The sequence below is a fragment of the Salibacterium halotolerans genome (assembly GCF_900115625.1).
GTDB lineage: Bacteria > Bacillota > Bacilli > Bacillales > Marinococcaceae > Salibacterium > Salibacterium halotolerans.
The window spans coordinates 57672-115342 of record NZ_FOXD01000002.1; the positions used below are offsets into that span (position 1 = coordinate 57672).

62 protein-coding genes, 1 pseudogene and 1 other annotated feature (2 of these 64 cut by a window edge) are annotated in these 57671 nt (G+C 47.9%); of the genes and pseudogenes, 53 read left to right on the forward strand and 10 right to left on the reverse strand.

The annotated features are described in order from the left end of the window. From coxB to BM124_RS01655, 5 genes are all read left to right on the forward strand, one after another. On the forward strand, positions 1-1084 hold the 3' portion of the coding sequence (gene coxB / locus BM124_RS01635) for a cytochrome c oxidase subunit II (RefSeq protein WP_093334915.1). The gene continues 101 nt to the left of window position 1, outside the view; the window shows 1084 of its 1185 coding nt (coding positions 102-1185); the start codon falls outside the window, past its left edge; its stop codon occupies positions 1082-1084. Positions 1085-1105: 21 nt separating this feature from the next. Further along, positions 1106-2980 carry a cytochrome c oxidase subunit I gene (ctaD, locus tag BM124_RS01640; RefSeq protein WP_093334916.1) on the forward strand — a complete coding sequence of 625 codons (1875 nt, stop codon included), beginning with the start codon at positions 1106-1108 and terminating at the stop codon, positions 2978-2980. Position 2981: 1 nt separating this feature from the next. Then, positions 2982-3605, forward strand: a complete 624-nt coding sequence (locus tag BM124_RS01645; RefSeq protein ID WP_093334917.1) for a cytochrome (ubi)quinol oxidase subunit III — start codon at positions 2982-2984, stop codon at positions 3603-3605. 3 nt (positions 3606-3608) lie between these two features. Further along, positions 3609-3953, forward strand: coding sequence for a cytochrome C oxidase subunit IV family protein (locus BM124_RS01650; RefSeq protein WP_093334918.1), 345 nt, complete (start codon positions 3609-3611; stop codon positions 3951-3953). 129 nt (positions 3954-4082) lie between these two features. Then, positions 4083-4637 carry a DUF420 domain-containing protein gene (locus tag BM124_RS01655; protein WP_244504196.1) on the forward strand — a complete coding sequence of 185 codons (555 nt, stop codon included), beginning with the start codon at positions 4083-4085 and terminating at the stop codon, positions 4635-4637. Positions 4638-4901: 264 nt separating this feature from the next. On the opposite strand, the gene ytvI is transcribed toward BM124_RS01655, so the two are convergent. Then, positions 4902-5960, reverse strand: coding sequence for a sporulation integral membrane protein YtvI (ytvI, locus tag BM124_RS01660; RefSeq protein WP_093334919.1), 1059 nt, complete (start codon positions 5958-5960; stop codon positions 4902-4904). A gap of 308 nt (positions 5961-6268) precedes the next feature. After that, positions 6269-6631 carry a YugN family protein gene (locus tag BM124_RS01665; protein WP_093334920.1) on the reverse strand — a complete coding sequence of 121 codons (363 nt, stop codon included), beginning with the start codon at positions 6629-6631 and terminating at the stop codon, positions 6269-6271. A 161-nt stretch (positions 6632-6792) separates the two neighbouring features. Between BM124_RS01665 and BM124_RS01670 the strand changes: the two genes are divergently transcribed. The 5 genes from BM124_RS01670 (at position 6793) to BM124_RS01690 (ending at position 9274) form a co-directional block, all read left to right on the forward strand. Beyond that, positions 6793-7221: a CBS domain-containing protein gene (locus BM124_RS01670; protein WP_093334921.1), complete on the forward strand. Its 429-nt coding sequence runs from the start codon at positions 6793-6795 to the stop codon at positions 7219-7221. A 125-nt stretch (positions 7222-7346) separates the two neighbouring features. Continuing rightward, positions 7347-7730, forward strand: a complete 384-nt coding sequence (ylbD, locus tag BM124_RS01675; protein ID WP_093334922.1) for a spore coat protein YlbD — start codon at positions 7347-7349, stop codon at positions 7728-7730. A 171-nt stretch (positions 7731-7901) separates the two neighbouring features. After that, the gene (locus BM124_RS01680) at positions 7902-8312 is read left to right on the forward strand and encodes a hypothetical protein (protein WP_093334923.1); all 411 of its coding nucleotides are present in this window, start codon (positions 7902-7904) and stop codon (positions 8310-8312) included. Between the two features lie 56 nt (positions 8313-8368). Continuing rightward, entirely contained in the window at positions 8369-8827 is a 459-nt protein-coding gene (locus BM124_RS01685) for a YlbF/YmcA family competence regulator (RefSeq protein ID WP_093334924.1), read from the forward strand. A 27-nt stretch (positions 8828-8854) separates the two neighbouring features. Further along, a complete protein-coding gene (locus tag BM124_RS01690) occupies positions 8855-9274 on the forward strand; it encodes an SRPBCC family protein (protein ID WP_093334925.1) in 420 nt (139 codons plus the stop codon). 132 nt (positions 9275-9406) lie between these two features. On the opposite strand, the gene cbpB is transcribed toward BM124_RS01690, so the two are convergent. Beyond that, positions 9407-9853 (reverse strand): cyclic-di-AMP-binding protein CbpB, encoded by a 447-nt coding sequence (gene cbpB, locus BM124_RS01695; protein WP_093334926.1) that lies wholly within the window; start codon positions 9851-9853, stop codon positions 9407-9409. Between the two features lie 154 nt (positions 9854-10007). Beyond that, positions 10008-10313, reverse strand: a complete 306-nt coding sequence (locus BM124_RS01700; RefSeq protein ID WP_093334927.1) for a MerR family transcriptional regulator — start codon at positions 10311-10313, stop codon at positions 10008-10010. 239 nt (positions 10314-10552) lie between these two features. On the opposite strand from BM124_RS01700, the gene BM124_RS01705 reads away from it, so the two are divergent. The 3 genes from BM124_RS01705 to BM124_RS01715 all read left to right on the forward strand — a co-directional run bounded on the left by BM124_RS01705 (position 10553) and on the right by BM124_RS01715 (position 13033). Next, the gene (locus BM124_RS01705) at positions 10553-11137 is read left to right on the forward strand and encodes a nitroreductase family protein (RefSeq protein WP_093334928.1); all 585 of its coding nucleotides are present in this window, start codon (positions 10553-10555) and stop codon (positions 11135-11137) included. Next, positions 11134-11469, forward strand: coding sequence for a hypothetical protein (locus tag BM124_RS01710; protein ID WP_093334929.1), 336 nt, complete (start codon positions 11134-11136; stop codon positions 11467-11469). Before BM124_RS01705 ends, BM124_RS01710 begins: the two co-directional genes overlap by 4 nt. A 196-nt stretch (positions 11470-11665) precedes the next feature. After that, positions 11666-13033, forward strand: a complete 1368-nt coding sequence (locus BM124_RS01715) for an aspartate kinase (protein WP_093334930.1) — start codon at positions 11666-11668, stop codon at positions 13031-13033. Between the two features lie 158 nt (positions 13034-13191). Here the strand turns inward: BM124_RS01715 and proC are convergent, their stop codons facing one another. From proC to proB, 3 genes are read right to left on the reverse strand one after another with little or no spacing between them, the layout of a single operon-like run. Next, on the reverse strand, positions 13192-14025 hold the full coding sequence (gene proC / locus BM124_RS01720; RefSeq protein WP_170840908.1) for a pyrroline-5-carboxylate reductase: 834 nt from the start codon (positions 14023-14025) through the stop codon (positions 13192-13194). A 16-nt stretch (positions 14026-14041) separates the two neighbouring features. Then, the gene (locus BM124_RS01725) at positions 14042-15289 is read right to left on the reverse strand and encodes a glutamate-5-semialdehyde dehydrogenase (RefSeq protein WP_093334932.1); all 1248 of its coding nucleotides are present in this window, start codon (positions 15287-15289) and stop codon (positions 14042-14044) included. Next, positions 15286-16410, reverse strand: coding sequence for a glutamate 5-kinase (proB, locus tag BM124_RS01730; protein WP_093334933.1), 1125 nt, complete (start codon positions 16408-16410; stop codon positions 15286-15288). The genes BM124_RS01725 and proB overlap by 4 nt, the downstream gene beginning before the upstream one ends. Before the next feature lie 55 nt (positions 16411-16465). Next, positions 16466-16692 (reverse strand) — a binding site (T-box leader). A gap of 117 nt (positions 16693-16809) precedes the next feature. Here proB and BM124_RS01735 point away from each other — a divergent pair. The 5 genes and pseudogenes from BM124_RS01735 (at position 16810) to coaD (ending at position 20829) form a co-directional block, all read left to right on the forward strand. After that, the gene (locus BM124_RS01735) at positions 16810-17595 is read left to right on the forward strand and encodes an SDR family NAD(P)-dependent oxidoreductase (RefSeq protein WP_170840909.1); all 786 of its coding nucleotides are present in this window, start codon (positions 16810-16812) and stop codon (positions 17593-17595) included. 66 nt (positions 17596-17661) lie between these two features. After that, a complete protein-coding gene (locus BM124_RS01740; protein ID WP_093334935.1) occupies positions 17662-17937 on the forward strand; it encodes a YlbG family protein in 276 nt (91 codons plus the stop codon). A gap of 342 nt (positions 17938-18279) precedes the next feature. After that, entirely contained in the window at positions 18280-19500 is a 1221-nt protein-coding gene (locus tag BM124_RS01745; protein ID WP_244504197.1) for an MFS transporter, read from the forward strand. Positions 19501-19760: 260 nt separating this feature from the next. Next, a pseudogene (rsmD, locus tag BM124_RS01750) lies at positions 19761-20321 on the forward strand (16S rRNA (guanine(966)-N(2))-methyltransferase RsmD); the annotation flags it as partial. A gap of 13 nt (positions 20322-20334) precedes the next feature. Beyond that, positions 20335-20829, forward strand: a complete 495-nt coding sequence (coaD, locus tag BM124_RS01755) for a pantetheine-phosphate adenylyltransferase (protein ID WP_093334938.1) — start codon at positions 20335-20337, stop codon at positions 20827-20829. Between the two features lie 37 nt (positions 20830-20866). Here the strand turns inward: coaD and ylbJ are convergent, their stop codons facing one another. Beyond that, positions 20867-22078: a sporulation integral membrane protein YlbJ gene (ylbJ, locus tag BM124_RS01760; protein WP_244504198.1), complete on the reverse strand. Its 1212-nt coding sequence runs from the start codon at positions 22076-22078 to the stop codon at positions 20867-20869. A gap of 190 nt (positions 22079-22268) precedes the next feature. Between ylbJ and BM124_RS01765 the strand changes: the two genes are divergently transcribed. Next, on the forward strand, positions 22269-23312 hold the full coding sequence (locus BM124_RS01765) for a SepM family pheromone-processing serine protease (protein WP_093334940.1): 1044 nt from the start codon (positions 22269-22271) through the stop codon (positions 23310-23312). A 4-nt stretch (positions 23313-23316) separates the two neighbouring features. Here BM124_RS01765 and BM124_RS01770 read toward each other — a convergent pair whose 3' ends face one another. Then, on the reverse strand, positions 23317-24540 hold the full coding sequence (locus tag BM124_RS01770) for a nucleotidyltransferase (protein WP_093334941.1): 1224 nt from the start codon (positions 24538-24540) through the stop codon (positions 23317-23319). A 150-nt stretch (positions 24541-24690) separates the two neighbouring features. Here BM124_RS01770 and BM124_RS01775 point away from each other — a divergent pair, with 150 nt between their 5' ends. The 3 genes from BM124_RS01775 to BM124_RS01785 all read left to right on the forward strand — a co-directional run bounded on the left by BM124_RS01775 (position 24691) and on the right by BM124_RS01785 (position 26279). After that, positions 24691-25224 carry a YceD family protein gene (locus tag BM124_RS01775; RefSeq protein WP_093334942.1) on the forward strand — a complete coding sequence of 178 codons (534 nt, stop codon included), beginning with the start codon at positions 24691-24693 and terminating at the stop codon, positions 25222-25224. 62 nt (positions 25225-25286) lie between these two features. Then, on the forward strand, positions 25287-25463 hold the full coding sequence (gene rpmF, locus BM124_RS01780; RefSeq protein ID WP_093334943.1) for a 50S ribosomal protein L32: 177 nt from the start codon (positions 25287-25289) through the stop codon (positions 25461-25463). Positions 25464-25667: 204 nt separating this feature from the next. Next, positions 25668-26279 carry a hypothetical protein gene (locus BM124_RS01785; protein WP_093334944.1) on the forward strand — a complete coding sequence of 204 codons (612 nt, stop codon included), beginning with the start codon at positions 25668-25670 and terminating at the stop codon, positions 26277-26279. A 76-nt stretch (positions 26280-26355) separates the two neighbouring features. On the opposite strand, the gene BM124_RS01790 is transcribed toward BM124_RS01785, so the two are convergent. Beyond that, positions 26356-26865: an N-acetyltransferase gene (locus BM124_RS01790; protein ID WP_093334945.1), complete on the reverse strand. Its 510-nt coding sequence runs from the start codon at positions 26863-26865 to the stop codon at positions 26356-26358. Positions 26866-27053: 188 nt separating this feature from the next. On the opposite strand from BM124_RS01790, the gene BM124_RS01795 reads away from it, so the two are divergent. The 31 genes from BM124_RS01795 to ileS all read left to right on the forward strand — a co-directional run. Continuing rightward, positions 27054-27446, forward strand: a complete 393-nt coding sequence (locus BM124_RS01795) for a DUF3397 domain-containing protein (RefSeq protein WP_093334946.1) — start codon at positions 27054-27056, stop codon at positions 27444-27446. Positions 27447-27505: 59 nt separating this feature from the next. Continuing rightward, complete coding sequence (gene bshC / locus BM124_RS01800; protein WP_212634930.1) at positions 27506-29125, forward strand: bacillithiol biosynthesis cysteine-adding enzyme BshC; 1620 nt, start codon at positions 27506-27508, stop codon at positions 29123-29125. 154 nt (positions 29126-29279) lie between these two features. After that, positions 29280-29711 (forward strand): division/cell wall cluster transcriptional repressor MraZ, encoded by a 432-nt coding sequence (mraZ, locus tag BM124_RS01805; protein ID WP_090925523.1) that lies wholly within the window; start codon positions 29280-29282, stop codon positions 29709-29711. Positions 29712-29759: 48 nt separating this feature from the next. Then, positions 29760-30719 (forward strand): 16S rRNA (cytosine(1402)-N(4))-methyltransferase RsmH, encoded by a 960-nt coding sequence (gene rsmH, locus BM124_RS01810; RefSeq protein ID WP_093334948.1) that lies wholly within the window; start codon positions 29760-29762, stop codon positions 30717-30719. Further along, positions 30712-31080, forward strand: a complete 369-nt coding sequence (gene ftsL, locus BM124_RS01815) for a cell division protein FtsL (RefSeq protein ID WP_093334949.1) — start codon at positions 30712-30714, stop codon at positions 31078-31080. The genes rsmH and ftsL overlap by 8 nt, the downstream gene beginning before the upstream one ends. A gap of 82 nt (positions 31081-31162) precedes the next feature. Beyond that, positions 31163-33343 carry a penicillin-binding protein gene (locus BM124_RS01820; RefSeq protein ID WP_093334950.1) on the forward strand — a complete coding sequence of 727 codons (2181 nt, stop codon included), beginning with the start codon at positions 31163-31165 and terminating at the stop codon, positions 33341-33343. 78 nt (positions 33344-33421) lie between these two features. Then, positions 33422-35356: a stage V sporulation protein D gene (locus tag BM124_RS01825; protein WP_093334951.1), complete on the forward strand. Its 1935-nt coding sequence runs from the start codon at positions 33422-33424 to the stop codon at positions 35354-35356. Positions 35357-35423: 67 nt separating this feature from the next. Beyond that, the gene (locus BM124_RS01830; protein ID WP_093335160.1) at positions 35424-36905 is read left to right on the forward strand and encodes a UDP-N-acetylmuramoyl-L-alanyl-D-glutamate--2,6-diaminopimelate ligase; all 1482 of its coding nucleotides are present in this window, start codon (positions 35424-35426) and stop codon (positions 36903-36905) included. A 1-nt stretch (position 36906) separates the two neighbouring features. Next, complete coding sequence (mraY, locus tag BM124_RS01835) at positions 36907-37878, forward strand: phospho-N-acetylmuramoyl-pentapeptide-transferase (protein WP_093334952.1); 972 nt, start codon at positions 36907-36909, stop codon at positions 37876-37878. After that, positions 37875-39236: a UDP-N-acetylmuramoyl-L-alanine--D-glutamate ligase gene (murD, locus tag BM124_RS01840; protein ID WP_093334953.1), complete on the forward strand. Its 1362-nt coding sequence runs from the start codon at positions 37875-37877 to the stop codon at positions 39234-39236. Before mraY ends, murD begins: the two co-directional genes overlap by 4 nt. An 83-nt stretch (positions 39237-39319) precedes the next feature. Next, a complete protein-coding gene (gene spoVE / locus BM124_RS01845; RefSeq protein ID WP_093334954.1) occupies positions 39320-40426 on the forward strand; it encodes a stage V sporulation protein E in 1107 nt (368 codons plus the stop codon). A gap of 22 nt (positions 40427-40448) precedes the next feature. Continuing rightward, positions 40449-41570, forward strand: a complete 1122-nt coding sequence (gene murG, locus BM124_RS01850; RefSeq protein WP_093334955.1) for an undecaprenyldiphospho-muramoylpentapeptide beta-N-acetylglucosaminyltransferase — start codon at positions 40449-40451, stop codon at positions 41568-41570. Next, positions 41570-42484, forward strand: coding sequence for a UDP-N-acetylmuramate dehydrogenase (gene murB, locus BM124_RS01855; protein ID WP_093335161.1), 915 nt, complete (start codon positions 41570-41572; stop codon positions 42482-42484). Before murG ends, murB begins: the two co-directional genes overlap by 1 nt. Positions 42485-42499: 15 nt before the next feature. Beyond that, positions 42500-43288 (forward strand): cell division protein FtsQ/DivIB, encoded by a 789-nt coding sequence (locus tag BM124_RS01860; RefSeq protein ID WP_093334956.1) that lies wholly within the window; start codon positions 42500-42502, stop codon positions 43286-43288. Continuing rightward, a complete protein-coding gene (locus tag BM124_RS01865) occupies positions 43275-43970 on the forward strand; it encodes a DUF881 domain-containing protein (RefSeq protein ID WP_244504199.1) in 696 nt (231 codons plus the stop codon). The genes BM124_RS01860 and BM124_RS01865 overlap by 14 nt, the downstream gene beginning before the upstream one ends. Further along, positions 43963-44673, forward strand: a complete 711-nt coding sequence (locus BM124_RS01870; protein ID WP_139217047.1) for a DUF881 domain-containing protein — start codon at positions 43963-43965, stop codon at positions 44671-44673. Before BM124_RS01865 ends, BM124_RS01870 begins: the two co-directional genes overlap by 8 nt. Continuing rightward, entirely contained in the window at positions 44673-45017 is a 345-nt protein-coding gene (locus BM124_RS01875) for a small basic family protein (protein ID WP_093334958.1), read from the forward strand. Before BM124_RS01870 ends, BM124_RS01875 begins: the two co-directional genes overlap by 1 nt. A 193-nt stretch (positions 45018-45210) precedes the next feature. Next, positions 45211-46494: a cell division protein FtsA gene (gene ftsA / locus BM124_RS01880; protein ID WP_093334959.1), complete on the forward strand. Its 1284-nt coding sequence runs from the start codon at positions 45211-45213 to the stop codon at positions 46492-46494. A gap of 112 nt (positions 46495-46606) precedes the next feature. Then, entirely contained in the window at positions 46607-47755 is a 1149-nt protein-coding gene (ftsZ, locus tag BM124_RS01885) for a cell division protein FtsZ (RefSeq protein ID WP_093334960.1), read from the forward strand. Between the two features lie 455 nt (positions 47756-48210). Continuing rightward, positions 48211-48381 carry a hypothetical protein gene (locus BM124_RS18685; RefSeq protein ID WP_170840911.1) on the forward strand — a complete coding sequence of 57 codons (171 nt, stop codon included), beginning with the start codon at positions 48211-48213 and terminating at the stop codon, positions 48379-48381. A gap of 827 nt (positions 48382-49208) precedes the next feature. Beyond that, positions 49209-50135: a sigma-E processing peptidase SpoIIGA gene (locus tag BM124_RS01890; protein WP_093334961.1), complete on the forward strand. Its 927-nt coding sequence runs from the start codon at positions 49209-49211 to the stop codon at positions 50133-50135. 22 nt (positions 50136-50157) lie between these two features. After that, positions 50158-50871: an RNA polymerase sporulation sigma factor SigE gene (gene sigE / locus BM124_RS01895; RefSeq protein ID WP_093334962.1), complete on the forward strand. Its 714-nt coding sequence runs from the start codon at positions 50158-50160 to the stop codon at positions 50869-50871. Positions 50872-51053: 182 nt separating this feature from the next. Continuing rightward, on the forward strand, positions 51054-51839 hold the full coding sequence (gene sigG, locus BM124_RS01900; RefSeq protein WP_093334963.1) for an RNA polymerase sporulation sigma factor SigG: 786 nt from the start codon (positions 51054-51056) through the stop codon (positions 51837-51839). A gap of 171 nt (positions 51840-52010) precedes the next feature. Then, positions 52011-52256, forward strand: coding sequence for a YlmC/YmxH family sporulation protein (locus tag BM124_RS01905; protein ID WP_093334964.1), 246 nt, complete (start codon positions 52011-52013; stop codon positions 52254-52256). A 101-nt stretch (positions 52257-52357) separates the two neighbouring features. Continuing rightward, positions 52358-53173, forward strand: coding sequence for a peptidoglycan editing factor PgeF (gene pgeF / locus BM124_RS01910; RefSeq protein WP_170840912.1), 816 nt, complete (start codon positions 52358-52360; stop codon positions 53171-53173). A 32-nt stretch (positions 53174-53205) separates the two neighbouring features. Then, a complete protein-coding gene (locus tag BM124_RS01915; protein ID WP_093334966.1) occupies positions 53206-53889 on the forward strand; it encodes a YggS family pyridoxal phosphate-dependent enzyme in 684 nt (227 codons plus the stop codon). A 32-nt stretch (positions 53890-53921) separates the two neighbouring features. Continuing rightward, positions 53922-54338 carry a cell division protein SepF gene (locus tag BM124_RS01920; protein WP_093334967.1) on the forward strand — a complete coding sequence of 139 codons (417 nt, stop codon included), beginning with the start codon at positions 53922-53924 and terminating at the stop codon, positions 54336-54338. 23 nt (positions 54339-54361) lie between these two features. Next, the gene (locus BM124_RS01925; RefSeq protein WP_093334968.1) at positions 54362-54616 is read left to right on the forward strand and encodes a YggT family protein; all 255 of its coding nucleotides are present in this window, start codon (positions 54362-54364) and stop codon (positions 54614-54616) included. Then, a complete protein-coding gene (locus BM124_RS01930) occupies positions 54617-55402 on the forward strand; it encodes a YlmH family RNA-binding protein (protein WP_244504200.1) in 786 nt (261 codons plus the stop codon). Positions 55403-55489: 87 nt separating this feature from the next. Then, the gene (locus BM124_RS01935) at positions 55490-56011 is read left to right on the forward strand and encodes a DivIVA domain-containing protein (RefSeq protein WP_093334969.1); all 522 of its coding nucleotides are present in this window, start codon (positions 55490-55492) and stop codon (positions 56009-56011) included. Positions 56012-56391: 380 nt separating this feature from the next. Next, positions 56392-57671, forward strand: the 5' end (the start) of a protein-coding gene (ileS, locus tag BM124_RS01945; protein ID WP_093334971.1) for an isoleucine--tRNA ligase. Its footprint extends 1501 nt past the window's final position; only the first 1280 of its 2781 coding nucleotides appear in the window; its start codon is at positions 56392-56394; its stop codon lies beyond the right edge, outside the window.

Sequence of the window (57671 nt, forward strand, 5' to 3'; positions counted from 1 at the left end):
CGGCCCGCAGGCCGAATGGATTCTGGACAACATGATTCTAAGCCTGTATGTCATGGCATTGGTCGTAATTGTTGTATTTGCTCTGTACTTTATTGCTGTGGTGAAATTCCGAAAAAAACCGGGGGATGAGGAACTGCCGGAGCAGGTGGAGGGCAGTAAAGCACTTGAACTGACCTGGACCATCATACCTGTTTTTCTGCTTGCTATTCTCGCTGTTCCGACCATCTGGGGTACATATTATATGGCGGAAGAAGTACCGGAAGCTGCCGGTTCCAGCGGCGGAGAGTCTGAAAATGGGGAACAGAGCGGCGAAGGAGGGGATTCCCAGAACAGTGGAAGTTCCTCTGAACAACAGCAGGGACAGGATGCCCTCGTTATTGATGTCACAGCCCACCAGTTCTGGTGGCAGTTTGACTATCCCGAAGGATTCTCGGCGGGTAATGAAGTATACATCCCTACAAACGAAAAAGTCTGGTTCAACTTAACGTCCAGCGACGTTATCCACTCCTTCTGGGTGCCGGCACTCGGGGGAAAAATCGACACCATTCCAGGGGTGGAAAACACGATGTGGCTTGAGGCGAACGAACCCGGCGTATACAAAGGCAAATGTGCTGAACTGTGCGGTCCGTCCCACGCTTTGATGGACTTCAAGGTTATTGCCATGGAACCCGGGCAGTATGAAGCCTGGGAGGCGGAAATGGCATCCGGCAGTGCATCTTCGGGCAATGGCGGATCCGGAGAAAGTGGATCGGAACAGGAAACGTCAGACAACAGTTCCGGTGAAGGGGTATCCACTGTTTCGGACGGCAGACAGGCATTTGAAGACCAGGGCTGTATTACCTGTCACGCTGTGGAAGGACAGGGAACCGGGCAGGGACCAACGCTTTCCAACTTCGGCGACCGCGAAAAGATCGCCAATATCCTCGAACCGACAGATGAAAATCTTGAGGAATGGATCCGTCATCCCGGTGACATCAAACAGGGAAATAACATGCCTGGTTTTCCGGACATGAATGATGAAGATATGAACGCAATTATCCAGTATCTTCAGTCCCTCAGTGCCAAAGAAAATATGAATCAGTAATGAAAAAGGGAGGTCAATGACGTGGCAACAGCTACTGCTACCAACACGAATAAAAGTGTATTATGGGACTGGCTGACAACCGTGGACCATAAGAAGCTTTCCGTATTGTATTTAATTGCCGGCGCCCTGTTTTTTCTGAAAGCCGGTGCGATGGCCATTTTCATGCGTATTCAGCTTATGTCGCCCGAGAACACGTTTCTGAGCGGCCAGACTTTTAACGAATTTGTTACGATGCACGGAACCATTATGCTCTTTTTGGCCGTCACACCGCTGATATTTGCGTTTATGAACTTTGTGATTCCACTTCAGATCGGGGCAAGGGACGTCGCATTTCCGTTTGTGAACGCTCTTGGCTTCTGGATTTTCTTTTTCGGCGGACTGCTTGTAAGTGTCAGCTGGTTTTTCGGTGGTGCTCCAGACGCAGGGTGGACAGCATATGTCCCTCTGTCAGGAGGAGAGTACGGCGACCTCGGTCTGGACTTTTACGTTCTGGGGCTGCAGGTCAGCGGACTTGGTACACTCGTATCAGCCATTAACTTTATCGTTACGATTATTAATATGCGCGCGCCGGGCATGACAATGATGAGGCTCCCGCTTTTCTGCTGGACCAGTCTTATAACATCGATTCTCATTGTTTTTGCCTTTACACCGCTTGCTGCGGGTCTGGCGCTGCTTATGCTGGACAGAATTTTCGGCGGTCAGTTTTTCAACCCGGGAAGCGGAGGCAATCCGGTTCTTTGGCAGCATATCTTCTGGATTTTCGGACATCCTGAAGTATATATTCTCGTTCTGCCGGCTTTCGGTATTATTTCAGAGGTTATTCCGGCCTTTTCGAAAAAACGTTTGTTTGGATATACCGCTATGGTATTTGCAACGCTTATTATTGCATTTCTTTCCTTCATGGTATGGGTTCACCACATGTTCACCGTCGGTATCGGACCGATTACCAACTCGGTGTTTGCGATTGCCACGATGGCCATAGGTGTTCCGACGGGAATTAAGATATTCAACTGGCTCTTTACGATGTGGGGTGGAAAATTAATATTTAACACGGCTATGCTGTGTGCTTCCTCGTTTGTTCCGACGTTTGTGCTCGGCGGGGTAACGGGAGTTATGCTGGCGATGGTGCCGGTGGACTATCTATACCACGACACCTACTTTGTTGTGGCGCACTTCCACTACATCGTTGTCGGAGGAATTGCTCTCGGACTGCTTGCCGGGACCTTTTACTGGTACCCCAAAATGTTTGGGCATATGCTGAATGAAAAACTCGGACAGCTCATGTTCTGGATGTTTTATGTCGGTTTCCACATGACATTTTTCATTCAGCACATTCTCGGCCTTATAGGAATGCCAAGACGTGTTTTTACGTACCTTGACGGCCAGGGTATGGGAACCATGAACCTTGTTTCAAGTATCGGAGCCTTTATGATGGGGGCTGCCATGGTTGTGCTGTTAATCAACGTGGTATACTCTGCTTACACGTCCAAACGAATCACGGTACGTGACCCATGGGATGCACGTACACTGGAGTGGGCCACGACGACACCGGTTCCGGAATACAATTTCGCCCAGACGCCGCAGGTTCGTTCCCTGGACCCGTGGTTCTACGAAAAAGTGCATGGAGACGGCACGATGAAACCGGCTGAACCAATGGATGAAATTCACATGCCGAATGGATCCATTCTGCCGTTCTGCATAGGCCTGGGTCTGTTTGTCTGGGGATTCGGCATGATTATGATGCAGATGGAAAATCCACTTATTCCGGAATGGATAGTGATAGGAGCAGGTGTTATTGTCACATTCGGCTCCATGATGCTGCATTCGATTCATGAGGATCACGGTTATCATATACCTCTGGATAAGATCAAAAAAACCGAAAAGGAGGTAAGCTGATATGTCTGATTCTGTTGATGTAAGCAAAGGTCTCCCCCCAAATCCCGAGAAAGCTACATTAGAGGGGAAAAACAAATTTCTTGGGTTCTGGGTTTTTCTCGGCGGGGAAACCATCATGTTTGCCACATTTTTCGGAACGTTCCTTGGGCTGCGCGACGGAACGGCGGGCGGGCCGACAGCGTCGGAGCTGTTTTCCCTTCCGCTCGTCTTTATCATGACGATGCTGCTTCTAACAAGTTCATTGACCAGTGTGCTGGCCATGTACTCTATGAAGAAAAATAATTTCAGGAATATGATGATTCTCACTGTTGTTACCGTTATTCTTGGCTTCGCATTTCTCGGCTTTGAAATTTACGAGTTTTACGAGTATGTCCACCACGGGGGGCTCGGTTTTACGACCAGTGCATTTGGATCTTCTTTCTATTCTCTGGTGGGGCTGCACGGTGCCCACGTTACGTTTGGTTTGTTTTGGTTTATTACCTTAATGCTTCGATACAGCCGTACCGGCATTACCTTAACCAATGCGCCGAAGTTCTATCTGGCCAGCCTGTACTGGCACTTTATCGACGTCGTGTGGGTTTTCATTTTCACGGTTGTTTATCTCATGGCTATAGGAGGTGCGTAAAACATGTCTGATGATCTTTCGAAGCCGTTTTCCAAGAGTGCCTTGACACATGAAGAGCTGTTAAAAATTAACCGCGAACGAAAAATACAGATTGCGGCGTTTGCTTGTATGATCTTTTTAACACTGCTCGCTTTTATAGCGGTAGCTATGGACATGATTGCTCCCGGTTTTACGATTCCGTTTATCCTGCTTTTGGCAGTAGTACAGTTTGCTTTGCAGCTGTTCTATTTCATGCATCTGAAAGATAAAGATCATGAATGGCCGAACGCGTTCATGCTGACAGGCATTGTTGTTTCTACACCGGCCCTGATTGCATTAATTCTCCTCCTCGGCGTAACAAAGTATTAAAACAATAACGAACTGCTCCTCTTGCCAAAAGAGGAGCAGTTCTCGTTCACTTGATTGTTATAGAAGCCTCGTGGGCGGCCGGGTTTTGTGCTGTATAATGGACATACAATGAAAAAAGGAGGATGAGCTGTGGCAGAAAATACCTCTTATCCGGAAAACGCAAAAAAAGACCGCAGTAATACATGGATAGCTGTTGCATTAACCGTCGTCATAAACGGATTAATTACCGTTCTTTTCTTTATGGATGGATACCAGGGGGAAGTGGGATTTGATCTTACGATTCTTCCGCTCATTAATGCAGTGTTAAACAGTTTCACAACTGTGTTTCTGTTGGCTGCATTGTTTTTCATTTTGAGAAAAAACATCAAAATGCACCGCCGCTTTATTTACGGCGCATTCACGACGACGTTTCTGTTTCTCGGGACGTATTTGACGTACCATTTTCTTTCGGAATCAACTGCTTACGGCGGTACAGGACTGCTCGCTTATGTCTATTACTTTATTTTGATTACCCATATTTTACTGGCTATTGTCATTGTACCTCTTGCCGTCGTAACGTTTCTTCGGGGTATTAAATACCAGAAAGCCCGTCACCGCAAAATAGCAAGAGTCACTATGCCGCTTTGGCTGTATGTGAGTATCACCGGTGTCGTTGTTTATCTTATGATTTCTCCTTACTACTGACGAAGAGTAAAAGAAACAGCCTGGATAATAAAACTGGCAAAAGAATAAAGGTCAACAAAACGAACGAGGGTACAGCATGCTGATTGGAGCATTTTGTACCCTCGTTCGTTTTAATTGGTGACCACACAAAAAATATCCGAACCATGTATCGAAGAAGATGCAAGCCTCGTACGTTGGAATGAAACCAACATGTAAGGGGCAGCATCTCCACAGATGAATGGTTCGGATATTTTATGAGAAAGGAATGAATCTTTATCTCCTTTTTTACAGTTTGAAATTCAGTTTAATTATTCCCGCTTCTCTGGCAGATGTAAATGCGATTACGGCAAGTGGTCCGACAATAAAGCCGACAACGCCGAGCACAGACAACCCGAGGTAGAGGGATATGAGTGTGGCAAGGGCCGACAGCCCGATATGACTTCCCATCACTTTGGGCTCCACCGTACGCCGGATAATCAAAAGCACAATCGCAAGTACCATCAGCTGCGTTCCGAGCAGCAGATCGCCTGCGATAAAGTGATAAAGGGACCATGGAGCAAGCACAGCAATGGATCCGATAATTGGGATGAAATCAACCAGCCAGATGAAAATAGACATCAGCAGTGCAACATCCGGGGTGAAAATGTATAAACTGACAATCGTCACGGCAAAAATAATGAGACTGACCAGAAACTGTGCTTTGAAAAATCCAAGTATCACATAGGACAACCTGGAGGTCATAAAATGGAATTTCTCTGCCGTAGTCTCTTTCATGAAAGAGTACGTCTTTCTTCTTAACCGCGGCAGATCCATCAAAAACAGGAACAATGCAATCAAATAGACCAGCAGTGAAATGATGAATCCCGGAATGGAAGCAAGAACGCCGGGAATCCGGTCGGCATAGGACAACAGTGCATCTCTGTAGCTGTTCAATCCATTGATGATCTGCTGATTAATCTGGTTTATTGTATCCGGCGGCAGATTCATACTTTGATAGGCACTGTCAATCCGCGACTGCAGACTTAAAAGTGCTTCATTCAGTTCGCTGACATAGCCCGGAAGGTTATTGGTGAACTGAATCACCTGGGACACAAGCTGTGTTGTGACAAAATATCCGCAAAGTGCAAGAATCAGGAGAAACAAAACAAACACAATCATAACGGCGATATTACGCCTTATGTTCCATTTTTCATGCAGCAGCCGGACTCCCGGAGATAAGAAAAGGGCAGTGACAAGAGCTGCAATAATTGGTCCTGATACCGGCAGAATGTAATAGGCCCCAACCAGCAGCAGCAGCACGCCCAAAATCCGAAGTATAATTTTTTTATTGAAAATAGACGGCACTTTCATGCTCCTTTCAACGTAATTCCTTTGTTAAGACTGAGCAGCACTCTTTCATTATAATGGAGGAGCATCCAGTTAGACAGAAAAAAGCATAGTATATCCATTCCGTACTGTGCGGCCTGCAGTATCCCTGTTCCACGGGGGTGACCGGTTTATCCTGGAACCATTCCACCGAAAAAACCGGGGAATTCCTGATTATTCCCCGGGGTTTGTTATATCCATACCGTTTGGAGAAGAAGGAACTTGCAAAATCGAAGTGCAGTACAGCTCAGTAAGATTAACTGTGACATGCAGTATGTAAAGCAGTACTAAGAGGTTTCAGCTTCTCTCAGATTCTGATCGAGGTTTTCGATCTTTTGTCTGCACTTTTTAATAATTTTTTCAGGGAAATCTTCATCGTATTCGATACCGTGAGGGTAATAGTGGCGCCCGAAGAATGGCGTCAGCAGACGAACTTTTGCATCCTCTTTCGGTATTTCGCCCTGCATGGCAACAGCCTGTACCCTTAAATAGTACGTGGCATCATCTGTCTGGTCCAGCATTTTATAGTCAAACGTAACACGTTCATAATCCCACTGTCCTTCGTGGATAAACCCGTTGCTTTCCATAATCCGGACGAGACGGCCGAAATTGTACTCTCTCCCGTGAAAATCAAAATCTTCAATTTTCATATCGGACCTCCTGTTTATCCTGAACTTGTCATAGTATACACTACCTTAATCTTAATATGAATGTGTTAAAGATGCAATCTCATTGTGTGACAGAAGAAAGAATAATCCGGGGTTTTCTTGTACATAGTATAGGAAGATTAAAAAAGGAGGTTGAATAGAACATGAAAACGATGAAAGAAGTCATGACGACCAATGTCGAAACGTGCACCCCTGATGATAATGTGGAGCATGCTGCGAAATTGATGAAAGAACATCATATCGGGGCTGTACCGGTCATTCAGGAAAATAATTTAATGGGGATGATCACCGATCGTGACATCGTCGTACGCTGCATTGCAGAGGATAAAACGGAATCGTCACCGGTGACAGAAGTCATGACGACAGACATTGTGACAGCCGAACCGGACATGGATATTGAAAAAGCAGCCAAACTCATGGCCAGCCGGCAGATACGCAGGCTCCCTGTTGTGGAGAATCAACAACTGGCGGGCATTGCTGCTCTCAAAGATTTGGCTGTCGATGAACAAACCGATGCCAAAGCTTCTTTTGCTTTAAATGAAATATCAGAAGAACGGCAGGTACATCATTAATAACAAAGGGAGCTGTATCAAAAAGGTACAGCTCCTTTTTGTACGTGAAGCAGAGAATGGATGCACGCCGCGTGGACATCTGCGTATACTGAAAGCAACGAAAGGTATACAGGAGGTGCAGGAATATGAACGGTTCCACTCCGGAATCCATTTATGAGTTCCGGGAATTTCTTTACAGGCACCCGGATTTGATAAGAGAAGTTCGCGCGGGAAAACAGACGTGGAATCAGATCTATCAGGACTGGATGGTGCTTGGGGAGGAGCATGAACATTGGGATTCTTACAGAATGGACGATGTTTCTGTTCCTGACGAAAAAAAAGACTCAACCGGCCATACGCTGTCCAGCGTTCTAAGCATTATCGAACAGATCAATATCGACGATCTCCAAAAACAGATTTCCCAGTTCAGTGGCATGATGGGAAATGTTCAGCAGGTTATGCGGCATTTTCAGAAACCGGAAGAACCGCCTAAGCCGCCGCAAGATCCTTTTTCTTTCCGAAGGTTTTAATAGAAAGGAACTGCTGCAATTGGAAGGTATACATGAAACGATGCAATGCGGCACCAACAACTTAATAACCCGTGACTCAGCTGGAAACAGAGGGCTTGAGAACAAACACAAAACCGTTTTGTTTAAAAACCTTTCTTTGCCGCATACTATATGGTAAAGGGAGGTTTTTACATGAAGTACATTCTGGCTGCAGCAGCAGGTGTCATTATAGGATTCGTGCCGGTGTTTCATGCGGCAGCTGTACCGGACGAAACGCACAATTTACACGTACGCACCGTTCCTGTGGCTGCAGAGCAGCAGGTCGAACCAGAAGACTGGAACCTTCAGTATAAGATAAAACAGCAGCACGTGTATGTAGAGTGTGTACTCCCGGATTTTCCATTGGCCGGGAAGGAAAAAGAGGGGCACGGTTTTCTCCGGGTGAAAATAGACGGCAAAACAGCAGCAAAAATGGGACAGGCGGCCTTTGTCCTGAAACATTTACCACCGGGAAAGCACACCATTGATATTCAGCCGGTTTCTTACGAAGGCTCCATGCAAAAAGACAAGGCCTCTTTTGATGTAGACATTCCATCTTCCTAAACTGCACCTTCAATTAGCGGACCCCCTCATGTTACACTAGCTATGGAGGTGTTTTTATGTCTGCAGTTGTTTCCACACCTGTTAACATACTGGAAGAGTCACAGCAGCTGGGGGAAATGATCATACAGTCTGACGTCTTTCTTCAATTTAAAGAAGCAAGAAACAGAATGGATCAAGACCAGGAAGCCCAGCGGTTAATTAAGAATTTCACAGATGTGAAAGATAAATACGATGAAGTACAGCGGTTCGGCAAGTACCATCCGGATTATAAAACTATATCCAAAGAAGTTCGTTCGGTGAAACGGGAAATGGATATGCATGATACGGTTGCTGAATACCGAAAAGCCGAGAGGGAACTGGAAGAACTGCTCGATGAAGTTTGTGGAGAAGCGGCGGGTATTGTTTCCCCGACCATCAAACTGCCGGGGAACAATCCTTACTTTGAAGATGAGGCTGGGGGCTCCTGTGGTTCCGGAGGAGGCTGCGGCTCAGGAGGAAGCTGCGGCTGTTCCTGATGAAAGGCCGGAAAGGGAGCGGTATGTATGTTTTACGGTACGTTTGTGTATCAGACACTTCTACCGGCCGGTCGCTATGAGGTTTGGCGTTTTTTTGATAATCCTGCGAACCTGGAAAATATAACGAAACCCGGCGATATCAAAGTGAACCATGGTGATGACGGTCAAAACATCCATATTGACCTGCAGTTGGGAGGCATGTCATTTACCTGGCGCGCTCTCGTTACAGAACGCCGGGAACCGAATTATTTCATTGATGAAGCAGTTTCGCCTCCTTTCCCTCTGATCAGGTGGAAACATCACCATTCCCTGCATTCACTCGATGTGTTCACAGGGGTGACCGACTATATTTCCTTTGAAAGCAGCATCCCGGCCTTTTTGATAAGGCCGGGGCTGCAATGGATGTTCGCGCAGCGGAAACGGGAGCTGTTGAAAATATTTAATTAAGAAAGACGAGGCAAAGAGAACTCGTCATGATAAATGCTGAAAAATAAGAAACGCTTCCGATTATCCTTTTTGGTGATCGGAAGCGTTTCTTTTCGTTCTTCTTTTCAATGAACGGATAAATGAAATGTGCTGTTACAGTTTTTCCAGATGCCGGTGGATAAGTGCGAGAATGGAGCGGCGTGTCATAATGCCGATAAAGGCCCGGTCCTCATCTTCAATGCATACAAAAGGGTGATTGATCGAGAGCATCAATGCTTTCCCAAAGGTTTCATCCTGTTTCATGCGGGGGACTTTTTCTGTCATGACATCAGAAACCGAATATTCATGCAGCCGGTCCATCTCAATGCGCTCCATTCCAAGAATGGAATCGAGGATCTGTGCTTTTCCCACCTGTCCCTGCACTTTATATTCCGTGTCCAAAACGGGAATAGCGGTATATCCGGATTTTATTAATACCAGCAAAGCGTGATCAAGCGGGTGGTCCGCCTGAACATGTGCCACTTTTTCCTGTGGTATCATGAGCTGCACAATCTCGTGGTCCGTAATTTGACTGTTTTTTAACGTTTGAAGCAATATCATCACTTTCTTTCCTTAAGATAATAGGACAACTAAAAGAAAGCGGTTACCAGGCAGAAAGGGTTCGATGTGACAACCAACTATAATAGTAGAAAAAAGCGGGAGGAATGTCAAGTTAAATGGAAGCGTTTTCTTTGTGTGATATATGAGAAAAAGCTTATTTTCTCATATTAAAAGCGGCATTCAGCTGACCACGGAGCATTCTTTCACGAAGTTCTTTTTTAGGAAGCTTTTTCTGTTCCATCCGGCGGATGTCAAAGGTCTGCATTCCATCTTCCATTTTGTCGGCAATATCAATAAGGCGTTCCACATCATCAAATGAATACTTGCGGGTGCCGCCTTTTGTACGTTCGGGAAAGATGAGTTTCCGCTCCTCGTAATAGCGGATTTTTCGTTCTGATAACCCTGTGAGTTCACTCATTACACCAATCGTGATCACTTTCTTATCTTTGTAGGAAGACATGGGCATGCGCTCCTTTTTTTCAATGACTCATTTTATTATGTATAAATATATCACATATAAAAGAGAAATAAATTATTCATGTTAGAAAAATTAACATAATCATAAGAGGAAAATTAACATACCGAATGTGGTTCATCGATATTAAAAGAAAACGCCGACGGAATAACAGGAACGGCTGGGAAAGGAAACGGAATAGGGTTATAATAAAAGAAAAGGACGGAATGAAAGGGTGAAAGGCTTTGCATTTACAGGAAGGTCTGCTTACGAGACGTACCATATACAAGTTTAAAAAAGACAGCATAGACCCTGCAATAATACAGAGAGCTCTCGAAAGTGCTGTGCATGCGCCGAATCACAAGATGACACAGCCCTGGCATTTTTACGTATTGCAGCGTGAAGCGAAAACAAAGCTGGCACAGAGGAAAAAGGAAATGAAATGGGAAGGGTTTTTGGACAAAGAATCAGATCATGCAAAAAAAGCCGGGGAAGCAGCTTATGAATATATTAATGACCTGCCTGCAGTGATTGTCGTTACTGCTCACCGCTATAGTGTAGATCCTGTCCGGGAAAGGGAAGATTACGCGGCTGTATGCTGTGCCGTAGAGAACTTCATGCTTGCTCTCTGGTCTGAGGGCGTTGGATCGAAATGGTCAACGGGCGGCCTCGTAAATGATGGTGAGATTCACAACATTATCGGTGCCGGTGAAGAGGAAAGCGCAGCAGCTGTGTTGTATGTCGGGTATCCAAGCGAAATTCCGAAGCGGCAGCAGAGAAACGTGGAAGAAAGCATAACCTGGGTGGATGAAACGGAGTACCCCGGATGAGAAAACGGATGATGATATGTACAGGACTTGCTGCTGCCCTGATTCTGTCCGGGTTTTTCATACCGGTGCACTTGCAGGCTCCTACCAATGTACGCGTTATTCTTGATCACACGAATCAGGTTTATGTCAGCCCGCCCTGTTTTAATGATGCAGAGCTCAGTAATTTCCTCGAGGAAGCAACATACGGCGAAGCATCAAAAGAAGGGTACGAACCGGCATCCTCCTGCACGTCCAGTAGTTTGACAGAACAAAATGTAACCATCCACGAAGCGCTTTTAAAACTTGCCGGTCTGAAACAGAGCAAATGGAGCAGCGACATCTGGGAATCATAAATAGACGGTACATAGTAAGATGGATGCCGATTGCAGCGTGTATTTAGAATGATAACGTCTCACGCGGTTATATTCCCGGGAACGGAATGAGAGGATGGAAAAACAGTTTTGTCCGCTTCCTGAACATATGATAAGCTTATTTCAGCAACTAAAAGAGAGCCTGATAATATGATAGGTAGGAGTTGTAAAGACGAAGATGAATGTAGCAAAATTTGGTGGAAGTTCATTAGCGGATGCAGCACAGATAAAAAAAGTATCGGATATTATTACGTCGGACCCGGAGCGCAAATTCATTGTCGTTTCCGCTCCGGGTAAACGCAGTGATGAAGACAGGAAAGTAACAGATTTGTTGATAGAGCTCGGAGAGACCTTTCTTAAACACGGCTCCGCAGAAGGAACACTGCAGCGTGTCGTGGAGCGCTATCAGAGCATAGCGGAAGGACTTGGGCTGAGCGGCGGAATCGTTGAAACGATTGAACATGATATCAGAAGCCGGCTGGCATATGAAACGTCGGACAGCGGGCGTTTTATGGATCAGATGAAAGCAGCCGGAGAAGATAACAATGCAAAAGTGATTGCCGGGTATCTGCAGCAAATCGGTTTTACTGCAGAATACGTAAACCCTCAGGAAGCCGGTCTGTTAGTCAGTGATACCCCGGGTAATGCCCAGATTCTCGATGAAGCTTATGATCATCTGTATTCTCTTCGGGAACGGGAGGGAATCTCTATCATTCCAGGATTCTTCGGTTACTCCAAACAAGGAAGACTGGTGACCTTTCCAAGAGGAGGATCGGACATTACCGGTTCCATTGTAGCAGCCGGAGTCCAGGCCTCCCTGTATGAAAACTTCACGGACGTGGACTCTGTATTTGCCGCTAATCCAACGGTAGTGGACAACCCATGTTCAATCAAGCGGATGACGTTTCGCGAAATGCGTGAACTGTCTTATGCAGGGTTCGGTGTCTTTCACGATGAAGCGCTGATACCGGCGTTCAAAAGCAACATCCCTGTCTGCGTGAAAAATACGAACAATCCGTCCGCGGACGGTACGATGATCATTAACGAACGCGAATATGCCATGAATCCGGTCATCGGAATCGCGGCGGATAAAGGGTTCAGTACCATTTATGTGAGAAAATATCTGATGAACCGGGAAGTCGGGTTTGGACGGAAACTCCTCGGAATTCTTGAAGACGAAGAGATTTCCTACGAACATATCCCTTCCGGCATTGATGATACTTCAGTGATTGTGGAGAAAGATCAATTGAACCCGGAGAAAGAAGAACGGATTCTTCACCGGATTAAAAATGAACTTGGTGCCGATGACGTTTATGTTGAAAAAGACTTCGCTATGATTATGCTTGTAGGGGAAGGCATGCATGAAACGGTCGGCATCGCAGCAAGAGCCACGAAAGCCATGTCCGAACAGGGTGTGAATATCGAAATGATTAATCAGGGATCCTCGGAAGTATCGCTTGCGTTCGGCATTCATGATGAAAATGTAGATAGCGCCATCCGCGGACTATATGAAGAATTTTTTAGTACAAAAGAAGTGCTGCAGTAGTCTATATATACAAAGCTGGATCACACTGCTTTTTGGACACCGAAGTAATATGAAGGTTTGATGAGAACATCTCTCAGACGAAATACGTCCGATCAGCTGAAATGCTGATCGGACGTATTTTTATATTCTATTGAATTATTCGTTCAGAGTTTGTGTTGTCAGGACGATCCGGGCGGCGGGTTATTTTCGCCCAAGGCAGCCGCCCGGGAGATGGCAGCTTGTACACTTTGTTTGAATGATTTCTGTAAATCATGTTTTTCCATTTCCCGGAACGCAGCTTCTGTTGTTCCTCCGGGACTCCGTACTTCCTGATAAAGTGCAGCAGAGGATTGGTCCGATTCGCGCATGCGGACAGCCGCGCCGTACATCGTCTGGATGATCAGGTCCCGGGCTTTATCTTCCGGGAGACCGGATGCGGCAGCTGCCTGCTCCATGGCTTCGGCAAAATAATAGAAGTAGGCGGGGCCGCTTCCGGCAATGCCGGTGACTGTATTCATGTCTTTTTCTTTAACAACAACAGCCGTCCCAATCGAAGAGAACAATTCCGAAGCAGCCTGCACATGCTGTTCTTTTGCATAGGATCCGCCGGCCAAGGCAGTAGCAGACTGCCCGACTTTTGCTGAGGTATTGGGCATGACACGTATTACGGGATGGTTACCCGGCAGCTCATTTTCAATCTGACTGGTTTTTATTCCGGCAAGCACGGACATAATTATTTTGTCTTCCGTCAATCCGGAAGCAGCGGCGTGCAGAGCATCTCCCAGCTGCTTTGGTTTGACAGCGAGCATGACTATATCTGCTTCTTGGGCGGCATCGGCACTGTCGGAAAAGGTGCGGATGCCGTAGTTTTCCTGTAAATGGGTTAACCGCGCTTCATTGGAATGATTCACTGCCAGAATATGATGCGGAGGCAGCAGTTCATCGGCAATGAGACCTCCGATGATGGATTCTGCCATGGATCCCGCGCCGATGAAAGCAATTTTTTTATCCATACTGTTCATAACCCTCCTATTCTTTGATCTGGCCGGAGCCGTCAACGAGATATTTGTAAGACGTTAATGCTTCCAGTCCCATTGGACCGCGGGCATGGAGTTTTTGTGTGCTGACTCCGATTTCGGCGCCGAATCCGAATTCAAATCCATCTGTGAACCGGGTGGAGGCATTGTGGTAGAGAACAGCAGCATCAAGCTGATCGTAGAAGTACTGTTTATGGTCTGTGTTTTCTGTGACGATGGACTCGGAATGCCCGGTTCCGTATTGTTTAATATGGGTGACGGCTTCTTCTGGGTCCTTGACGATTTTCACAGCTGCGGTCAAATCCAGAAATTCTTCTTCCCAGTCCTGGTCAGACGCCTGCTTGACGTCCGGATGAAGAGATTGAATATAGTCGTCCCCACGGATTTCGACTCCTTCCGCGTGAAGGGCTTCCACCAATCTTTTTCCGTGACGCTCTGCCCAGTTTTCCTGCACGAGAATAGTTTCCGCTGCATTGCACACCGATGGGCGATCTGTTTTGGCGTTCACTGTTATCCGAACAGCCATATCTTCTTCGGCGCTTTCGTCAATAAATACATGGCAGTTACCGATGCCGGTTTCAAGTACAGGTACCGAAGACTGCTGTACGACGGTCTGAATAAGACCGGCGCCGCCTCTTGGAATAAGAACGTCGAGACAGTCGTTCATAGTGAAAAGGTCCGACGCCGCTTCTCTTGAGGTGTCCTCAGCCAGCTGCACCGTATCTTTTGATATATGGCGCGAAGCCAGTGCAGCATGAATGGAAGCGACAATCGCTGCATTGGAATAGTAGGCAGAAGAACTTCCGCGCAGGAAAGCGGCATTTCCGGTTTTTAAACATAACGCAGCTGCGTCTGCGGTAACGTTCGGACGTGCTTCATAGATAATACCGGCAACACCAAGCGGCACACGTACCTTTTGAATGTGAAGGCCATTCGGCCGGGACCAGGATTCCATCTTCCGGCCGATAGGGTCCTCAAGCTCCGCTACCTGACGGAATCCTTCCGCCATTCCTTTGATTCTTGCTTTCGAGAGGCGGAGACGGTCCATGAGGGCAGTTGAAATGCCGTTTTCTTTGCCTGCCTGCAGGTCCTTTTCGTTTTCAGACAGAATGGCAGGTATATCCTGTTCCAGCTGATCAGCCATGGCGTGCAGCAGTTCATTTTTTTCGGATGTGGTTAAAAGAGCCGCAGCGGCGGAAGCTTCTTTTGCTTTTTTTCCCTGTTCGATCATCATACTCATTGTGATTTTCTCTCCTTTTCTGCCGGGACCCATTCGTCCCGGTGAATCACTTCTGCTCTTTTTGTTTCTGTCAACTCCACGGCTTCCTGTGACGACTTTCCTTTGATATCCATAATTTCAAAAGCAGACATGTTCACCTGCCCTATTCCGATAACGCTTCCCCGGTCGTCTTTTACCTCTACCACGGCGGCCCTTTCAAAACGACCGTGTACGTCGAGAACTCCGGCCGGCAGCAGGCTTCCTCCTTTTTGAAGAAGCGCGGTCCGGGCTCCGTCATCGACGATGAGTTCACCGGCCGACCGGGAGTGAAGAGCGAGCCATTGTTTTTTACTGTTCAGTACAAAACGCCCCGGAAAACCGATGTAGGTGCCGTCGCCTTTCCCGGCGAGAATGTCCTGAAACGAAGAAGGTCCCTCGGTTTTTCCAATAAACGCCCGAAGACCCAGAGAAAGGGCGATTTTTGCAGCCTGCAGTTTGGATTTCATACCTCCGGTTCCGACTGCGCTTCCGCTGTCACCCGCCTGCTCGAGCTGCTCATCTTCTATTTCGGATAAAAAGTGATACCGCTTGGCATTGGGATTCGTCTTTGGATTGGAATCATATATGCCGTTAATATCGGTGATAATCATCAGACATTCTGCATGAATCAGCCCGCCGACGAGGGCAGAGAGCATATCATTATCTCCAAATGTCAATTCATCGACAGCGATGGAATCATTCTCATTGATGATCGGCACCACCCCGCGCTGAAGAAGTTCGGTCAGCGTGGAATAGGCGTTCTGATACTGCGATTTATTGGAAAAATTGTCCCTGGTCAAAAGGATCTGGCCGGTTTCAATCTGGTAATGTCTGAATGCTTCCGTGTAAGCCTGCATCAACCGTCCCTGACCGACAGCCGCCGCGGCCTGTTTACCGGCGAGAGTGACCGGCCGGGCGGGATATTTCAGTCCCGAGAAACCGGCGGCAACGGCACCGGAAGAGATTAATACAACCTGATGTCCATCCTGATGCAGTGCCGCAGCAGCTTCTACAAACTCCAGCAGTTTGGTTTGGCTCAGGCCTCCTCCGGTGCTGGTCAGAGAACTGCTTCCAATTTTTATGACGATTCGTTCTTTCTTCATTGTTATCCTCCGAATGCGTAATGAAAAACATAAAAAAACTCTTCCATCCTTTAAGCAAAAGGACGGAAGAGTCAGTTATCCGCGGTACCACCTTTGTTAGACGAACGTCTCATGTCCGCCTCTCTCTGCCCTTTTATATCGGAAAAGCACCGGCCGGGTTATTTCCCCGGCAGCTCGAGGGCGGGTTCGAAAAACAAACGATCCTTGCCGGGATTTCAGCCCTGCCCCGACTCTCTGTCATGGATACGCGTTTTTTCTACTATTCCCTTTCGCAGCTTTCATATTGTATATAGGTCTTGTTACCATTCCTTTGTTACTTCTTATTATCTGAAACAACGAATTTGTTTGTCAAGTCAAATGAGTGATAAAGTAAAGAAAAACAGGTGAGGAGGGAGGATGTTGCACACGCGGCCGAAGACGATCATGATTACAGGGGCATCGAGCGGGATCGGGAAGGAACTTGCTGTCCGTGCTGCCGGAAAGGGGCATCATCCATTATTGATCTCCCGGTCCCGTGAAAAGCTCGAATTGCTGAAGGAAAGCCTGCATCAGGAAGGGAAGAAATGTTCGATTTACACGGCAGATGTCACGGATGAGGCATCGTGCAAAGAAACGGCTGCCGCCATCATGTCAGAGGTGGATCAGCTGGATGTTGTTATCAACAACGCGGGTACCGGTGTTTTCTCGGCAGTTGAAGACATTCGTACAGAAGAAGCAGCCGCCATGTTGAATGTGAATGTTTTCGCTCCTTTTTTCATGACAAAACAGGTACTGCCTGTAATGAAGGAACAACGTCACGGTATCATCATAAATATCGGATCGCAGGCCGGCAAAATCGCCACACCGAAAGCTTCTTTCTATGCCGCTTCGAAACACGCTATCATCGGCTTCAGCAATGCCCTCCGTCAGGAAGTCCGTGATTCTGGTATTTATGTCTCTGTTGTCAATACAGGTCCTGTACGGACTCCTTTCATTCAAAAAGCCGACCGTTCGGGACAGTACGAAAAATCGGCGGGACCCTGGATGCTGCCGGCTGACAAAGTCGCTGAACGTGTCCTGAAACTTACCATACGTCCGCGCCGGGAACTGAATATGCCCTGGTGGATGGATATCGTATCGCGCCTTTACAGAATCTGGCCCGGGTTGATCGAAAAAGCCGGGAAGCGCTGGTTTCAAAAGAAGTGAGGCAGGTTGCCGCCCGGGATCGTTCATGCTATCCTGAAGGAAATCAGTATTAAAGGGGGCGGACGAATGCATACACCACGAACCGGAATCGCCGTCTGGCTCCGTTCGACCAAAAATGTGCGCCACCTGCGCAGGTACGGGGTCGTTTACTATGTATCCAAACGTTTTAAATATGCTGTGTTATACTGCAATCAGGCGGACGTCGATGAAGTGATACAGAAAATAGAGGCCCTGTCCTTCGTCGAAAAGACGGAAAAATCGCGGAAACCGGATATACGGACAGAGTTCAGCGGTCCCATAAAACCCAAAGAACAGGATTATCATTATAACGCAGGTCTTTAAAAAATACAGCGGCATAATCATTTCCAAAATGAGAATAAAGCAGGGACAAAATAATATAATCCATTGATCATCCGAATGATGGGACGGGGTGCTGCACTTGAGCATGCTGTTCCCTCGTTCGGATTTTTTTGTTGATTAGAAGTTTTTTCCGGGGAGGGCGCTTTGAGTCGTTTGTCCTTCGTCCATTATCTGATCAGTACCTGGAATTAGTGTCCGATAAAAGGTGGCTATCGGACACTGCGCATTTTACGTAGCAGTCAGTGTCCGGCAGCCACCTCTCCCATTTTAGCGGAGGGGCATTTTTGTTCTCTTTATTTGTTACCTTGCTTTGTTTGTTATAGAATGGCAGGAATAGAAAGAAGGGAAGAGAGAATGCTTGACTGGAAGAAAAATTTATACATTCTGACGGCTTCGATTTTTATTGTCATGGCTGCGATGACGATGATTGTGCCATTTCTTCCGCTGTATCTGCAGGAACTTGGCATGACCGACCCCGCCAAAGTCAGTACCTGGGCGGGGCTTATTTTCGGTATTAATTTTTTCAGTGCGTTTCTTGTCTCCCCTTTATGGGGAAGACTTGCGGACCGGCACGGGAGACGCTTGATGGTACTGCGCTCCGGCTTTGGAATGGCCGTCGTTATGATACTGATGGGATTTGCCACCGGCCCGTGGAGTCTCTTTTTCTTCCGGCTCCTGAACGGGACGATATCCGGTTTTAATCCGGCCTCGATTGCTCTTGTTTCCACGAATACGCCAAAAGAGCACGTAGGTCGTGCCTTGGGCATTCTGCAGGCGGGAGCGGTGGCAGGAAGCATCTGCGGACCGCTTTTTGGAGGAATTATGGCAGAGATCATCGGATTCCGGATGATTTTTAACATTACAGGAGCAGCCATTGCTGTCGCAGCAGTGACGGTCTTGTTCTTTGTGAAAGAAGACTTTACGCCGCCGCAGCATGAAGAAAAAACAAGCACCATGCAGGACTTTAAAACGATTGCCCGAATCCGGCCTATTCCTGCGATTTACGCTATCATCTTTGTTATTCAGTTTGGACTCGTCGGTATCAATCCTCTTGTTTCTTTGTTTGTAGAAGACCTCAGCGGCGGGATGAACAGCGCCTTTTTTGCAGGACTGGCCGTGTCATCGATGGGGTTTGCAAATATGCTTGCTTCTCCAAAGCTCGGGAAATGGAGTGATAAAAAGGGGCCGCACTATGTGTTGTACGGTGCTTTAATCGGTGCTTGTCTGTTCTCTATTCCGCAGGCTTTTGTCACCGATTTGTGGCAGCTGATCGTTATGCGGTTTTTTACAGGACTTTGTCTCGGCGGCCTTCTCCCGGCTGCGAATACGTTAATACGACAGCTGGCCCCGGAAGGCATGGAGAGCAGAACATACGGCTTTTCGAACAGCTTTTTGTTCCTCGGCAACATGCTTGGACCGATGATAGGCGGTGTTATTGCCGGGGTGACAGGGATCAGAAGTTTATTTATTATGTCGGCTCTGCTTCTTTTTGCCGGTATTATTCTGATGAGAAAACAGGTTGTACCTGTGCTTAACAGCAAATAAAAAAGGCTGTTCCTCAGGGTAGAAGGAACAGCCCGTCCGTACAATGACGGACAATGGGAGAGGAGAAACCGGAGGAAGAACTTATGGGGAAACGTAAGTCTTCTCCGCGGTTGTCAGCAGCACGGATTCATGCTGCTGTTTGTCATTGTGTACGTATTTTTATCAAACTATACATGAATACAGGAAAAAGTATCAATTACTGTTGTTTGACCGCTTATTATTGTATGGTAGGATAAGAACGACATCGCCGAAAGGAATGCGCTGATATGAGGGTTATTTCAGGAAAGTATAAGGGGAAGCCGCTCAGAGCGGTGCAGGGAATGAAAACGAGGCCTACTTCTGATAAAGTAAAGGAAGCTGTCTTTCAGTTGATCGGTCCTTATTTTGAAGAAGGGGCTGTGCTGGACCTTTATGCCGGCACAGGTGGTCTCGGGATAGAAGCGCTGAGCAGGGGACTGGACCAGGCTGTATTTGTGGACAAGCATTCCCAGGCTGTGAAAGTGATTAAGCAGAATCTTCACGAAGCAGGGGTAGATGAGCAGACCGAAGTGTTCCGCAGCGAAGCAAAGCGGGCACTGACGGCACTCACAAAGCGGCAGCGGTCCTTCGATTACATTTTTATGGACCCGCCTTATGCGGATGATTCTATTCCTGGACTGCTCAGTATCATTTCCGAAGAAAAGCTTCTGCGTCCAAGCGGAATCATCATCTGTGAACATGCTGCTGGTGCAGAGCTTCCCGCACGCATCATCCGGTTGGAACAACAGGCCGTCCGGCGGTACGGGGATACCAGTATATCCATCTACCGGACGGCGGAATGAAGGAGGAAAGAAAATGACGGGTACCGCAGTTTATCCAGGAAGTTTTGATCCGGTAACAAACGGTCATCTCGATATTATTGAACGCAGCGCCAAAGTCTTTAATAAAGTGGTGGTTGCCGTTTTACATAACCGCAATAAAGAACCGCTTTTCTCGGTCGATGAAAGGCTTACGATGCTGAGGGAATCGGTGGAGCACATCCCGAATGTGGAAATTGATTCGTTTAACGGCCTGCTTATCGATTATGTGCGGCAGAAGCAGGCGAAGACGATTGTACGAGGGCTTCGGGCGGTCTCGGACTTTGAATATGAGCTTCAGGCAGCTTCCATTAACCGAAAGCTTGACCCTGAAATTGAAACATTTTTTATGATGACGAACAATCAGTATTCGTATCTGAGCTCCAGCATTGTTAAAGAAGTCGCAAAATATGAAGCGGATGTCAAAGGGCTCGTTCCATCTCCGGTTGATGAGTATCTGTACGAAAAGTACGGCCCGTTTACCGCTGAATAAAAGAGGGCTGTTCCGGCAGAGGAACAGCCTCCTCTATTTATGAACGGCTGCCCGGCTTTTTCCTGACATGGAGACAAATCAGGTAGAAAAAGAGAATACAAACAGAAGCAGCGCCGCCGAAATGAAGGGATACACTTAAGCTGTGCTCCCAAAGCGATACGAAAATCGGTTCCTCCATCGATCCGGTGAAAACGGGCTGGTCAGTTTGATGGAGATATAGTGGTTCGAAGCTTATATATGCAATCGCCGCAGCAAGTACGGCATGGAGGCAGCGGGCTGCTAAAAAAGGCAGGTAACGTATGTCCGTCTCCGCCAGAATCCCTGCTACCTGGGCATGCACGGAAAGGCCGCTGAAGCCGAGAATAAACGAGACAACTACCATTTGTTCAAGCAGAGATACCGAATTCAGGCTGCTGGTCAGCCTGCTTCCTGAAGTGATTTCAAGAATACCGGACAATAGAGGCACAGCTGTTTCCTCTCCTATCGAAAAAAAAGAGAGGGCCATACCCGGCAGAACGGACAGATAATCGATAACCGTTGTTACCTGAAACATACGGTAAAGCACAGAGAAAATACAGATGAACCCGCCGATCATAAGAAGGGTATGCACAGAAGAAATAACAGCGTCCCCCAGTTTTTTTCCGAATGGCCGCCTGTCCTTTTTCTGCTCATCAAGAAGCGCTCCGAACGCAGCTCCAATCGAAAACCCGGAAGGTGAAACAGTGCCGGGATCGCGGTAAGCATGAAACCTCATAATAAAACCGACAATAATATTAGAGCTGTAATGCGAAAAGGCGAGCAGCAGCCCGAGCTCCGGCGTGTGAAAAAAACCTGCGGCTACCGCTCCGCCAAGAAACAGGGGGTTGGAAGCATTAGTGAAACTGACGAGGCGCTCTGCTTCCCCTTTTGTAATCTCTTCCTGTTTCCGAAGGTCTGCTGTGAATTTTGCTCCTGAAGGAAAACCGGTAATAAAACCGGCCGCCCACACGAATCCGCCTGCTCCAGGTACACAAAATAGCGGCCGCATCACCGGTTCAAGCATAACGCCCAGGAAGCGGACGACACCAAATGCGGTTAAGAGTTCTGCGGTAACAAAAAAAGGGAAGAGGGCAGGGAAAACATTTTGACCCCAGATAAGCAATCCGTTTTTAGATGAATCAAGAACTTCATCGGGGTATAGAATTAAACACAGGGTAAAGAAGCAGACAGCAAGGGCCGCTGCCGCTCCTGCTACTTGATTTTTTTTCAAACCGGATTCCGCCTCCTGTTTCATTCAGCTGTCAGCGGCTGCAGCTGCAGTATCCGCTGCCTGGTTTAACATAAAATAAACCAGACCGGGGTAAAGGCAGCCAGGCTGTCCTAATTTATACCTATGTAGAAAGAGAAGCGGGAAACACCGTTTCGAGCAAAAAAGATATATGACAAAAGGAGAACCTTATATGATGAAACAACTCCGCTCACGGCGCATATGGATCATTATTATCGTGTTACTTGCTGTTCTTGCGCTGAATCAGATATCTCTGCCATATTACTATTCCCAGCCGGGGGAGGCTTCTTCTCTTCAGGATATGGTTACTGTACAGAACGGCTACAAGGAGCAGGGGGAATTTTACTTAACAACGATTCGGCAGCAGCGGGCCAATATACCTCTCTACCTCTGGTCACAGTTATCCCAGTACCGCGACCTTACACCGACAGATCAGTTTCTCCGCGAAGGTGAGACAGACCAGGAATATTTCCACCGGCAGAACAGACTGATGAACAGTTCTCAGGAAGCTGCAAAAATTGCGGCATACAAAGAGGCAGACAGGCAGTATGAAGTGGAATATAACGGAGTGAAAGTGTCGCAGGTTATCGAGGGAATGGACGCTGAAAATCATCTGCAGTCAGACGATCTTATTACAGCGTTGAACGGAGAAAAGGTGCGCACCCTGAAGAAGATGAACGGCAGACTGGAAGATTTGGAAGCAGGGACACAAGTGACCCTTACTGTGAAGCGTGGGGACGAAACGCTGGAAAAAACGGTGGAGATCTCGGAATTTCCGGAAGACCTGAGCAGTTCCAGCCGTTCCGGTCTCGGCCTCTTGTATCCTTACACCGACCGTGATGTTCAGTTTGATCCCGATGTCGAGATTAACGCGGGGTCCATCGGCGGGCCTTCAGCAGGTTTGATGTTTTCGCTTGAGATTTACAATCAGCTTACCGAAAGTGATCTGACCCGCGGGAAGGATGTGGCCGGTACAGGCACGATTGATGATGAAGGAAATGTCGGCCCTATCGGCGGCATATCCGAAAAAATTGTAGCTGCTGAGAATTCCGGCGTAGATATCTTTTTTGCTCCGGATACCAGCGCAGCCGAACCGTCCAATTACGAGCAGGCTGAAAAAACGGCCTCCGACATCAATGCAGATATGAAGGTCGTTCCTGTACAGCACATGGAGGATGCCATAACGTATCTTAACAACATGGATGCCGGAGCCTGACCACTCAGCTTTCGAAAAAAAGCGGCGGTTGTTCATACTCTGAGCGCCATCTGTCTCTCCGCTCGTCGGGCGGAAGCGGAAGATAGTAAGCTGCCGCCGCTTTTTCGTCCAGTTTCTGCTGAGGGGTTTTATCTTTGGGCAGAGAGGAAATCATGGGTATATCCACCTGCTTTTTGATGGTATTCAGATAGGCCTGTCCTGTCTTGTTCATTCCGAGAAGACGGATGTGGTCAGCCTGTCCGGTTTCCATGGCAGCGGCGGCTTCCGCTTTGGAAGTTCCGGTAAGAACATGCGTTGCAAAACGCTGAAGTCTTGTCCACGTGTACCGTTTTGTCTTAAATGCATGCATGAACTCATGGAACGTGCTGTTTCGTTTCATCACAGACTGCATCCGGTGGTGAAGTCCTTCTTCTGCTTCATATATTTCTTCCAGCCAGGAAGCAGGAAGAGTCAACGCTTTAGCCTGTAGATAAGGAAAATACTTCTCCCATTCAAAAAGCGGGGAACCAGAGTGTAGATAGTTTCGGAGGTACCGGTAAGCTGGAGCAGGAAGAGCCTGCTCCACTGTCTCCGGCGCTCCCGTGTTCCCGATCAGCCGCCGGCGGATGCTGGTAGCGCTTGAAATGTCCGTTCCGGAAAGCTGATCGTCATGGTAGCCTGCCGTCATACGCTGAATCGTCTGCAGACGCATCGAGCTGCCGAGTTCATTCACAGCTTTGGTGTAGAAGTAACCGAGAATATTGTTTGGCTGCGACAAGTCGGGAAGGTGCGCTCCGGGAGCCATATGCTGAAACGAAAGCGAGGCCGCTTTCGGGAAGCTGTAACCGAGGCTGCTGTATTCTCTGATGCGGCGCCCGTATTCGGTGCGCCGGGCTTGAAGGAAATCGAACAGATTTAAAAATGGTTCGATACTCCCCTGCTCGCTGCCAAAACAGACGGAGCCGGCACCCAGTTGGTCCAGAATGGAAACAGCGCCTCTGGCAAACCAATCCGCATGCTGACTCGAGAATATGTACGGAAGCTCTACGACAAGGTCCGCTCCGCCCTGCAGCGCCATCTCAGTCCGCTCGCGCCTTGGAAGGAGAGCCGGCTCTCCGCGCTGCAGAAAGTAGCCGCTCATGACACAGATAACGACATCTGCATCAGCAGCTTCTCTGGAAGTCTGGAGGTGGTAATAGTGCCCATTGTGAAAAGGATTGTATTCAACGATCAGACCGACAGCTTTCATGCCGTGTTCGCTCCTTTTTCCAACCGGTGGTACAGCGGTAGAACCGGTGGTGGTTATTCTTCATTGATTACAGTATAATGTAAAGAAAAAACATTGACAAATAGGTTCATGGTGGATATAATAACTCTTGTTGTCCAGAGGTGATACCCAATGAGATGGAGTATTCAACAACTTTTAGCGAAAAAGGGCGAAGGACTGGAAATCGAATCGACGGCCAATGTCAGTGAACTGATAGACCGGGACCGGGAACTGCGTGATATAAGTCCGGTACAGGTATCCGGAAGAGGAGATTTCGCAGGAGAAACCGTTACCTTCCACGTCCGCCTGAAAGGATCGATGGTACTTCCATGTGCCCGCACACTTGCAGATGTCAACTATCCATTTAATATTCTGATGACGGAAAGTTTCCGTCTGGATGGAATGCCTGCTGATGAAGAAGACATTCATCTGCACGAGCCGGAGAATGGTTATGTGGATCTGCTTCCTTACGTAAAAGAAAATATTTTGGTGGAAATTCCGATGCAGGTGTTTGCCGATGATATCGATGAAACAGAGTCACCGGCACCCCAAAACGGGAAAGACTGGGATATTATTACGGAAGAAGAGGCAGCGGAAAGTAAAGAAAAGGGAGAAAACGATATCGATCCACGAATGGCCGATTTAGCCAGGTATTTTGACAAATAAGCACCAGGGCAGAGGCATTCGTTTCACATGGGAACCGAAATACCTAAAAGGAGGTGTGACTAATGGCAGTACAACCTAGACGTTCGTCCAGCACCCGTAAGAATAAACGCCGCACGCACAAAAACCTAACCATTAAAGGCATGGTGGAGTGCCCGGATTGTGGAGAAATGAAATTATCCCACCGTATCTGCAGAAACTGCGGTTCCTACAAAGGAGAAACCGTAGTGGAAAAGAACTGATCATGGTGTGAAGAAGCTGTTTACCGAAATATTCGGTGGACAGCTTTTTTAGTGCGCCGGAAAAGCAAAAGGCTGCGAGCCGGAAAACCCTCTCGTCTCTTTGGGAATAAAAACAGACAGATTGGGATATAATCGTTTGATAGAACGATTCTATCTTTCAGATGATGTTCATAGAAATGAAACAAAAGAACGGAGGGATAAAACATGACGGGTTTCCGGCAGGACGCGTGGTCCACAGATGATGATATTATGCTTGCAGAAATTGTGCTCCGGCACGTAAGAGAAGGGAGTACCCAGCTTGCGGCTTTTCAGGAAGCAGCAGAAAAATTATCCCGCACCGCTGCGGCGTGCGGATTCAGGTGGAACGCCTGCATTCGAAAAAAATATGAGAAAGCAATAGAATTAGCGAAAATGCGGCGCAGCGAAGATAGTGAAGAGAAAAAAGAAAGTACAGCTTTTACACATCCATATGCAGAGGAAGATGGGCAGCAGGAACAGGAACCGGTTGAACCGGGTGGAGAAAAAGATAATGGAGAATGGATAAAAGAGCAGCTTCAGGATACCATATCTTTTCTGAAAGACCTCTCTGGTGTGCTGGAAGGGCGCGGGGATGACGGGAAAGAGATGGCAGCGAAAAAAGAAGCGATCGAGGCGGAGAATAAAAAGCTGGAAGAGGAACTCGAACAGGTTAAAAAGGATTTCATGCAGCTCCGGCAGGATTATAAAGCGCTCATGGATGTGATGGATAAAGCAAGAGCGCTGTCGGAAGGAACGCTGTCCTCCCTGCCTGAAAACAATGTGGAAGACAGCAGTTAATAAAATGCCGCCTTAAAGGCGGCCTGTAATATAATATTGAAAGAGGGGACTGCCATTTTTGTACAGCCCCTTTTTGTTATTCCGGAGGAGTCATATCCGACTGCACAGGAGCCTGTTCCTGCGCTTCCACGCCTTCCGGATACCATACATATGGATTCTCGCCGCGGTCCCGTTCCGGGTGATACGTGACGTTCTCAAAGCCCATTTTTTCCCAGAAGTAATCGGAACGCTGGCGGGCGTTTGTTTTGACCGGAAGATTAAATGACTTGGCATAGTTGACGAGGGCTTCGCCGAATCCACGGTCGCGGTACGGCTCCAGAACTTCCAGTTTCCACAGCTCGAGATAGTCCTGCGGCGGTTCAAAATAAAAATCAAATTTGGCGTCGATTTTATATAAACACATACGTGCTACCAGACGGTCTCCATAGTATATGCCGTAGAAAGGAGACTCGCTGTCATTTTCAATAATATTGTCCTGGAGTTCTTCTTTCATGGAAAGTTCCTGAACGCCGACTTCCTTGAAATTCTGAAATTCTTCAAGCGTTTTAAAATTCACAAGCAGTCGTTTTATTTCCGGCTGTGTCATATACATCCTCCTTATAAAACGGTTCTCTTCATTTTACTATAAAACCGGCTTGTTTTGGAAATGAATGTTCTGTTATGGAATAGGCGTAATTCTTTTAATATTCAAATAGAATAAATGATTGCCAACAGCTTTTAATTTTTATATGCTGGCAAAGAGCGTACTTACATATAAAGAAAGTTGGAAGAACGTTGATCGATTTCCTGGCTGCTATTGGAACAATGCTGCTCACCTTTCCGCCTGCTGTATGGTATCTTGTTTATATCAGTGTCGTCAAAACAACCAAGAATAAAGGAAAAGCACTTCGGAGGGCGTCAGACAGTACAGCAGTACTGTTTATCGCCGCTGCAGCTCTTCTTTTACATCAAATCACCGGCGATTCCTATGTATGGCTGCTCATTGTTATTATACTGCTTACAGCGGTGGTTTTTACCATCATTCATTACAGAACCATGCACGATATTGAATGTAAACGTCTCTTGAAAGGAATCTGGCGTTTCACTTTCTTTCTTTACTTCTGCGTTTATCTTCTCCTTTGTTTTTATCTATTGGGGACCAGTCTGCTTTCTACTTTTCTTGGATGAACGAACATGATAGTCTGAACATCAGAAATAGTATGCGGAACCGGAAAGGTTGGAACACAATGCAGGCAGAAACACACCCCCCATTTCATCAGCAGTCTTTCGTGGAAGATTACATAAAACACAGTGACCGCGCGCTTGCTTTTTTTGACTACAGCCTGTCGGATGAAGATATGAAGCAGCGCTTTCAGGAAGTAACCTCCAAACGCTTCAAGCGCAAAGAATTGTACAACGTTCTGTATACATACAATCAAAAACACGGCTGCGGACGCGCCACCCTTGAACAGCTCGAAAAACTTAAAGATCCGGAGTCTACTGCCGTCATCACCGGGCAGCAGGCGGGACTTCTGACTGGACCGTTGTATACGATATACAAGGCTGCAACGGTATTGATAGAAGCAGAAGAAAAAGAAAGACGGCTGCAGAAACCTGTGCTGCCGGTATTCTGGATCGCTGGTGAAGATCACGACTGGGAAGAAATCAACCACATTTACCTTCCTGGTGACACCGCACCGTCCAAAATAGCATACCAGGGAGAAATGGAACCGGGATATCCGGTTTCTCGTCAACATCTGGACCAGGAAGCCTTTGAAGTATGGTGGAAAGAAATCACCTCTCTCCTCCACGAAACACCACATACGAAAGAGTTATATGGAGTGTTTAAGCAAATGGCCGGCTCGTCTGAGTCCGTGTCTGACTTTTTTGCGAAGGTGATACATTGGTTGTTCAGCGGAAGCGGGCTGATTTTGATGGATGCCTCGGACCCGGGGATTCGCAGCCTGGAGTCATCTATGTTTCAACGTCTGATTGATGAAAACGATACGGTGGGGGAGGCTTTGAAACGGGGGCTTTTGAACCGGGAAAATACAGCATACGGCCGGCCGGACGGTTTTCAGGAGAACAGTTCCCATTTCTTCTATCACCACCCGAACCGCATCCTTCTTTATAAAGAAGGAGCGGCTCATTTCTCCGACAAAAACGGACGTCTTCATTTTTCGCGTGTCTCACTCAGAGAAGAAGCGGTCAACTGTCCGGAAAACTTCAGTACGGATGCGCTGACAAGACCGCTTTTTCAGGATATGCTGCTTCCGGTGCTTGCTTACGTGGGAGGGCCGGGTGAAATCAATTACTGGTCGGTTCTAAAGCCGTTGTTTCATCAGTTCGACCGGTTCGTACCTCCTGTCATACCCCGGATAGAAGGGACGATTCTTCCGAGAAGTGTCCAGGCTGCGCTGAATAAGGAAAATCTTTCTGCAAAAGCCTTGCTGCGCCGCGGTTCAAAAACATATGTCGAGCAGATTCGGGAAAACGCGGTAACCATTGACGGCCGTGGTCTCGGTGAAGAACTGCTGCAGCAGATCCGGCCTTATCATGAGGATATGAGGTCAGCCTGGGAAAGTATCGCTCCTTCTGAGAAGAGTTACGGGGAGACGAACTGGAAAATCATCGAGCAGGAAATCCGGGCGTTTGCCGGGAGGATCAACCGTCATCAGGAGGAGCAGGAGGAAGAACGTATCAACCGGATAAACAGAGCCGGGCTGCTGCTTCTGCCTTTTGGCCGTCCGCAGGAACGGGTGTATAATGTGCTGTTTTTTCTGAATGAGTACGGAAGTGATTTTGTATTGGATCTGATAAAGATTCTAACGTTAAACCATATGCGTCATCATTTAATAAAGATGTAAAAAACAAGAAGAATCATGCGTCCTGTGGCGGATTTTCTTCCCCTTCATAAAGAAGGGGATTTTTTTTGTCGGTAAAAAATTTTAAAACAGCCGTGGTATAAAGTGGGGGAATGTGGTACGTTATAGTTAGAAAGTGGAGGGAGATGGATGTTCAATGTTTATGGGCGAACATCATCATAATGTAGATGACAAAGGAAGAATGATTATCCCCTCCCGCTTTAGAGACGGGCTTGGAGAGACGTTTGTCATGACCAGAGGAATGGATGAATGCCTGTTTATCTATCCAATGGAAGAGTGGGAACGTCTGGAGAGTCGTCTGAAGTCCCTTCCTTTCACGAAAAAAGATGCCAGAGCCTTTACACGTTTCTTTTTTTCCGGAGCAGCGGAATGTGAACTGGATAAACAGGGGAGGGTGAGTATCCCTTCTACGCTGCGCCGCTATGCCGGTATTCAAAAAGAGTGTGTAGTAATCGGCGTTTCCACAAGGGTGGAAGTCTGGAGCCGGGAAAAGTGGGAAGTATACTTTGAAGAATCCCGTGAGTCATTCTCGGACATTGCAGAAAATATTGTTGATTTTGATTTTTAATACAAAAGTGGATGGTTGTATCAGCCTGAAAAGAAAGGAGGAACGTTTTTGGAGACATTCCGTCATGACACTGTTTTGTTGGAAGAAGCCGTAGGTGGCCTTGCTGTGCATCCATCGGGAATGTATGCCGACTGCACGCTCGGCGCCGGCGGACATAGCGAACGCATCGCGGCAGAACTTGGAGAAAGTGGGAGGTTGTATGCTTTTGAACAGGATGAAACAGCGTTAAAGCATGCAAAAGAGAGACTCGCCCCTTTCAAAGAGCGCATTACCTTTATTCATGATAATTTCAGTGCCCTTCCGAATGTGGCGGAGCAGGAAGACGTTCCTGGTATGGATGGTATCCTGTTTGACCTTGGCGTCTCCTCCCCGCAGTTTGATGAACCAACAAGAGGATTCAGTTATCGTTTTGATGCTCCTCTGGATATGAGAATGGACAAGCGCACCGAACTGACAGCTGACATCATCGTCAATGAGTGGAGCTTTCAGAAACTTTACGAAATCATTGCCAAATACGGGGAAGAGAAGTTCGCCAAACAGATAGCACGCAAGATCGAAGAACGACGGAAACAAACACCGATACACACGACGTATGAATTAAATGAATGTATCAAGGAGGGCATCCCTGCCCCTGCCCGCAGAACGGGCGGACACCCCTCCAAACGAACTTTTCAGGCTTTGCGGATTGCCGTCAACGACGAACTTAACGTATTTGAAGCCACACTCCGCCATGCGTGTAAATTGCTGCAGCCCGGAGGGAGGTTATGTGTCATCACTTTTCACTCCCTGGAAGATAAAATCTGTAAGCGGATATTTAAGGAAAAGAGTACCCTTCCGGATCTTCCGAAAGGCCTGCCGGTTATCCCGGAAGGAATGGAACCGGAACTGGAATTGATTACAAAAAAACCAATCACCGCCGATGACGCGGAATTACAGGCGAACAATCGAGCCCATTCAGCTAAACTGCGGATTGCAGAGAAAAAGATGAGGGGGGATTCTGTTGGATAATCTGGCCCGGAAGATGCAAAAACAGCAGCAGACCGAAAGAACGGTACATAAAGAAATAAGGACGCATCACGTCCCCGGAAAAGTCACAAAGGGCGAAAAGGTTATTGTCATGGCAATGCTTGCAGCTTTTGTTGCCGCGTGTGTGATTCTCATTTCAAATTATGCCGGCATTTATGTACAGCAGCAGGAGATTGCCGGTTTGAACCAGTCCATCAGCGAGCAGACAGAAACGAACCAGAGCCTGGAGCAGGAAATTGCCGAATTGAGTGCCCCGGAAAGGATTATGCATTACGCGAAAGATGAACTTGGAATGGAACTGAATGATAAACAGGTAAAAGTGATTCAGGGATCCGGATCCTGAAGAGGTACCCGCATGAAAAAAGGGAGGGAGGCCCGGAGCAGGCCTCCCTTATCGTGTGTACAGGGATAAAGGTGGTGAAGCGATGAACAACGAACGCAAAAGAATGGTGATCCGTGCCTTCATCCTGTTTGGAGGCGTTGTGCTGTTTTTCCTCGTATTCACAGGGCGTATGGTTTATGTTCAGGTGAATAAAGAAGTGGGGGGACAGAATCTCGCTGAGATGGCAGAGTCCCACTGGACAACAACTCAGACTCTGGAAGGGGAGCGGGGAACCATCTATGACCGGAACGGGGAACCCCTGGCCGAAGAAGTTCAGTCTTACACAGCTTTTGCTGTGCTGGATGAAGAGTACGAGGGACATGTGAAAAATGTGGAAAAAACAGCGGAAAAACTAGCCCCATTGATTGGATTGGAGAAGTCAGAACTTCAGTCGATGCTGGAGGAGGGGAGAGAAGAAGGGAAATTTCAGATTGAACTGGGATCCGATTCCAGGTATTTAAGTCTCTCGAAGAAGCAGGAAATTGAACAGCTCGATCTGGAAGGTATTCATTTCCGTACGGAACCGAAACGCTATTACCCGAATCAAATGTTTGCCTCCCACGTTCTTGGTTATACGGAACGCAACATGCAGCCTAAAATGGGGTTGGAACTTGAACTGAATGATGCACTAAGTTCTTCGGACGGCTCAGTCACCTATAAACAAAATAGAAAAGGTGTGCCGCTGTGGAATATGAACGAGACGGTGAATGAACCAAAGAACGGGGACAATGTCCACCTCACCCTCGACTCCAATATTCAGACGGTGCTGGAACAAGCTATGACGGAAGTGAATGAAAAGTATAACCCAAATAAAATGACAGCCATTGTCGCCAACGCAGAAACAGGAGAAATACTCGGGATGGGGAACCGGCCCAGTTTTAACCCAAATGAGTATCAATCCATTACCAATTACACGAATTACGCGGTATCGGACCGGTTTGAACCAGGGTCCACCATGAAAATGTTCACCCTTGCAGCAGCTATAGAAGAAGGTGTATATAACGGCAGTGAGACGTATCAGTCCGGAACCTATACCGTTGGATCGAGAACGATTGGAGATCATAACAACGGGGAAGGATGGGGAAAAATCACCTATGATGAAGGATTCCGCCGGTCCTCGAACGTTGCTTTTGCCAAAGTTGCCCTTGAAAAACTCGGACCCGAAACCTTTTTTCAGTACTTAAAGGATTTTGGCTTTTCCGAACCGACGGGTATTGACCTTCCAAATGAAGCGGACAGTCTGCTGGCAGAACCGACAGATCTAAATACTGCGATCACCGGTTTTGGACAGTCCAGTGCCGTCACCCCGATTCAGCAGGTTCAGGCAGCAACGGCCATTGCCAATGACGGAACGATGATGAAACCGTATGTTGTTAAAGACATGTATGATCAGAGCAAAGAAGAATACTCTTATGAAGCTGTTCCCGAATCTGCCGGCTCTCCGATCAGCGAGTCAACCGCGGCAAAGGTGAGAAAGCACATGAGACAGGTCGTCACTTCCGAGGAAGGAACAGGACAGCCGTTTCAGATAGACGGTATAAATATTGCGGGTAAAACAGGAACAGCCCAGATTAACGATCCGGACAGTCCCGGCTATTTAAGCGGTCAAAATAAAAACATTTTCTCCTTTATGGGTATGGCTCCTGCCGATGACCCGAGTATTATCGTGTATGTGGCTGTCGACCGGCCGGAACTTGAACCGACAGAAGCAGGGTCGGCGCCTGTCTCCCAGATATTCAGGCCTGTCATGAAACAAAGCCTCTCGTATCTGAATCTGGCGCCTGAAGATGTGGAAGAAGAGAAGGTGTATGAAGAAGAAGGAATGAAAGCAGAGAGCTACAGCGGGAAATCGTTGGATAAAGCGGTATCCCGCCTGGAGAAGAATGGGCTGCGCCCCGTCATTATCGGCAGTGGAAATACGATAAAAAGTCAGTATCCCGCGAAAGGTGAGCCGCTTATCATAGGAGATAAAGTATTTCTTAAGACAGACGGTAAAGCAGAAATGCCTGATATCAGCGGATGGTCGCTGCGGAATGTGAAACGCCTCAGCATGTTTACCGGACTGGAGCTTGATTATGTCGGCTCTGGTTATGTAACGCAGCAGAGTATCGAAGCTGGAGCACAAATTCAGAAAGAAGACTATTTAACAGTGGAACTGAAAAAAGACCCCTCCCAGGAGGAAACAACAAGCAGCGGGGACGAAGAACAGCAGCAGAGGGAATGAGAGAGACGTGCTGTTCTGAAAGACGCGGAACCATCATAAGCTGATACTACATATCAACCTTATGGTGGTGGATCGGACATGCGCGTATCGTTTGTAACGGTGAGAAAACGTCTCTTCTTTATACTTGCTGCCGGCGCGGCAGCTGTTGTCATTCTTTTGCTGCGGCTTGCTTTTGTACAGTTTTCGATGGGCGAACGCCTCACGGAACTTGCCCAGGATTCCTGGAGCAGGGACGTACCGTTTGAAGCAGAGCGGGGCGACATTCTGGACCGGGATAAAGAAGTTCTGGCAGGCAATGTCAGCGCTCCTTCCGTGCTGGCAGCCCCGCAGCAGATAGAAGAACCGGAGCAGGCCGCCGCCCGCCTGGCAGAAGTACTTGGAGCTCCCGAGGATAAAGTGCATGACTGGCTTACTGAAAATCAGTCGCTTGTACGTCTTTCTCCGGAGGGCCGGAAGATCAATAAGGAAAAAGCATCAAAGGTGCGGAGTCTCGGCATTGAAGGCATTTATATTGCTGAAGACAGCCGCCGTCACTATCCGAAAGGATCGTACCTGTCCCACGTTCTCGGATTTGCCGGTATTGACAACCAGGGACTGACGGGGTTGGAGAAGTATTATGACGAGCAGCTGAGTGGAGAAAGAGGGAACGTATCTTTTTTTTCCGATGCGAAAGGACAAAAACTGGAGAACATGGCTGAAGTCTATGAAAAACCGGAGCCGGGAAAAGATCTGATGCTTACCATTGATGCCGATGTACAGTCCATAATCGAGCGTGAGCTTGATGCAGCGGAAGCCCTCTATCAGCCTGACGGAGCCCTTGCTATCGCGATGGATCCCGATTCCGGTGAAATACTCGGGATGAGCAGCAGACCCGATTTTAATCCGGAAAATTTCCGGGACGTCCCCCCTGAAGTGTATAACCAGAATAAGCCGGTATGGTCCCAGTATGAACCTGGCTCTACCTTTAAAATTATAACACTGGCTGCCGCACTGGAAGAAAACATGGTAGATCTTGAGAATGACCATTTTAATGATCCGGGTTACATCGAAGTAAGCGGTACAAAACTCCACTGCTGGAAAAAAGGCGGGCACGGTGAGCAGACGTATCTGGAAGTCGTGCAGAACTCCTGCAACCCTGGATTTGTAGCGATGGGTGAGAAACTCGGTAAAGACATTCTCTTTGATTATATTGATCAATTTGGCTTTGGTAAAGAAACAGGCATCGATCTGCAGGGGGAAGGCACCGGTATCCTGTTTGACCCGGAAAACGTCGGACCTCTTGAACTGGCGACAACTTCGTTTGGGCAGGGGGTTTCGGTTACACCAATTCAACAGGTTACTGCGGTAGCAGCCGCGGTGAACGGAGGGACACTGTACCGGCCCTTTATCGGAAAGAAATGGATCGACCCGGAATCCGGAAAAGTCATTTCTTCCAGAACCCCGAAGGCGAAAGAAAAAGTCATTTCAGAAGAAACATCAAAAAAAGTCCGCTATGCACTGGAACATGTGGTGGCAAAGGGGACCGGACGCGGAGCATTTGTGGACGGTTGGCGAATAGGCGGAAAAACCGGCACGGCTCAGAAGGCGGTGGACGGAAAATACCTGGAAAATAACCACATTGTTTCTTTCATTGGTTTCGCTCCTGCCGATGATCCGGAAATTGTTGTATATACAGCCATAGACAACCCAAAAGACACCCTTCAGTTTGGAGGTGTTGTTGCGGCTCCGATTGTCGGCACCATCATATCCGACAGCCTTTCTGTCATGGGAGTGGAAAAACGGACCAATCAGGTTGAAAAAGATAAGCAGTGGGACGATGAGACCCTTGTGGAAACACCGGATGTGACCGGCAAATCACTAAAGCAACTGCATCAGGCCTATTATCCTTTCCAGATCGAAAAAGAAGGAGAAGGAAATATCGTTGCAGCGCAATCGCCGCAGCCGGGAGAAAAAATCAAAGAAGGAGGCGTTATCCGGCTTTACCTGGATGACAAATCAACCTCTTCCGATTAGAATAGATGAAGTGCACAAAAACACGAAAAACTTAAGCTTGAATATCGCTTCAGGAGAGAATTCGAAAATGAAAACTTTACACAACTTGATATCCCATCTTCCAGTAAAACAACAGAATACAGAAGATAATCCGGGTATTCATTCGCTGCATATGGACTCCCGCACGGTGGAATCGGGAGGATTATTTTTTTGCGTGCGGGGTTACACCGTCGACGGCCACGATTTCGCAGAGGAAGCAGCAAAAAAAGGTGCAGCGGCTGTTATCACAGAAGAAGAACTTAATCTTGATCTTGTGCAGGTTGTCGTACCTGATACAAAGCTTGCCATGGCCGTTATCAGCTCGGTTTTTTATAACCATCCGACCCGTTCTTTCCGCCTCATCGGAGTGACAGGAACAAACGGAAAAACGACGACCACCCACTTTATGGAGCACATATTTCAAAAAACCGGACAGAAAACCGGCATGATCGGCACTATGTATACAAAAATCGGATACGACATTTACGATGCCGGAAACACCACCCCCGAATCCCTCGTTCTCCAGCAGACATTCCATCAAATGGCTGAAGCAGGAATTAACGTCTGCACAATGGAAGTGTCCTCTCATGCCCTGGATCTCGGCCGTGTCAGAGGATCTGCTTTCAATACGGCCGTATTCACCAATCTGACCGCGGAGCACCTGGATTATCATAAGACGATGGAAGCTTACAAACAGGCCAAGGGTCTCTTGTTTTCCCAACTTGGCAATACTTATGATGGAGAAAAACAGACAGCGGTTCTGAACGCGGATGACGAGGCTTCAGAAGACTATAAAAAAATGACGGCGGCTCCGGTTCTTACGTATGGGATCGAGCAGCCTGCTGATATTAAAGCGGAACAGCTCGTCATATCGCCCGCGGGAACGTCGTTTCAGATGCAGACGCCATTTGGCAGCGCGGACGTTTATCTCCCGGCAGCCGGCAGGTTTAGCATATATAATGCCCTTGCCGCCGCTGCTGCCTGCCTCGCAGAAGGAGTGGAGCTCCAAAACATTGCCGGTGCCCTGTCGGACATGAAAAGCGTTCCGGGAAGGTTTGAACCAGTGGATGCCGGTCAGCCTTTTGCTGTCATCGTTGATTACGCCCACACTCCGGACAGCCTTGAAAATGTGCTTCAAACCGCCGCGGAAATGACTGCCGGTAAGATGTATGTCGTTGTGGGCTGCGGCGGAGACCGGGATACCGCCAAGCGTCCGGAAATGGGAAGAATTGCTGCAACGCTGGCCGATTATGCTGTATTCACCTCCGACAATCCGCGTTCGGAAGATCCGAATGTGATTTTGGAGCAGATGGCAGAAGGCGCAGCTGGAATGGATCATGTTTCCATTATCCCCGATCGGAGAGAAGCGATTGAATGGGTGATTAAGCGGGCTGACCGCGGGGATGCCGTAATTATTGCCGGAAAAGGGCATGAATCGTATCAGGTGGTCGGCAAAGATGTTCTTGATTTTGACGACCGTCTGGAAGCCGAAACAGCCGTCCATAAGTGGAACAGAAAAGGGGGCAGGTAACATGGTTGCTGCTATTACTGCCGGCGTTATCACGGCCTTTCTGCTGACAGTCATCTTTTCACCGCTTACCATCCCCCTCCTGAAACGGCTGAAATTCGGGCAGAGTATCAGGACGGAAGGTCCGGAGAGTCACATGAAAAAGGGCGGGACCCCCACGATGGGCGGAATTATGATATTAATGTCGATTCTTGCTTCGTCCATTATCATTCAGGGAATAGTTCTGTCGTGGTCCACCAACACGTTTCTCCTGCTTTTAGTTACCATCGGCTTCGGTGTGGTAGGATTTGTCGATGATTATATAAAAATAACGAAAAAACGAAATCTCGGTCTGACATCGCGTCAAAAACTGGCAGGACAGATTCTGATCGCGATCATTTTTTTCGGTGTATTACATGACAGTTCATTCAGTACAGAAATTGTGGTCCCCGGTACATCATGGTCTCTTGAAGCCGGATGGTTCTATTTCCTGCTCGTTGTCGTTATGCTTGTCGGTTCTTCCAACGCTGTGAACCTGACAGATGGTCTGGATGGCCTGTTGGCGGGAACAGGAGCTGTTGCTTTCGGCGCGTTTGCCGTACTGGCATGGCATGCCGAAATGACGGATGCCGCAGTATTTGCCGCAACGACAGCCGGGGCAGTGCTTGGGTTTCTCGTATTTAATGCTCATCCCGCGAAAGTGTTCATGGGAGATACTGGATCTCTGGCACTGGGAGGCGGATTGGCAGCTCTTTCCATTATTACAAAACTGGAACTGCTGCTTGTGATTATCGGATTTGTTTTTGTCATGGAAACCTTGTCCGTTATCCTGCAGGTGTTTTTCTACAAGTGGAGAGGGAAACGATTGTTTAAAATGAGCCCCCTTCACCATCATTTTGAATTATCCGGTTGGTCTGAATGGCGCGTTGTCGTCACGTTTTGGACCGCCGCAGCTGTATGCGCGGTGGCCGGCATTTATATTGAGGTGTGGATATGAGAAATACACAATGGTTTAAGGGTAAAAAAGTACTGGTTATCGGACTCGCCAAAAGTGGAATGGCCGCTGCCCGCCTTTTAAACGAACTTGAAGCATCTGTAACTGTCAATGAAGCAAAAGATATGTCGGGAACGAAGGAAGCAAAAGAACTGGAAGAGAAGGGAATCGACGTTGTTTCAGGGAGTCACCCCTTACATATTATGGATGAAGGTATCGAGTATGTCGTAAAAAATCCGGGGATCCGTTACGATACCCCTATTATCCGCCGCGCTCTCGAGAAAGGTCTGCCTATTGTAACAGAAATCGAACTGGCCGGTATGGTGTGCGGCGGCAGTATTGCCGCTGTCACCGGCTCCAACGGAAAAACAACGACAACGACACTGATTCATGAGATGCTTCTAAAAAGCAGTGTTTCATCTTATGCAGCGGGTAACATTGGGCGGGTTGCCTGTGAGACAGCTCCGCTTGTCCAGCCGGGTGAAGTCATGGTTACAGAAGTATCCAGTTTTCAGTTGAAAGGTACTGCAGAATTTCATCCCCGGACAGCGGTGCTTTTGAATATTGTGGATGCCCATTTGGATTACCACGGGACGAGGGATGATTATCAGCAGTCCAAAGCAAAGATTTTTGCGAATCTAACAGCGTCGGATGCTACGGTATACAATGCGGAGGACCCTGTAGTGTCCGCCATCGCAGAGCAGTCCAATGCCGATCTTGTTCCGTTTTCCGTCAATGGATGGACCACAAAGGGAGCCTTTATCCAAAATGGGTGGTACTGGTTCCGTGATACTCCCATCCTTTCTGCGGACGAAGCATCACTCCCGGGCCGTCATAACCAGGAGAATATGCTGGCAGCCATTGCCTGCGCGATGCTTAACGGCGCAGAGCCAGATGCTGTACGAACGGTTCTGCGTCATTTTCAGGGAGTGGAACACCGGTTGCAGTTTGTAGGCCGTGTTCATAAGCGGGACGTGTACAATGACTCCAAGTCAACGAATATACTATCCGCCCAAAAAGCGGTAGCAGCGTTTGAAGCTCCGGTGGTACTGCTTGCAGGAGGCTTGGACCGGGGGAATTCCTTTGATGCGCTTATTCCTTCCCTGCAAAAGACAAAAGCGGCTGTATTTTACGGAGAAAGCCGGGAGAAACTGGCAGAGGCGGCCAAAAAAGCAGGTATGGAATCATGGCATTTTGCCGATACCCTGGAAGAAGCGGTAGAGAAGGGGTTTTTACTTACTGACGAAAAAGATGTATTTCTTCTTTCGCCGGCGTGTGCGAGCTGGGATCAGTTCCAGACGTTTGAAGAACGGGGAGATACATTTATCCAAGCTGTTCAATCATTAGATGCACCCAGGTAACGCAGAAATCAGGAAGGCATGTTCCATTTCACCCGGCATATGAATAATGGAAAAAGACTTTTCCATGTAAAGAGGTGGCCGTTGTGAAAAAACATGTGCAGCCCGTTGATAAAATACTGCTGTGTTCCCTCTGTTGTCTGCTGATCATAGGGTTACTCATGGTTTACAGTGCAGGAACGGCTCTCGGAGAAGATGCCATGCAGGATCCTTATTATTTTTTGAAGCGGCAGTTCCTTTTTATGGCAGCCGGACTGGCGGCCATGGTCGTGCTGAGCCGGACGGATTACCGGTTGTGGCAGCGCTGGTCACCGGTTCTCTTGATCGGTTGTTTCATACTGCTGGTGCTCGTTCTTATACCTGGTATAGGAATGGTGCGCGGGGGGGCGAGAAGTTGGATAGGTGTAGGAGCCTTTTCCATCCAGCCGTCTGAATTTATGAAACTCGGGATGATTATGTATCTCGCTTTTTATCTGACCCGTCATCAGAAACGAATCACTTCCTTTACCAAGGGGCTCCTGCCGGTACTCATTCTTATTTTCGCAGCGTTTGGACTGATTATGATGCAGCCTGACCTTGGTACCGGTGCTGTGATGACGGGGACATGCTTTGTGTTGTTATTTGCGGCAGGCGCGAGAATCAGGCATTTTTTTATACTGGGCGGTGCCGGAGCTGTTGGTCTGGCGGCATTGATTGTTTCCGCTCCTTACCGTCTGCAGCGGATTACATCATTTCTTGATCCATGGTCGGATCCTCTCGGGACAGGGTTTCAAATTATCCAGTCTCTTTACGCGGTTGGGCCGGGTGGACTATTCGGCCTTGGTTTTGGCGGCAGCCGTCAGAAATATTATTACCTGCCGGAGCCGCAGACCGATTTCATTTTCGCCATTTTGGCGGAAGAAACAGGATTCATCGGCGCTGGATTTGTGCTTGTATTATTCGGGGTGTTTCTGTGGAGAGGTCTCGCCGCTGCTATGACAGTGCCGGATATGTTCGGCGCACTGCTTGCATCCGGCATCTGCGGTATGATTTTTATACAGGTGCTGATTAATGTCGGTGTTGTGACCGGTTTGTTTCCGGTTACGGGTATCACACTGCCTTTTCTCAGTTATGGCGGTTCTTCGCTTACTCTCTTACTGGCAGCAGGCGGCATTCTATTAAATATCACAAAGCACCGGACATCATACGATTAAAAGGGGATATGGGAGGATTAAGATGAAAGTTGTTGTAACAGGCGGGGGGACCGGCGGCCATATTTATCCGGCCCTTGCTCTTATCAAGGAAATAGAGCGTCTGGAACCAGGCAGTGAATGCCTTTATATAGGGACGGAGCACGGACTTGAAAGTGATATTGTCCCCCGTTCGGGAACTCGTTTTGAAACGATCACCATCAGCGGATTTCAACGCAGCTTAAGCTGGAAAAATGCAAGAACAATATGGCGTTTCTGGAGAGGAACAAAAAAGGCGAAGCAGATGCTGACATCCTTTGGTGCCGATATTGTCATCGGAACCGGCGGGTACGTGGCCGGTCCGGTTGTATTTGCCGCCTCCAGGCTGGATATTCCCACCGTCATTCATGAGCAGAACAGCATTCCCGGTCTGACGAATAAATTTCTCAGCCGGTTCGTTGATAACATTGCCGTATCCTTTAAGGATTCTGCCGCTTATTTCCCTGCTTCCAAAGTACGCTTCACAGGAAATCCTCGTGCGTCGGAAGTATCGGGACCGCGGACAAAAAATCCGCTTCCCGGTCTTGGTCTGGATCCAAACAAAAAAACGGTTCTCATTGTAGGCGGAAGCCGGGGAGCAAAACCGATAAATGAAGCATTTTTGGAAGCTCTTCCGGAAGCAGGTCAAAAAGAATGGCAGTATCTGTATGTTACGGGACAGGTTCATTATGATAAAGTGATAGAAGAAACAAAAAAAGCCGGTAACCCGGATAATGTCATCATTCAGCCATTTATTCATGTGATGCCTGAGGTACTGGCGTTTACAGATCTATTGATATCAAGAGCGGGAGCAACGACGCTTGCCGAAATTACAGCACTCGGTGTTCCGTCCATTCTCATACCAAGCCCGTATGTTACAAACAACCATCAGGAAAAAAACGCGGAATCACTGGAGCGTGCAGGCGGCGCTATTGTTTATAAGGAAAGCAGTTGGAATGGTCCGGCGCTTTTACGTGAGACAGATGCCGTTCTATCCGATGAAAAAAAATGGGAAACGATGCATGAAGCTGCACTGACACTCGCCGCGCCGAATGCTGCTGCCGATATCTTCCGTATCATGCAGCAATTGATGCACCCCGCCGGGTACGAAAGGAAGGATGACAAATGATGGAAGAAGTGTTTCGGGAGCTGCAGGAGGCTGATATTGGAAGAACGGCCTGGAAAGAACCTTTGTCCAAACATACAACCTGGAAAATCGGCGGTCCGGCGGATATTCTCATTGAACCGGAAGGAATAAAAGCACTGCAGAAGGCCATGAATATTATCACTGCGCGGAATGTACCGTGGCGGGCGGTGGGAAGAGGATCAAACCTGCTGGTTGATGACTCCGGCATTGAAGGAGTCGTCATCAAACTGGGCAGGAACATGGAATACATGGAAGAAGAAGAAATGCAGATTCGGGCAGGGGCCGGTTTCTCCTTCATTAAACTGGCCACGATTCTGAGCAAAAAAGGATACTCCGGTCTTGAGTTTGCCGGCGGCATTCCGGGAACAGTCGGCGGCGCTGTATTTATGAATGCCGGTGCGCACGGATCCGATATGTCAGATATTGTCGTGAAAGCCCATGTTCTCTACCCGGACGGGAGCCTTGTGTGTCTTACAAACGAAGAACTGGCGTTTTCCTACCGCACTTCCATTCTCCAGAAAGAACGGGCAGTGGTTTGTGAAGCAGTGCTGGCGCTTCGGGAAGGGGATAAAGAGGTGGTGGTAGAGGAAATGAAAAAACATAAAGATTACCGCCGAAACACCCAGCCCTGGAATTATCCGTGCGCGGGCAGTGTATTTCGTAATCCTCTTCCCGATCATGCAGGAGCATTGATTGAACAGTCAGGACTGAAAGGATACCGCCACGGAGGAGCCCGTATTTCAGAGCAGCACGCCAATTTTATCGTCAATGTCGATAACGCTGAAGCAACGGATGTTACGGCCATCATCAAACATGTGCAGCATACGGTACAGGAACGGTACGGTATTACGATGCAGACGGAAGTGGAGATAGTAGAACGAAGCGAAAATGGATAACAGGAGGGGCCGCAGGTGACGGACAAAAAGGTAATTCCCGCAGAAGAAAAAATACCTGCCTTAAAAGAAAAACGAAAAAAACGCACCAACCGCCGGCTTGTCACATACCTTTCTGTGTTTTTTCTCCTTATACTGCTTGTTGTCTATTTTCAGTCACCGCTGAGCCATATCCGTCACATTAAAGTGGAAGGAAATATCCATACCGCACAGGATAATATCAAAGACCGTATTGATCTGCAGACCGGAGACGGCTTGTGGACCGCGGATTTAACCCAGGCAGAACAGGCGGTTCAAAGTTATCAGGAGATTGAGAATGTCTCGGTGACACGATCTTTTCCTTCCACTGTCACGATACACGTTCAGGAGTACCGCCGGATGGCTTATGTGGAAAACGGCGGTTCGTTTGTCCCTGTTTTGCAAAACGGGGAGGTTCTTTCGGAAAAAACGTATAATGAGCTTCCCTCCGATGCTCCAATTCTGAGAAACTTTGAAGACAGGGACAAGCTTGCAGCTTTTTCCGAAGAAATGAGCCAGCTTGGAGAAGGGGTTATGAACCGTATTTCTGAAGTCATGTATGCTCCTTCCGACGATGATGCAAACCGACTGCGTCTTTATATGAACGATGGCATTGAAGTAGAGTCAACGATTGAGAATTTTGCCTCCCATATGGCGGATTACCCATCCGTGGCCAGACAGATTAATCCTGATGCAGATGGAGTTCTTCACATGAAAATAAATTCTTATTTTAAAGCAGATCAGCCGGACACAGCAGAAGGAGGGGAAGAGAGAAGTGAAGAAGAATAAAATCCGTTGGTTCACCGCTCTGCTTTTCATGATTGGGTTTCTCCTTGCCGTAACCTATCAAACGACAGCGGACAAAGGGGCAGCGGATCAGGATACAAACGACCGGAAAGAAGATCGATTAAGAGAAGAAGTCCTGGAAGAACAGGAAAAGAATAAAGAATTGACGGAAGAATGGAGAAATCTGCAGCAGCAGGTACGGGATATGGAAGAAAACCTGGCAGAAAATGAAACGTCTTCTTTTAATCTAGTGGAAGAACTAAAGAAAATGAGAATGCTTACCGGTGAGGTGCCTGTAAAAGGCAAAGGTATCTCTGTCAGCCTGGATGATTACCAATACGCCGCCGATGATGGTGAAAACCCGAATAATTTTCTTGTTCATGAACGCCATATTCAACAGGTCATGGACGAGCTCTTTCTTGCCGGTGCAGAAGCCGTATCTGTCAATGGTTACCGGATAACAGAAAATACATATATTCAGTGCACAGGCCCTGTTATTACAATCGACGGCCACACGTCGTCAGCCCCATTTGTCATTAAAGCAGTAGGCGAATCGGGGCAGCTGAAAGCCGCCCTGGAAATGAACGGAGGCGTGAAAGACAGGCTGGTCAATGAAAATGTGGAAGTACGTATTCAGACGAAAGATCTCATAACCATGCCGGCTGTAGGAGAGAGGAGTGAATGAATTGCGGTTTGTGCTGAAAGCAGCCGTGCTTCTTTTAACTGTCGTCTGCGGTTACTTCGCCGCATCAAAGACAGATCAGATGCCGTTTACGAATGCTTCTGACCGTAATGATGTACTCAAGCTTCAGGAGACGCTGGAAGAAGAGCAGGAGCGCAGACAGAATCTATATGAACGTATCAGGGAAAACGAACGTCTTCTGGAAGAATATAACACCGAACAAAAGAACAGCAGGGAATACGCAATGAAGCAGGCTGTTGAAGATTTGAAAGCCGAAGCAGGGATGACTGAAAAAAGTGGAAGTGGCGTGGTGATAACCATTTCCCCGGCCGCAGGTGCCGATACCAGTGGAAACCAATCGGTCCGTCCGGTCCTTCTACGGAGGCTTGTCAATGAACTCAACCAGTTTGGAGCCTCTGCGATATCCATTGAAGGGAAACGCATACTGGAAACAACTGCTTTTCGGAGTATAGACGGCATCACCCATATTGACGGCAGAAGACTTCCGGACATTCCGCTGGAGATAAAAGTATTGGCAGAAGACAACGAACAGCTGTACAATGAACTGCTCGTCTCTGAATCAAAAGAGTATTTTACCCTGGAAAATATGAAACTAAAAGCCCAAAAGCAGAAAAAGCTTACTGTTCCCGCCTATGATGAAGTGAGACGGGTGCAGCACATGGAAGTTATGGAGGAAGATGAGTGATGTGGCTTCCGGTACTCGGTCTTTTAACAGGTATACTGATCGGCCTTTTGACTGGTGTGGAAATCCCTCCGGCTTACCACATTTACGTTCTTCTTCTCCTTCTGGTTATGGTGGATGCCCTTTTTGGCGCACTGAAAGAAACGCTGAGACAAAACTATTCCAACATCTTTTTTATTACCGGTCTTTTTTTCAGCTTACTGCTCGCATGGATCCTTGCTTTTCTGGGGCGGCAGCTTGATGTAGAATTATACTTGGCTCCACTGATAGCTCTTGGTATAAGAATCTTTCAGAATACCGCTGCAATCCGCAGGGAAATTCTTTCTCTTCTACAATCAAAAAAATGAAGATTACAGGTCTTTGCAGGAAAATCAAAATAACGTGGCGAAGTGTAACGGCACTGAAAATAAAACGTAATTAATTTTTCTGTCATTTTGCACACGTACCGCCGGTTCACATGATAAGATGGAATAGAGATCAACTGTCCTGACAGCAGGCATAATAGATACAGTAGATACATGCAGTAGGAGGTGCCATAATATGAACAACGAAGATACGTATGTCAGCCTGGATATAGGTACGTCCGGAGTGCGGGTCATTATCGGAGAAATGTCCGGTGGTTCCCTGAAAGTTATGGGGGTGGGCAACGCTCCGTCCACCGGACTGAAGAAAGGCGCGATTGTCGACATTGACGAAACGGTCCAATCTATCAAAAACGCGGTGCAGGAAGCGGAAAGAATGGTCGGACTTGAAATTGAACAGGTGGTGGTTGGAGTGAACGGCAATCACATCCAAATGCAGAACTGCAGCGGAGTGGTAGCCGTATCCAGCCCCGACCGTGAAATCAGTAATGAGGACATTGAACGGGTCATGGATGCAGCGCAGGTTCTCTCCATCCCGCCGGAACGCGAAATCATAGATGTCATTCCCAATCAGTTTATCGTCGACGGTCTGGATGGAATCAACGATCCCCGCGGAATGCTGGGGGTCCGTCTGGAAATGGAAGGTACCATTATTACCGGAGCCAAAACGGCGTTACATAATTTACTGCGGTGTGTGGAAAAAGCCGGGCTCACTGTCGCTGACATCTGTCTGCAGCCCCTTGCCGCCGGAACAGTGGCCGTATCCAAAGATGAAAAAGCTCTTGGTGTTGCACTGGTAGATATAGGTGGCGGGGCTGCGACTGTTTCTGTTTTTCAAAATGGAAAGATGCAGGCCATGTCGGTGCTCAATATAGGCGGCGACCATATTACCAATGATATTTCCGTCGGACTCCGCACCTCTTCAGAAGAAGCTGAACGGATTAAACGGGAGAATGGACATGCCTTTATTGATGATGCCTCCGATGAAATAACGTTCGAAGTGAATGCTATTGGCAGCGATGAACCGGAGGAATATTCCCAATACGAGATTGCTCATGTCATTGAACCGAGAATGGAAGAAATATTAGAATTGGTAGATGATGAGATTTACAAACTCGGTTATTCGGACCTGCCGGGCGGCTGCGTGCTGACCGGCGGGACCACCATGATTCCCGGTTCTCTGGAACTTGCCAGGGATGTACTCCGCCTGAGTGTAAGGACGGCTGTTCCGGATTATATCGGAGTGCGGGAGCCGGTATATACGATAGGAATCGGGTTAATAGAGTTTGCCCATCAAAATGTGAAAATACAGGGGCGCGAACCTGCCGCATCCGTTTCTTCGGGTAATACGGCAGCTGCACCTGCTCCTGAACGGGGGAAACCGGAAAAAAGAGAAAAAGATGAAAATGATCCCGGCGTGAAAGATAAAATGAAAAATTTCTTTAAAGTGTTTTTTGAATAGCGGTGCCGCGCTGATACCTTCCATGTTTCAACCCGTGGAACGCAGGGAACGAAACGTTTGGGATCAACGTGTACGGTAACTTGAAAGATCTGACGAATGAGGAGGACCTTTAATGTTGGAATTTGAAATGGATATGGAGTCACTCGCACAGATTAAGGTCATTGGCGTAGGAGGCGGCGGTTCCAATGCCGTGAACCGTATGATTGAAAACGGACTGCAGGGCGTGGAATTTATCGCCGTAAATACAGATGCCCAGGCGCTTCAGCTTTCCCATGCTGAAACGAAGCTGCAGCTTGGCGGAAAGCTGACAAGAGGGCTTGGTGCCGGCGCCAATCCTGAAATCGGGAAGAAAGCAGCCGAAGAGAGCAAAGAACAGCTTGAAGAAGCGCTGACCGGAGCAGATATGGTGTTCATCACTGCCGGTATGGGAGGCGGAACCGGTACAGGGGCCGCTCCCGTTATTGCCGAAGTTGCCGGTGAAGTGGGGGCACTCACAGTCGGAGTCGTGACGCGTCCGTTTATGTTTGAAGGGAAAAAAAGATCGACCCAGGCTTCAGACGGCATTGCGGAACTGAAAGAAAACGTGGATACGCTCATCGTTATTCCGAACGACCGGCTTCTTGAAATCGTGGATAAAAACACACCGATGCTTGAAGCGTTCCGTGAAGCAGACAACGTGCTTCGTCAGGGTGTACAGGGAATTTCGGATTTGATCGCGGTTCCTGGTCTCATCAACCTTGACTTTGCCGACGTAAAAACTATTATGAGCGAAAAAGGGTCCGCTTTAATGGGTATTGGTATCGCTACAGGGGAAAACCGCGCGGCGGAAGCGGCTAAAAAATCCATTTCAAGTCCTCTTCTTGAAACATCGGTGGAAGGCGCTCAGGGTGTCCTGATGAATATTACCGGGGGCACAAACCTCAGTTTGTTTGAAGTACATGAGGCAGCGGAAATTGTGTCGGAAGCCTCGGATTTTGATGTGAACATGATATTTGGTTCTGTCATTAACGAAAATCTAAATGACGAAATCGTCGTTACCGTCATCGCGACCGGTTTTGAAGATAATAATGATCAGAAACAGCAGCCGGAGCGTAAACCCGCAGGCCAGCAGCGCAAAGAGGTTTCCCAGTCTGCCTCGCGCCCGGCACCGGAAAAGGAAAAACCGGCGGAAGAAACACCGGAACAGCGCCAGGACGCCTCCGAAGATGAAGACACGCTCGACATTCCGACCTTCCTGCGCAACCGCCGCAGAAGAAAATAAATATGGCAAAAAAGTCGTGAGCGCCGGCGGGCTGATACCGTTTGTGTACTACGCAGTGAAAGTGAAATGTTTGGACGAAGCAGTGAAGGATATAAAACAAACATGAGTCTGGGACAAAACCTTTATTAGATAAAAAATGCCGAACGATTTCTTAAAATCGTTCGGTATTTTTCGTTTCTAAAATCAACCGCTGCGCCAAAATACTTTGCTTTTACTCCAGAGCACAAGGGCGACATCGGTTCGCCGGGGCTCATCGTGTCTTCTTTGCACTCCGGAGTACAAGGGCGACATCGGTTCGCCGGGGGCTCACCGTGTCTTCTTTGCCCCGCGCACGGCTTGAAAACGAGGAAGTTCGGCTGAGAAAAAGGGGACCTTCTCCCAAAACCGTGTACGTCCTGTGCCGGGTGTAGAAGCCACCACGACTCACGGCCGCGGTTCCACCGGATCAGCTGCTTGTGGAAATCGACGGACCCCGGCCGTTCCAGGGCCCGTTTGCTGGAATCGAAACGACACCTAAGCTGCTCCGCGATGTAATCACGACGCCAGCCGGTATAACGGAGGAAAAGGAAGCAGTGCTGGCAGCGTGGACGCAGAAAAATGGCGGGTGGATGTACGGTGGTTTGTAAATGGGAATGGGTCATAAGGCACTTTAGGGGGTTCCGCCCCCTAAAACGTCGTTAGGCATGGCTCATGAGGCACTTTAGAGTACCCGGTGCGCCCTTAAACGTCATCATGAATGATTCCTAAGGCACTTTAGAGGGTTTCGTGCCCCCGTAAACGTCATCATGAACGAATCCAGGTTCCGTTTAGCGGGAAAATGAGCGGGCCGCCGCAACAAAGAGCCCGCGTTCCTGCATGAAAAACAGGATGAATAGTCCATAGGGCACTTTAGGGGGGTTCAGCGCTCCCTTAAACGTCGTTAGACATGGCTCATGAGGCACTTTAGAGTACCCGGTGCGCCCTTAAACGTCATCATGAATGATTCATAAAGCACTTTAGAGGGTTTCGTACCCCCGTAAACGTCGTCATGAACGAATCCAGGTTCCGTTTAGCGGGAAAATGAACGGGCCGCCGCAACAAAGAGTTCGCGTCGCTGCATGAAAAGTGAGATGAATAGTCATAAGACACTTTAGAGTATCCGGTGCCGCCTTAAACGCCATTATCATGTGGAAGTACGTCACAGGTACCCTGCTTCCTGCGGGGTACCTGTAACTCGTGCTTTTCTCAGCAGGAGCCGAAGCATTTGGACCCCGCTGCTATACGGCTCTTGAACAACGCCGCAAGACATTCGTGTTTTCCTCCGCCTATTTTACTTTTATCCCAGACTCATTTTTATGTAGAAAGACCCGGGTGGAAGGGTGACAAAATTAGTGAAAAGTAGAAAAAAAGTCAACCACAAAATGACACAATTTGAAAGAGAACGGATTTATAATAGGCATTACTTCTCCTGTTCATGACAAGAAGGGAGGGGAGTGTTGTATATTATGTTGATCTGTTGTGGGGCATGAACGTTTGTATTCACCTGCTTCTCTTTTGGGGAACCGCAAAGTGGACAAGAAAGCCCATATCCACCAAAAGGTTGTGGATCGTATCTGCAGCAGGATCCTGCAGCGTTTTTACCGTGCTTACCCCTTTTGAGGAATGGTTGATGCACCCGGGATTTGCTCTGCTTCTTTCTATCATTTTAGTACCGGCAGCATTTGGCTTTCATTCGTTTACGCTGTTTCTTCAGCAGCTGTTCGTGTTTTATATGCTCAGTTTTTTAACCGCCGGCATCATCACCGGTCTGCATATGATGGTGCTTTTCCAGGCTGGACAAGGCTCGTCGTGGACGCCGGGAACATCTCTGACCTACTGGTTTATGTTGACTGCGGTCATTGTTGCGGCTCTAACCATTTACATGATGCAGGCTGTAGGAAAGAAAAGAGAAACAAAAGTCGAAAAAACAACTACCGTCATCATGGAAATAGACGGACAGCGGTGGGAGGCTTTTGCGTTGGTGGATACCGGGAACCAATTGAAAGATCCATTTTCCGGAACACCCGTCATGATAGTGGAACTGCCGCTGTTTTCATCGTTTCTGCCGGAGCAGGAATACAACAGATGGAAAAGCATGATGGAAAGTGGAACACTCGGAAACCTGGAAGAGCTGAACATGTGGAAACAAAGATGGAAGCTGATTCCATACCGCTCCGCCGGCCAGGAAATGAAATGGATGTTTGCCCTGCGTCCGGATGGAATTTATCTGAAGGATAAGCATTATACGAAAGTCCCGCTGCTGGTGGGAATTGATCCATATCCGCTGTCCGGCACGAATGATTTCCAGATGATTATTCCGGCGGAAGTACTTCCGGAGTCCAATACATCACGGAGTGCTTAATCTTGAGACAGGAGGTTTTTGCTTGAAGAAAGGAACCATCACTGTATTTTGGATGAAAATATTAAGAAAAGTGGGCTGGAAACCGGATGACCTTTATTATATTGGTGGCAGTGAAGCACTGCCCCCTCCCTTGTCCAAGGAAGAAGAAGCTCATTATATCAGCAGACTTCCCGAAAAGGACGAAGCAGCCCGTTCTGTGCTGATTGAGAGGAACCTTCGTCTTGTTGTCTATATTGCCAGAAAATTTGAGAATACAGGAATTAATATAGAAGACCTTATCAGCATCGGAACGATCGGACTGATAAAAGCAGTGAACACATTTAATCCTGAAAAAAAGATTAAGCTGGCCACCTATGCTTCGCGCTGCATCGAAAACGAAATATTGATGCATCTGCGGCGGACTAATAAACTGCGTTCCGAGATATCATTTGATGAACCCCTCAATATCGACTGGGATGGAAACGAACTGCTGCTGTCGGACATTTTGGGAACGGACGAAAATATTATTACAAAGGGCATAGAAGATAAGGTGGACCGGCGCCTTTTAAAAAAATCGCTTGAAATACTAAACCCGCGGGAAAAGCAGATAATGGAGATGCGCTTTGGACTTGCCGGAAACAAAGAGCAGACACAAAAAGACGTAGCGGACCTGCTCGGCATTTCCCAGTCCTATATTTCACGACTTGAAAAACGGATCATTAAACGCCTCCGCAAAGAATTTAATAAGATGGTCTGAACCCGGTCAAACGGCTGTTGAAGCCTTTTTTCCGCCTGCGCTAAGAAAAATGAAAAAAGGAGCTGCCTCATACCCATCTGCATATTTTTCCCTCGTCAGGACATACTGAACATGAACAGACAAGATGAGTAAATGAAGCCGTCCGCGGTTCATTTCGACATCCAGACCTGGGGGGGAAAACGTTGGCACGCAGTAAAGTAGAAATATGTGGTGTAGATACATCCAAGCTTCCCGTTTTAAAAAACAAAGAAATGCGTGAGTTGTTCAGTCAAATGCAAAATGGAGATGAGGCGGCCCGGGAAGAATTGGTGAATGGAAATCTTCGTCTCGTATTAAGTGTCATTCAGCGTTTCAATAACCGCGGAGAACATATGGATGACCTATTTCAGGTTGGCTGTATCGGTTTGATGAAATCGATTGATAATTTTGATCTCAGTCAGAATGTACGTTTTTCAACATATGCGGTACCGATGATTATCGGGGAAGTACGCCGCTACCTCCGTGACAATAATCCGATACGCGTCTCAAGATCGCTGCGTGATACAGCATACAAAGCGCTGCAGATGCGGGATAAGCTTATGGAGGAAGAAAACCGTGAAAAAGAGCCGACTGTACAGGAGATGGCGCAAAAACTGGATATGCCGAAAGAAGATGTCGTGTTTGCGCTCGATGCGATTCAGGATCCTGTATCGTTATTTGAGCCGATTTACAACGACGGAGGGGATCCGATTTATGTCATGGATCAGCTCAGCGATGATAAGGAACAGGATCATAAGTGGACGGACCATCTGGCGCTGCAGGAAGCCATGGTTCAATTAAACGGGCGGGAAAAAATGATATTGGATATGCGCTTTTTCCAGGGCAAGACACAGATGGAAGTGGCGGATGAAATCGGCATATCCCAGGCACAGGTCTCACGTCTCGAGAAAGGAGCCATATCACAGATGACCCGCTTTTCAAATATGTGACAGTAAAAAAAACGCTGCCTTCGTCAAAAAAAGACGAAGGCTTTTTTGTCGGAATGAATATGAAGGCGGGGATGTCTGCATACAATGAGTTACACGCTGTTCTGCTGTGCGCTGAATGATAGAATGGCGTACTGACGACGGAACGAACCTGAACGTAAAGGGGATCAATGGATGCGTATATCGGAACTGCAGGCGAAAGACATTGTCAATATGCACACCGGAAAGCGTCTCGGACATGTGGGCGACGTTGATATCAATGTGGAGACCGGACATATTGAAGCGGTGATTGTGGGAGGATCTGCTAAAATGATGGCTCTGTTTCATAAAGAAGACGACTTTACTATCCCTTGGACCCATATTGTGAAAATAGGGTCGGATGTCATTCTCGTTAATTTGTACGAACCGGACCCGGACTAACCCTGCTGGAACGGAAAAATAAGCTTTTCTATTGCAAACGCGGGAAATATGTTAAAATGAGTATAAAGAAAACGACATCCTTCAAAAAAGGAAGAGATTGGATGGGAAAAGAACCGTTCTACCGCTTTGACGACCGGCACTGGCTGCTGAAGTCAGATATCCTGCCAAAAGACGTTAAAGCAGGCATCACATCCCGCTCCGGCGGCGTGAGCAAAAGCCCGTATGATACTCTGAACATGGCTTTCCATGTTGGAGATGATCCGCAGGCTGTTCTGGAAAACAGACGTCTCATGGCGGAATCTGTTGGATTTGGGATGGAAAACTGGGTGGCAGCCGAGCAGGTTCATCAGGCGGATATATTAAAGGTTGAACACCGGCACCGCGGCATGGGAGCCTGGGACAGGGAACACAGCGCCGGGGATTATGACGGATTGTATACCCGGGAAGAGGGCATTTTACTTGTCAGCCTTTACGCAGACTGCGTTCCGCTGCTTTTTTCCGCTCCCCGGCATGCCTGTATCGGATCCGCGCACGCAGGGTGGAGAGGTACGAGCATGAATATCGCCGGAAAGTTCGTCTCCATCTGGCACAAGGAGGAGAATATTCCTCCGGAAGACGTGTATGCTGTCATTGGTCCGGCGGTATCACAGACCGTATATGAAGTGGATGATACGGTCATCGAAGCCATGAAGAACGTGCTCCCCGAAGATGAATACGCTCCGTGGGAGGTCTCCGTTTCCGGAGGGTGGCTGCTTTCTGTGAAGGAAATGAACCGTCTGCTTCTGAAGCAGGCAGGAGTGCCGCAGGAACAGATTTTCATGAGCTCGCACTGCACGTATCTTGATGAGGATAACTTTTTTTCCCACCGCCGGGACGGCAGTGCTTCCGGAAGGATGGCTGCTTTTATCGGACAGTAAAAAAGCAGGATACGGAAAGGAGAGCGCGGCCCTTGGATGTGAAAGAAAATCTCTCCCGGATTGAACAGGAGATACAGACCGCCTGCACCCGCTCGGGAAGAGACCGTTCAGAAATACATATCATTGCCGTAACAAAATATGTTACGGCAGATAGAGCATTGGAAGCTATTGATGCAGGGATCCGGCATATCGGCGAAAATCGTCTGGAAGGAGCTCTTGAAAAATGGGAAGCCTGCGCTGGACAGGCATCGCTCCATTTTGTCGGATCACTGCAGACGAGAAAAGTAAAAGACATTGTAGATAAATATGACTATTTTCATTCGCTGGACAGGTTGTCTCTTGCGCGTGAATTTCAGAAAAGAAGTCCGGAGAATCACGTCGTTCCATGTATGGTGCAGGTGAATGCTTCCGGAGAAGACAGTAAGGCCGGAATCGCTCCGGAAGAACTTCCGGACTTTATCGAAGAGCTGAAAAACTATCCCGCTGTCCAGGTCGCAGGTTTAATGACCATGGCGCCCTTTGATGAAAATTCGGAGAAAACAAGGCCTGTTTTCCGGAAACTGCGGGAGCTTCGCAGTGATGTCCAGAAGCAACAGGCGCCGCATGCCCCCTGTCCTCATCTATCTATGGGAATGTCCAATGATTTTGCGGTCGCCGTCGAAGAAGGAGCTACTTTTGTGCGCATTGGTACAGATCTGGTCGGAAACAGGAAGTGAAAAAACCGGAGGACCATCAAGGAGGAGAGCCGATGAGCTTCAAGTCCAAATTTAAACGATTTTTCGAACTCGAAGACGACGTCGTGGAAGAAGAGGTGGAACGTCCGGCCGAAAAGGAGCGGACGGCACCCGGAAAAGAAGAAAAAGGCGGCAATGTTGTGAGTCTGCAGAGTGTGCAGCAGTCTTCCAAAGTAATCCTGATGGAGCCGCGCGAGTACGATGAGGCTCAGGAAATCGCCGATCACATCAAGAACCGGAAATCGGTCATCATTAATCTGCAGCGGGTGGACGCCCAGCAGGCCAGAAGAATCGTTGATTTTTTGAGCGGAACTGTTTATGCTGTAGGCGGAGAGATTCAGAAAATCGGCCCCGGCAATTTCTTGTGCACGCCGGATAACGTCGATGTTTCCGGTGATATTTCCGAGATTTTATATCCGCAGGATCAGTAAACAAATAAAGGAGAATGCCTTTTATGCAACTCATAGGAAGCCTGCTGCAGTCAGCAATGCAGATTTACTCATATGTTATCATCATTTATATCTTGATGTCCTGGTTCCCCAATGCCCGGGAATCATCTTTCGGACAGGTACTGGGTGCTGTTGTGGAACCTTATCTGGAACCGTTCCGGCGCATTATACCTCCCCTCGGTATGATTGATATTTCACCGATTGTAGCTATAGTAGCCCTGCATTTTGCAACGTACGGTGTAGGAGCACTGTTTTTTTAGATGATGCCGGTACTTGAACATTTCCGCAAAGAGGAACATCCTTTTGTAGAGCAGGCACTGGAGTGGAAAGATGCGGTTGAAACGCTGCATGAGCGCAGGCTGACAGGTTTTTTAAACCCGAGGGAACAGGATATTTTGGCCTCGATCGTCGGAAGAGACGAGGTTGTTTATCTTTCTTTCTGGGGAGGACAGGAGTATTGTGAGCGGAAGAGGGCACTCCTTTATCCGTTTTATGAAGAAATCACCGAAGCCGATTTTGACATTCATCTGTTTCAAATCACCTATCCGGCGAAATTTGTATCCCTTTCCCACCCCGATGTTCTGGGATCACTGACAGGACTGGGCCTGAAACGGGAAAAATACGGTGATATCGTAAAGGGTGACGGTATATTTCATTTCACGGCTGCCGGTGATGTTTCCCTGTATATTGAAATGAACCTTGAGCAGGTGGGAAAAGCTTCGGTACGAACCGAACTTTTGCCCCTTTCGGAGATGCTGCCGCTTGAAGAGCACTGGGAGGAAGTACATACGACCGTGTCTTCGCTGCGTCTGGATGTCATGATTGCAAACATGTATCAGCTTTCACGCAGTAAAGCACTGCCTTTCATCGAAAAAGGAAGGGTGAAAGTCAACTGGAGAACGGAGGATAAACCTTCTTTTCCGCTCGAGCCTGGTGATTACATATCGGTACGGGGAAAAGGAAGAAGAAAATTCATTGACTCAGACGGAGAGACAAAAAAACAGCGGATCCGGATAACGTACGGAACGAAAACGGATCACAAATAGACATAAAGCAGGAAAAAAGCAAAGGATGTCGAACGTTATAACACAGGAAGATTTAATCATCAGAAGGATAGTAGGAGGTGCGGTGGTTTGCCATTAACGCCACTTGATATTCATAATAAAGAATTTACAAGAGGATTCCGGGGATATGATGAAGATGAAGTAAATGAGTTTCTCGATCAGGTTATCAAAGATTATGAAAGTGTCATGCAGGAAAAAAATGAGCTGTTTACAAAAGTGAATGAGCTCGAAGAAAGACTGGAGCATTTCTCCAATATCGAAGAAACGCTGAACAAGTCGATCCTGGTGGCACAGGAGTCCGCAGAAGAAGTGAAGCGCAACGCCCAGAAAGAATCGCAGCTCATTATCAAGGAAGCGGAAAAAAATGCCGACCGTATCATTAACGATGCACTGAACAAGTCGAGAAAGATTGAGCTGGAAATTGAAGAACTGAAAAAACAGGCATCGGTGTACCGCACCCGTTTCAAAATGCTCATTGAAGCACAGCTTGAGATGCTTCACAATGAAGACTGGGATGAGGTAGTGGATACCGAAAACGAAGAAGAAAGCCGGGAAAGTGTATATTCCGGGGAGTCCAGACAGGTTGACTGACAGATCTCATCTGTTCTATACTTTTTACAATAAACGAATAGTCATCTGAACGAAGAAAGGGACGAGCCTGATGGCAGGACCCGCTTATGTCAGCGAACTGTGGATGGTGGAAGCACAGAAGCGGATTCATCATGGACATCACCCTGGAGTTCCCGCGCCGAATGTTGGAGGCGTGAGGCGGTTTGCGGCCGTTATACCGAATCAAGAGGATGATAGATACGAATCTGTCATACAATCAGGGTGGTACCGCGAGGCCTTCTCGTCCCTTTACAGGGATGGGAAGGTTATTTTTTTACCCCGTGTCATCAGAAAAAAACGTCACACCACCGCATAAACATGATTGTTTTTGGCAGCAGGATAATATAACAGGAGGATGAATGATGGGCTACAAAGAAACATTGTTAATGCCGAAGACGAAATTTCCGATGAAAGGAAATCTTCCCAATAAAGAGCCGGAGCGGCAAAGGCAGTGGGAAGAGGAAAACATGTATGAAAAAGTGCAGGAACGCACAAAAGGACGTCCGCTTTTCGTCCTTCATGACGGGCCTCCTTATGCCAATGGTGATATCCATATGGGCCACGCCCTGAACAAAATTCTAAAAGATATCATCGTACGCTACAAGTCGATGAACGGGTATCATGCCCCTTATGTGCCAGGGTGGGATACGCACGGTCTTCCCATTGAAACGGCACTGACGAAAAACAAAAAAGTGGACCGTAAAAAGATGTCGACCGCTGAATTCCGCAAAGCCTGTGAAGATTATGCGCTGGATCAACTCGACCGGCAGCGCAGCCAATTTAAACGCCTTGGTGTGCGCGGTGATTGGGATAATCCTTACATCACCCTGAACAAAGAGTACGAAGCCCGTCAGATTCAGGTGTTCGGAGAGATGGCCAAGCGGGGTTACATTTATAAAGGACAAAAACCGGTATTCTGGTCTCCCTCTTCGGAATCGGCGCTGGCCGAAGCGGAAATCGAATACCATGATAAAAAATCACCATCTATTTATACGGCATTTGATGTGAAAGACGGCGGCCGGGTGCTGGATGGAGATGAACAGTTTATCATCTGGACGACCACGCCGTGGACCATCCCGGCCAATCTGGCCATTGCTGTACATCCGGATCTGGAATATGCCGTCGTACAGGTGAATGAAGCAAAGTATGTCGTTGCCCGTGACCTCGTGGAAAACCTGGAAACGGAACTTGAATGGGAAAACCCGCAGGTTCTGAAAGTGGTACAAGGTAAAGAACTGGAGCATCTGACAGCCACTCATCCGATTTACGGCCGTGATTCCATCGTTATCCTTGGGGACCATGTATCGCTTGATGCCGGGACCGGCTGTGTTCATACTGCGCCCGGCCACGGCGAGGATGACTACAGAATTGCGCAGCATTACGGGCTTGAAACACTCTGTCCTGTCGATGATAAAGGGTATTTCACGAGTGAAGCACCCGGGTTTGAAGGGGAATTTTATGACCATGCCAACAAACCTATCTCAGAGAAACTGGATGAAGTTGGTTCGCTCATAAAACTTGCATTTATCACGCACTCGTATCCCCATGACTGGCGTACAAAAAAACCAGTCATTTTCCGGGCAACAGCCCAGTGGTTCGCATCGATTGAAGATGTGCGCAGCGACCTTCTCGAAGCGGTGCG

What these genes read in the sequence shown, in the direction of transcription:
- BM124_RS01740 (WP_093334935.1), top strand. Translation starts at nt 17,662, where the DNA reads ATGCATACACCACGAACCGGAATCGCCGTCTGGCTCCGTTCGACCAAA.
- BM124_RS01770 (WP_093334941.1), bottom strand. Translation starts at nt 24,540, where the DNA reads ATGAAAGCTGTCGGTCTGATCGTTGAATACAATCCTTTTCACAATGGG.
- BM124_RS01745 (WP_244504197.1), top strand. Translation starts at nt 18,280, where the DNA reads ATGGCAGGAATAGAAAGAAGGGAAGAGAGAATGCTTGACTGGAAGAAA.
- BM124_RS01775 (WP_093334942.1), top strand. Translation starts at nt 24,691, where the DNA reads ATGAGATGGAGTATTCAACAACTTTTAGCGAAAAAGGGCGAAGGACTG.
- BM124_RS01925 (WP_093334968.1), top strand. Translation starts at nt 54,362, where the DNA reads ATGCAACTCATAGGAAGCCTGCTGCAGTCAGCAATGCAGATTTACTCA.
- ftsZ (WP_093334960.1), top strand. Translation starts at nt 46,607, where the DNA reads ATGTTGGAATTTGAAATGGATATGGAGTCACTCGCACAGATTAAGGTC.
- BM124_RS01830 (WP_093335160.1), top strand. Translation starts at nt 35,424, where the DNA reads ATGAAAACTTTACACAACTTGATATCCCATCTTCCAGTAAAACAACAG.
- BM124_RS01825 (WP_093334951.1), top strand. Translation starts at nt 33,422, where the DNA reads ATGCGCGTATCGTTTGTAACGGTGAGAAAACGTCTCTTCTTTATACTT.
- BM124_RS01765 (WP_093334940.1), top strand. Translation starts at nt 22,269, where the DNA reads ATGATGAAACAACTCCGCTCACGGCGCATATGGATCATTATTATCGTG.
- BM124_RS01875 (WP_093334958.1), top strand. Translation starts at nt 44,673, where the DNA reads ATGTGGCTTCCGGTACTCGGTCTTTTAACAGGTATACTGATCGGCCTT.
- ftsA (WP_093334959.1), top strand. Translation starts at nt 45,211, where the DNA reads ATGAACAACGAAGATACGTATGTCAGCCTGGATATAGGTACGTCCGGA.
- BM124_RS01725 (WP_093334932.1), bottom strand. Translation starts at nt 15,289, where the DNA reads ATGAGTATGATGATCGAACAGGGAAAAAAAGCAAAAGAAGCTTCCGCC.
- coaD (WP_093334938.1), top strand. Translation starts at nt 20,335, where the DNA reads ATGACGGGTACCGCAGTTTATCCAGGAAGTTTTGATCCGGTAACAAAC.
- BM124_RS01680 (WP_093334923.1), top strand. Translation starts at nt 7,902, where the DNA reads ATGAAGTACATTCTGGCTGCAGCAGCAGGTGTCATTATAGGATTCGTG.
- cbpB (WP_093334926.1), bottom strand. Translation starts at nt 9,853, where the DNA reads ATGATATTGCTTCAAACGTTAAAAAACAGTCAAATTACGGACCACGAG.
- BM124_RS01820 (WP_093334950.1), top strand. Translation starts at nt 31,163, where the DNA reads ATGAACAACGAACGCAAAAGAATGGTGATCCGTGCCTTCATCCTGTTT.
- proB (WP_093334933.1), bottom strand. Translation starts at nt 16,410, where the DNA reads ATGAAGAAAGAACGAATCGTCATAAAAATTGGAAGCAGTTCTCTGACC.
- BM124_RS01700 (WP_093334927.1), bottom strand. Translation starts at nt 10,313, where the DNA reads ATGTCTTCCTACAAAGATAAGAAAGTGATCACGATTGGTGTAATGAGT.
- ylbD (WP_093334922.1), top strand. Translation starts at nt 7,347, where the DNA reads ATGAACGGTTCCACTCCGGAATCCATTTATGAGTTCCGGGAATTTCTT.
- BM124_RS01650 (WP_093334918.1), top strand. Translation starts at nt 3,609, where the DNA reads ATGTCTGATGATCTTTCGAAGCCGTTTTCCAAGAGTGCCTTGACACAT.
- BM124_RS01690 (WP_093334925.1), top strand. Translation starts at nt 8,855, where the DNA reads ATGTTTTACGGTACGTTTGTGTATCAGACACTTCTACCGGCCGGTCGC.
- BM124_RS01790 (WP_093334945.1), bottom strand. Translation starts at nt 26,865, where the DNA reads ATGACACAGCCGGAAATAAAACGACTGCTTGTGAATTTTAAAACGCTT.
- bshC (WP_212634930.1), top strand. Translation starts at nt 27,506, where the DNA reads ATGCAGGCAGAAACACACCCCCCATTTCATCAGCAGTCTTTCGTGGAA.
- mraY (WP_093334952.1), top strand. Translation starts at nt 36,907, where the DNA reads ATGGTTGCTGCTATTACTGCCGGCGTTATCACGGCCTTTCTGCTGACA.
- pgeF (WP_170840912.1), top strand. Translation starts at nt 52,358, where the DNA reads ATGGGAAAAGAACCGTTCTACCGCTTTGACGACCGGCACTGGCTGCTG.
- BM124_RS01920 (WP_093334967.1), top strand. Translation starts at nt 53,922, where the DNA reads ATGAGCTTCAAGTCCAAATTTAAACGATTTTTCGAACTCGAAGACGAC.
- murD (WP_093334953.1), top strand. Translation starts at nt 37,875, where the DNA reads ATGAGAAATACACAATGGTTTAAGGGTAAAAAAGTACTGGTTATCGGA.
- BM124_RS01785 (WP_093334944.1), top strand. Translation starts at nt 25,668, where the DNA reads ATGACGGGTTTCCGGCAGGACGCGTGGTCCACAGATGATGATATTATG.
- BM124_RS01665 (WP_093334920.1), bottom strand. Translation starts at nt 6,631, where the DNA reads ATGAAAATTGAAGATTTTGATTTTCACGGGAGAGAGTACAATTTCGGC.
- BM124_RS01930 (WP_244504200.1), top strand. Translation starts at nt 54,617, where the DNA reads ATGATGCCGGTACTTGAACATTTCCGCAAAGAGGAACATCCTTTTGTA.
- BM124_RS01645 (WP_093334917.1), top strand. Translation starts at nt 2,982, where the DNA reads ATGTCTGATTCTGTTGATGTAAGCAAAGGTCTCCCCCCAAATCCCGAG.
- murB (WP_093335161.1), top strand. Translation starts at nt 41,570, where the DNA reads ATGGAAGAAGTGTTTCGGGAGCTGCAGGAGGCTGATATTGGAAGAACG.
- BM124_RS01890 (WP_093334961.1), top strand. Translation starts at nt 49,209, where the DNA reads ATGACAAGAAGGGAGGGGAGTGTTGTATATTATGTTGATCTGTTGTGG.
- BM124_RS01715 (WP_093334930.1), top strand. Translation starts at nt 11,666, where the DNA reads ATGAATGTAGCAAAATTTGGTGGAAGTTCATTAGCGGATGCAGCACAG.
- mraZ (WP_090925523.1), top strand. Translation starts at nt 29,280, where the DNA reads ATGTTTATGGGCGAACATCATCATAATGTAGATGACAAAGGAAGAATG.
- BM124_RS01685 (WP_093334924.1), top strand. Translation starts at nt 8,369, where the DNA reads ATGTCTGCAGTTGTTTCCACACCTGTTAACATACTGGAAGAGTCACAG.
- rpmF (WP_093334943.1), top strand. Translation starts at nt 25,287, where the DNA reads ATGGCAGTACAACCTAGACGTTCGTCCAGCACCCGTAAGAATAAACGC.
- BM124_RS01710 (WP_093334929.1), top strand. Translation starts at nt 11,134, where the DNA reads ATGAGAAAACGGATGATGATATGTACAGGACTTGCTGCTGCCCTGATT.
- murG (WP_093334955.1), top strand. Translation starts at nt 40,449, where the DNA reads ATGAAAGTTGTTGTAACAGGCGGGGGGACCGGCGGCCATATTTATCCG.
- BM124_RS01905 (WP_093334964.1), top strand. Translation starts at nt 52,011, where the DNA reads ATGCGTATATCGGAACTGCAGGCGAAAGACATTGTCAATATGCACACC.
- BM124_RS01670 (WP_093334921.1), top strand. Translation starts at nt 6,793, where the DNA reads ATGAAAACGATGAAAGAAGTCATGACGACCAATGTCGAAACGTGCACC.
- proC (WP_170840908.1), bottom strand. Translation starts at nt 14,025, where the DNA reads ATGGATAAAAAAATTGCTTTCATCGGCGCGGGATCCATGGCAGAATCC.